The sequence below is a fragment of the Lyngbya aestuarii BL J genome (assembly GCF_000478195.2).
Lineage (GTDB): Bacteria > Cyanobacteriota > Cyanobacteriia > Cyanobacteriales > Microcoleaceae > Capilliphycus > Capilliphycus aestuarii.
The window spans coordinates 1-46386 of sequence record NZ_AUZM01000051.1; the positions used below are offsets into that span (position 1 = coordinate 1).

Here is a 46386-nt window from a genome sequence, read left to right on the forward strand (position 1 = left end):
TAAACCCTTTAAAATATGCTCAACAACTTGGGGAATCGATTGAATTTCTCCGCGATCATAACGATCAGAAAGTTCGATAAACATATCACTCATCACTCGCCAAAATTGACCTAACGCACTGTAATAACACAGTTGACGAATGTGTTCTGTGAGAAAATCAGGAAAGAGTTTATTGAGTCCTAAAATTAACAGATTATTCTTAAATCTCCCTTGAATAGCTTGGTTTGCACGCTGTTGAAATTCGGGAGAATCTAAGTAAGCATCTAGCCCACCGCCCCCATGCCACAGCATCGCTTTCATGCAATATTCTGCATATTCGTAGTTAATCCGATCATGTCCCCAATGTTGTAGCAATTTTGACAGCGTAAATTCTCCATTGAAATATTTAAAAAAGGGAAAGAATACCAAGAATTGATGGTTGGCAATGTAAATTAGATTACGAGAGTACGCATCTAAAACCACACCATAACTTTTAAGAATACCAACAACTTCGACTACATTTTCCGGGTAGTCAGACAGAAGGGCATCACCTGTTTGCAGTCGTTGGATGTATTCTTCGAGGGGATGTGAAATAGGTTGAGATGTGGTACTGGTCATAAGCTGGTTTTCCGTTGTTTGTTCGTTGTTAATTGTTTGTCGTTATGATGACAAGCTTTTAGAGGGCTGAACCTCAAAACTTTTGAATCCAGTCCTCTATTTTAATATTTTAAATTGATTGGTTTGGGAAGCCTTAGCAACCGTCGCCGAAAGACTCACTAAAGCCGTTGTTGTACTTTCACTTAAGTTAATCATCAAACTCGGTTGAATCCCCAAAATTGTGATAATAATTGCCAAAGCAATAGCAGGAATTCGATCGCGCCATTGAACTGGCGGTAAATTCACCACCCAATCAGATAAACGTCCAAAAAACCCCCGGTTAATCAGAATTAGGAAATACACGGAAGTTAAACCCGTTCCAATCATGCACAATAAAGTTTGTACTGGAAAAACGGCAATACTACCGCGAAACACAATAAATTCAGAAATAAATCCAACTAAACCCGGAATTCCTGAACTCGCCATTACTGCTAATATCATTAAACTGCCAATTAAAGGCAAACCCCGTTCAGGATTGAGAAGTCCACGCAACACATTCAAATCCCGACTTCCTGATTTTTTATAAACCACTCCCACTAATAAAAAAAGCAACCCCGAAATCAAACCATGACTCACCATTTGCATCACAGATCCGAGTAAACTCAACGACGTCGCCGCAGCAAATGCGAGGAGAATATAACCCATATGAGCAATCGAACTATAAGCCACCATTTTCTTCATATCAGTTTGAGAAATGGCGCAGAAAGCCCCATACAATACACTCACAACCGCCCAACTTGCCATCCAAGGAGCAACGATATTCCAAGCATCAGGAAATAATCCTACTCCAAACCGCAATAAACCATAAGTTCCGAGCTTGAGTAAAATTCCGGCTAATAAGACAGAAATCGGTGTAGAGGCTTCCACGTGGGCATCGGGTAGCCAAGTATGAAACGGAACTAAAGGAATTTTAATTCCAAACCCGATCACAATTCCAGTTAATAAAATTAATTGCGTTTTTAGCGGTAAAGCGGCAATTCCTAAAGATCCTGAACTCAGTATGGCTAAATCAAAATTAGGGGCAGAAGTCAGGAACACAATTCCCAAGAAAGAAGCTAAGATTAAAATCCCTGAAATCGCAGTATAAATTAAAAATTTAGTGGCAGCATAACCCCGTTTTTCCCCTCCCCAAATTGCAATTAATAGATAAAGCGGGATAAGTTCGAGTTCATAAAATAGCAAAAAGAGCAGGAGGTTTTGAGCCAAAAATGTTCCCGCAATTCCCGAAGCAATAAACAGAATTAAGATATAGTACAGTCGATGCCGACTAATATTAGCTTCTGTACTCCAAATGGCAATTGTAGTTAACAAGCCACTAAGAATGATTAGAGGCAATGACAAACCATCTAAGCCTAAATAATAGTTTAATCCCAAAGTTTCAATCCAGGGAATAAACTCACTCATTTGTAAGTCGGGAAGATCGGGGTTAAATAGACGGGCTAAAACCAATGACCAAATAAACAAACTTCCAGCAACTAAAGAGGCGACTTGACGAGCTTGTTTAGCAGTTAATTCTGGCCAAAATCCAATAATTGTAGCGCCGAGAAGGGGTATCCAAATAAAAACACTTAGCATGGAATCTTGATAATATTTTGTTGAGGATTCGGGTGTTAAAGAAAGCAAAAGATAGAAGGCAAAGATAGACGTTTATTCGTTAGTGCTTAAATCAAACAGTAAACCCAGTCTAAAATTGCCACAACATTAAAATAACCAGCAAACCGACTCCGATAGTGATAGTCAGGACATAAATTTGAGATTGACCCGAAATACTGTATTTTAAACCTTCACCACTGCCTAAAGTCGCCAACCCTAAAATGTTCACAATCCCATCAATAATATAGCGATCAATCCAAGCACTAATCGCCGAAATCCGACTCACTAACAACACCACTGTTAAACCGTAAAGTCGATCAATATAGAAGTCATAGGCGAGCAGTTCTTGTACCGATTTCCAGGGGAGTTGAACTGGTCTTTTCGTGACCCCATATAAGTAAAGTGCGGCTCCAATTGCCACCCCAATTACACCTGAGATTAATAACAAAGGAACAGCCGCTTGATGAATGAATGCGTTGAAACTTGAGGCTGAAGTGTCCAGTGAAGGGGATGACCAACTTAATAATAATTGCCATTGTTGCAACATCAGAGGAACCAACAAAGTGACAATCGTCATCGACACCATCGGTAAGGCCATCGGCCAGGGAACTTCCGGTGTACGACGAGTTTTGGGTTGGGGTTTTCCAGCAAAGACTAAACCAAACACTCGAGTTAAATTCAAAGCCGTTAAACCATTAACCAGCAACAAAATTAGAACTAACCACCAAGGTACTTCCCAAAATCCATCTAACCAACGCCGCATCGTCCAAAACATTCCCAAAGGCAGCACCGCAACCATGCCACTTGCCCCCACGAGGAAAGCCGTTGTTGTTGCAGGCATCCGTGACCATAACCCCCCCATTTCGGTCATATCCTGGGTGCTAGTGGTGAGAATAATCGCCCCGACACTCATAAACAGCAGGGCTTTGGCGAGGGCATGAGTCAGCAGCAGTAATAAGGCAACATCGACTTGGTGCAAGCCAACCGCGATGAATACTAAGCCTAAATAAGCGCTGGTTGTGTGGGAAAAAGCCCGTTTAATGTCAATTTGAGCGATCGCCACTAAACTCGCCCCGATCGCAGTTGCTGTTCCCAATGCGATCAAGGCACCATCTGTAATGGGAGAAAGAGCTAAAACTGGTTGCAGTTTAATTAAGACAAAAGCACCGCCTGAAACTACAATGGAGTTTCGCAAAATTGACGCCGGGTTAGGGCCTTCCATCGCTTTATCTAGCCATAAATGCAAGGGAAATTGAGCGCATTTCCCGATTGGCCCGGCAATTAACGCTAAACCCAGTAAAGTTGCGGTAAGCGGTTGTAACTGAGCGGTTTCTGCCCAAAATTCTAAGTCGGAAAAGGTTAAACTACCCGACAAAGCGGAAACCGCAACCACCCCCATCAACAGCAACACATCCCCAACTCGCTTGGTGAGAAAGGCATCGCGGGCGGCTGTCACCACCAAGGGTTGAGCGTACCAGAACCCCACCAGCAAGTAGGTTGAGAGGGTTAGCATTTCGAGCAACCCATAGGTGAGGAATAGGGAGTCACTCAGAGCGATACCACTGATGGCGGCTTCAAAGAAACCCAGTAAGGCATAAAACCGAGCGATCGCCCAGTCTTTTTCCATATACCCTAAAGCATAGAATTGAGCGATTAAACTCAATCCTGCCACTAATTCCATCGCGCCTACACTCAAGGGGGAGATTTCAACAACAAAGGAGATATCTAAGCCCGGGGCGGTTAACCAAGAATAAGTCAGATGTAAGGGAAGATGATTCCAAGTGATTCTAAACAGCAGTGAACCGTGAATGAAGGCTAAGACTGTCATCAATAAATTAATATAGGCAGCCGGTCTTGGCCCTGTACGTCGGACTAGCCCCATTGCCCAAGGTAGGGTCAATATCGCCCCGATTAATCCATAGAATGGTATACACCAACTCGTTTGTAGAAGGAACTGAGTCATTGATAATGTTTCCGGAAATGGCTCCTAGAATAAGCTTTTTTAATGCTGATTATTTAATTTAATGATTCTCGCATTACTTGGGGTATTCGTCTATACTCTCGTTTAAATTTACGTCGATTGGAGTAGTCTGTATTCAAGAACAGAGTCGGGAAAATCTTGACTTTAATTTCAGTCGTGAGTCGATCTTCTTGATCGGCTATCTCATCAAGAGTGCCATTCAAATATATAAACTAGGATTTGCTTCAGGAACGGACATTCGCATGGCCCCAGGAACGGCAATATAAGAGGCACTTGCACACAACACCGCAAATAATAAAGCGTTGCCTTTTGACATTCCGATTATAGCTGCGATTAAAATTACCAGAATGGCGTTAAAAACGGGCATTAAAATTTAAAATCTAATGAAAAATGATCCGCTTTTTTTCAAGTCTTGAATACGACGGGCTGCCACTAACCCCATATCCAGCAATAAAAAGGTTAAAACGCCATAAAATAGATCTCCTTTGACATACTCCCCCGGTTAAAAAGTGGGGGATTCTAAGTTCAAACAATAGTTGCCGGAAAATCCGGTCTAACACTACCTAATTTAAGAGTTGATCCCCAAACTTTTTTGATATTTAAAGAGGCGTTTTCGTCCCGTCCATTAATACTTAAACAAGACGGGCAACGCCACTCTCTGATTGCTAGATCTAACTTTTCTAGAATGTGACCGCAGGCAAAACAAGTCTTGCTAGATGGATACCACGGGTCAATAAAAATAATTAATTTACTTTTCTTAGTAGCAACCCATTCTAGAATTTCAATCAACTCACCAAACGCTAAGTCTGAGATTTTACGTCCCCAAAGTTTCTGCATTCCTTTGGGTTGATCAACAAATGTGCAACTCACTTCAGCAAGGGGATTGTTTGGAATGTCCGTTGAACTGGGTATTTGCTCACAATCGACTTTGCTAAGATTAGGTATTTTTACTGCTTTTCTCTAAAAGTTAAAAAGTGTTAAAAAATAATAAGTATATAAACAGCTTTTGGATTTTTATAGATCTACCATAAGGAACTCTTTTCTGACAATACACGGGTTTGATCTGAGTTCACAATGAATCATTTTTTTTGTAAAGTAATATAGAGTTTGTAACGAAATATCTTGATCATTTCAACAAAACTTCTGGAGAGTCGTTCTCGATTTTCACCAATGGTCTGTGCCGTCTCCGTCGTAAAAGGGCGGAGTAATCTGTGACTCAAACAGAAATCAACAGGATCAAAGCCAGAAGTCGGAGTTGATCTGATCAACAAGCCAGATAAACAGAACCGTACTGAGTTTAACTGGATCTAGGGTTTGATTTGCAGAACACTCAGAATTCTGGAGAGGTGGGAGGGAGTCAGGGTCATAGAAGCCTGAAAGTTTACTAAAACCAAACTTTTTTAAGACAATATTAATTTTTATTACGCATTAATAATTTTAATTAAGTCCATCAGCAAGAATAATAGAGAATTATATTGTCAAGGGCGACACAATTCTCCTATTCTATTAATCAGGGAGAAAGGTAAGAACCCTTCTAGAAGCGTACAGATGACGACTCTAGTCGTAATTCTACCGATTGGTCTAAAAAAATACGCAGCTTGTTCTGCTTTTGTGTTCATTAGGAGTTAAACGATGTCAATCGCTGTTGGGATGATTGAAACCATAGGTTTTCCGGCCGTTGTAGAAGCAGCCGACTCAATGGTGAAAGCCGCCCGAGTCACCTTAGTCGGATATGAAAAAATCGGAAGTGGTCGCGTCACCGTAATTGTTCGAGGCGATGTATCTGAAGTTCAAGCCTCCGTCGCGGCAGGAATTGAGGCTGTTAAGCGTGTCAATGGGGGTGAAGTCTCATCGACCCATATTATTGCTCGTCCCCACGAAAACTTGGAATACGTTCTGCCCATCCGTTATACCGATGCTGTAGAACAGTTCCGGGCTTACTAAAACAACTATGCAGTTCAGAATCATCTGGACTCGCTTCACTCATCCGTCGTCGTACAAGATTCACCAGCAAGGACGCTAGCAGCAAGTCATGTTGTTGTGAAATTCCTCTCCGGGAACAGGTTAGTGAGTCAGTCTTGTACGACATCAAAGTATGTTCATTGAATTGTTAGATCAGGAGTTAGACTATGGCCATTGCAGTTGGTATGATTGAAACCTTAGGGTTTCCGGCTGTGGTAGAAGCAGCCGATGCTATGGTAAAAGCAGCTCGGGTTACTCTCGTCGGATATGAGAAAATCGGGAGTGGACGAGTAACGGTAATTGTGCGAGGAGATGTTTCAGAAGTGCAAGCTTCCGTCGGAGCGGCTCAAGAATCTATAAAAAATCGAGTTAAAGGGGGTCAGGTTCTCTCCACTCATATTATTGCCCGTCCCCATGAAAACTTAGAATACGTTCTACCGATTCGTTACACTGAAGCCGTAGAACAGTTCCGTGAAAGTGTCAGTGGAATTCGCTCACTCAACCGTCCCTAGAGACCAGTCCGTTTTAGAAAAAACAGATAGGGATCAAGACCCACAAAAGATTATTCTGGTAAACAAAGAGTTTGATCGTCGATTCTGCTGTGTTTTCCATTTAGCCTATTAAGGTCTTGCACCCGTGCCAGTCCAAATCTGATTTAATGGCATTATTGCTGAACTCTAAACCCTTCACGGCTGACGAGCTGATCATTGAAACGCCAACAAAATAGCACATTCCCCACTAAAGCCCCATGAAAATTGCCAGAGTTATTGGCACTGTTGTGAGTACCCAAAAAGAGCCAAGTTTGAGAGGCTCAAAATTTCTACTCTTGCAATTCATTGATGAAGCCGGAGAAACCCTCCCGGAATATGAAGTAGCACTCGATTTCGTTGGGGCGGGCTTTAATGAGTGGGTTCTTGTCACACGGGGAAGTGCAGCTCGTCAAATTCCCGGAAGTGAAACTCGTCCGAGTGACGCGGCTGTAGTAGCAATTATAGATACCATTACAGCGGGAAATCGTTCGCTCTACAGCAAAAAAGATCAGGAACGTTAGTCTCACCCTCTGAGCTAAATTTTCTGATCGATTTCACAGTAAACAACAGAAAACTAATTAAAGATTGGTTAGGAGAAATTCAATTATGGTAGTCCGTAGTCTAGCGGCTCCTCCAACACCTTGGTCAAAAAACTTAGCCGAGCCGAAAATCGATTCTACAGCCTACGTTCACTCCTTTTCTAACATCATCGGAGATGTGCGAATTGGAGCCAATGTATTGGTTGCACCAGGAACCTCTATCCGTGCTGACGAAGGGTTTCCATTTGCGATTGGTGAAAATACTAATATCCAAGATGGCGTAGTCATTCACGGCTTAGAAGAAGGTCGCGTCAAAGGAGATGATGGTCAATCCTACTCCGTTTGGATTGGTAAAAATACCTCAATCACCCATCTGTCGTTGATTCATGGCCCAGCGTATGTGGGAAGTAATTGTTTCATCGGCTTTCGCTCAACGGTATTTAACGCCCGAGTTGGAGATGGTTGCATTATCATGATGCACGCTTTGATTCAGGATGTGGAAATTCCCCCCGGTAAATATGTGCCTTCCGGTGCAATTATTACCAACCAACAACAAGCTGACCGCTTACCGGATGTCAACGACGCTGACTTGAAATTTTCGACTCACGTCATCGGTGTGAATCAATCTCTGAAAGCGGGTTATCAATGCTCAGAAAATACAGCTTGTATTACTCCCCTTCGCAATGAAGCCAATACTATGGGTAATAATGGCGGTGGCCGTAATCGCTCCTATTCCTCCTCTAGTCATGGCGGTAGCCTCGATTCTTCGACGATGGAACAGGTCAAACAGCTATTAGCTCAGGGCTATAAAATTGGCAGTGAACACGCTGATAAGCGTCGCTTCCGGACTAGCTCTTGGCGGAGTTGCGCTCCCATTGACTCCAAAAACTTCAACGAAGTGATCGCAGCTCTCGAAGCCTGTCTCCAGGAACACCAAGGGGAATATGTTCGCCTGTTGGGAATTGATCCTCAAGCCAAGCGTCGGGTTTTAGAAGAAATTATTCAACGTCCTGATGGCCCGGTTCAAAAATCCTCTAACGGGAAAGTCTCTGTCTCTGCACCTTCTGCTTCGGCTCGAAGCTCTCATATTAGTCCAGTGGTCAATAGCAGTGTGACTCCTAGCTTGAGTGAACAAATCAGTCAACTCTTGTCTCAAGGCTGCAAGATTGGTCTAGAAAATGCTGATAAGCGTCGTTTCCGTACCAGTTCTTGGCACAGTGGCCCGGCAATTGAATCGACTCGCCTCCCCGAAGTAGTATCACAAGTCGAAGCCTTTGTCAACGAACATTCAGGAGAATATGTACGCTTAATTGGGATTGATCCCAAAGCCAAGCGTCGGGTTGTCGAAGAAATCATTCAACGTCCTGATGGCAAGCCTGCTCAGTCTACGACCCCCAAATCAACCGTTACACCGACTTCTCGGGTCGCTGCTTCTCGGGTCGCTGCCTATAATAGCCCAACGAATTCTGCTCGTTCCGCAAATAGCAGTAGCCTCAGTTCAGAGACAATTGCCTCGATTCGCAGCTTACTGGCTCAAGGTCACAAAATCGGAACTGAACACGCCGATAAACGCCGCTTCCGGACTAGCTCTTGGCGGAGTTGCGCTCCCATTGAGTCCAATCGTGATGCGGAGGTGATCGCAGCTTTAGAAGCCTGTATGCAAGAGCATAGCGGTGAGTATGTACGCTTAATTGGCATTGATCCCAAAGCCAAGCGTCGGGTGATGGAAGAAATTATCCAAAAACCCAACTAACTCAACTGGCTGCTGATATTTCTAGAGGTTCACACTTAATGTATAGGTCGCCACCGCAACCCCTGAACAATGCCTCTGCTTTCGTGAGTGGCGATGTCACAATTGACCCCAGTGTTGCGATCGCAATGGGAGTGATCCTCCAAGCTGATCCAGACAGTCAAATTGTGATTGCCACTGGGGTTTGTATCGGGATGGGAGCAATTATTCATGCTTCCCAGGGCAAGATTGAAGTTGAAGCCGGAGCAAATATTGGTGCAGGGGTTTTAGTGGTGGGTCATGGCACAATTGGGGCAAAAGCTTGTATCGGAGCAGAAGCAACGCTTCTTAATCCGGCGATCGCCGCCAAACAGGTTGTACCCGCAGGGACAATTATTGGGGATGAATCTCGTTCTGTGACCCTTTCTTCTTCTTCCGAGGAGGAGAAAAGTGATCCGGGTGAAGTTCACACGTCCTCAACTGAGAAAAGTGATCCGGGTGAAGTTCACACGTCTTCAACGGATCACCTGAACAATTCACAGTCCGGGAAATCTTCAGAAGTCTCGCCGGAACCCTCGTCAGTTTCAAACTCGACTGCGGCGACTTCTTTAGAGAAATCCCCCAACCCGACTGCAAGCATTGTGTATGGACAAGTTCATCTCAATCAGTTGTTAAACACACTACTTCCCCATCGTCGATCTCTCAATAACTCCAAGCCAACTGATCGCTCTTCCTAAAAATTAGTAATATAGAGAGAGGTCGGAAATTGACCATCGGGCTGTGGGTTTGGCAGAGTCGGAGAATAGCACGCACGCTAATCGGGTGAAGGGGAGAACAAACAAAACAATCAAAATTTTTAGCATTGTTGTGAAGTGTCTCTGTGCGCCTATACCCCTTTGCCCAACTCCCTTAAACTGAAATCTCTAGTCCAAACTCCAAAAATCGCGATTCATGGATGCACACCTGCAAAAATTTACTTCCCCTCAACAGATGAAGCGACCCGAATACCAGGATATGGCTTTGGGTCTGGTTGAAACTCTCAGCTTTCCCGCGATTGTGGGGACGGCTGACATGATGCTGAAGTCAGCAGGTGTTCATCTCGTTGGTTATGAAAAAATTGGTAGTGGTTACTGTACAGCAATTGTACGCGGTCGAATTGCTGATGTTCGGTTGGCTGTAGAGACGGGAACGGATACCGCTAAACAGTTTAACCAGTTTGTTTCGTCTTTGGTGATTGCCCGACCCCTTCCCAATTTAGAATATGTTTTACCGATTAGTGCGCGTTTATCTCAATTGGCCAGCAGTGGCGGTCACAGTCGTTTGAGTAACCAAGCGGTGGGTTTAGTGGAGACACGCGGTTTTCCGGCGATGGTCGGGGCTTGTGATGCGATGTTGAAAGCGGCAGAGGTTTATTTGGCTTCCTATGAAATGATTGGGGGGGCTTTATGTACGGCGATTATTCGCGGTTCAGTGGCGGATGTGGCAGTGGCGGTCGAGGCGGGAATGCTAGAAGCTGAACGGATTGGGGAATTAAATGCTGTGATGGTGATTCCTCGACCCTTAGATGATTTAGAACAAACTTTGCCGTTAGCGAGTTGTTGGATAGAAGAAACACGTCAGCCTTTAACATTACCTGTAAATGTTAAAGAGACAGAGAAAGAAACGGTTAAATTACCCAATTTTCAAGAACTTCCTCAATATGTCGAAGAAGAACAGAACTATTTATAAGTGTTGAATGAGATTGAATTGGAGGTATGATCTGACTCATCCTTTGTGGTACAAGCCTCCCGACTGGATCGAGATTTACGGTTAAGTTATGTGATTTGGCAAAAACAAAGCAGTCTGTTAATTGTGGTGGAATTATGATCACCGGGAACGGAAGATGAAGATTTAGATCAAACGAAAAGTGAACCGAGTAAGCCGCCAACAAAATGGGAGGTTTATGAACAAATTTTGCGCGTTCCTTATTATGTTGTTTTTAGCCGCTATACTAACGAAATGCAAGCGTTTCATTTAGTGGGCGCGCGCTATCAACGAGCGGAATTAACAGAGGGACGTTTGCCAATACCGAGTATGAATTAAGCTTAGGAATTTGGCAGGGGAGTTATGAAGTCCTAGACCGTTCTTGGTTGCGTTGGATGACCCTAGAAGGGGAATTAATTCCGAATGCAGAAGAACAAGTTGTTGTAGCCCAAGAACGTGCCGAAAAACTTGCTCAACGGCTGCGAGAGTTAGGAGTTGATCCGGATGAAATTGTGTAGAGTTAATGCCTTTTTACTCAATTTCAACAAAATCATAATTTTAACATCATGAGATGCACTCTGATTCGGTTATTAATTTTCAAGTTTTATCTACTTATAAAAACTCTTGCAAACTTGGATCTTCAGATAACTTCTTTAACAGTTGCTTGATTTCTTGAGTGCGTTCTTTTTTAGCAACTAACGTGACATTTCCTTCCCGCACGACTAACAAATCTTCAACACCCAAAGTGACAATAATTTCGTCTTCATTCTGACTAAAGAGAATAGAATCTTTCGTATCCATTCCCAGATGATGGGCTAATTCAACATTAGAATCTTTGCTTTCATGTAACCGTCCTAAAGCATTCCAATCACCGAGATCATCCCAAGCAAATTCGACCGGGAAAACACAAGTTTTTTGGGTCTTTTCCATCAACGCATAATCAATGCTAATTTTTGATAATTCTGAATAAGCCTCTGCGCCTTTTTCTTCCAATACTTTGACTAAATCAGGAACATAAGTTCGTAATTCCTGCAACATCACTCCCGCCCGAAAGACAAAAATTCCACCATTCCAGCTAAATTTACCCGTTGAAAGGAACTTTTCAGCGGTTGGCAGATCTGGTTTTTCTGTAAATCGGACAACTTTATAAGCCGGAAAATCATCAAAGACACCCCACTTTTCACCTTGTTCAATATATCCATAACCTGTCGCTGGATAAGCAGGTTTTACGCCCAAAGTTACAATCACATCTTGAGTTGCGGCTAACTGTTTTGCAGCTTTTAAAGTCTTCTCAAAAATCTCCGGTTCACCAATCCAATGATCAGCCGGAAAAAACCCAATCACAGCATCTTCTCCATGACGCCGGGCAATTTCTATTGTTGTCCAGGCGACCGCCGGGGCAGTATCTCGGCCTTCAGGTTCGGCTAAAATATTGGATTGAGGTAATTGGGGAAGTTGTTTGTGAACCCCATCAGCAAGCATTGTCGAAGTCACTACCCACAGCCCATCCCAATCTCCAGCAAGAGAAAGCAAGCGATTAGCAGTCGTTTGTAAGAGACTCTGACCACTGCCATCTAAGCTTAAAAACTGTTTGGGACGATCTTTGCGACTCAACGGCCAAAACCGTTCACCTTTACCACCAGCGAGAATAACAGGTATCATGCGTCGTGAGTTTTTAGACATCAATAATTCAATCTTAATTTGTCTGTTGTCTGTTGTCAGTTATTGGGGAATGAGTCAAGTCTCAATGACAGAGTTTTTGTTCCTTCAGGCTTTCCCAGTGGTTTCTGTATCGCTTTTAGGGGAATTTCCAGGCGGTTAATGTTTTTTTCTGTTAACCTCGCTACATTTTTGCTTTCAACCCGTTCTATCGCTGATCGAAGTTCAATCATTGAGTCAATGAATGAGCAAAATTGATCACATCTGTTGCAATACAAACACATGAAATTGCAAACAATCTACAGTGTAGTATACATTCAACAACTTAATAAAAACACCGGGTTATATAAAGTTCAAGACAATCTCTGTAAATATTTTGTAAGGTCTTCGGATCAAAGTAGCCATCGGCTAGCTCATCTGAAGTCTAAGTACAAAATCCTCAGTATTTTTGTAAAAATCCTATGTCGAGATTAGTCTAGCCCTCTAACCCCATTTCCATCTCAAGAAATTCTGTGATAGAAATAGATTATTCTCAGGCAATGTTTCCCTCATCTGAAGTGAAAACACTTGGACTACATCAGTTAAAGGGGTATAGATACAATATAGGAGACAATCGCGATCAAAAATGTCAGACTGGGTAAGAAAGCCTGTTTTCAGGTCTCTGGCTAGAGAACTTAGTGAGTTTAGGGTGCTTCCAAGCTTAGTTTTGACTCAGCCAAGCTACTTCCAAATTATCTATGCTTGATTTCCATAGGCTTCCTCAATCTTCGAGTGTCAAATTCCATTTGATCAACGTGTTGACTAAATGTGTACCCGGTTTAATCTGTCTATCATGGCTTAACGTTGCTCTGGCTCAACCCCAGTTACCAAATCAGGTTCCTTCTCACTCCTCAAGACCGACAAATTCAGCAAATACAGACGCTTATACCCTCGGCCCAGGAGACCTTTTGCGTGTCGATATTCTTGATGTTCCAGAATATAGTGGAGAATATCTCATCCTCAACGATGGTAGCGTGAATATGCCTATAATTGGACGCCTAAATGTTGATGGCTTAACTGTTTCTCAACTCACCAATTTAATCACAACAGAATACACTCCCTTTGTTCAGCAACCTTTTGCTACAGTTAGTCTTCTGTCTCCTCGTCCTCTATCTGTTGTGGTTGCAGGTGAAGTGGTTCGTCCAGGAACTTATGTTATACCCCTTTTAGTTCCTAACTCTCAAACCCGACAATTTCAGTTTTATAAAGTCACACAGCTTCTTCAGCAAGCAGGAGGAGTGACCCAGTTAGCTGATATTAGCGAAATACAGATTCGCCGAATTAACCCCATTCAACAGTTAATTACGGTGAATTTAAAAGATTTACTAGAACAAGGGAATATTAATCAAGATCTAATTCTACGAGACGGAGATACAATTTTTGTTCCCAAAGCCGCAACTTTTGACCCGATAGCAATTCGTCAACTTACTTCTGCTAGTTTTGCTTCTAAAGAAATTGAGCCATTTTCTGTCATTATTGTAGGTGAAGTGTTTAATCCCGGTACTCATCAGGTCGGCGGAGTCTCCGGAGTCAGTTCGCAGCTTCCAACAATTACTCAAGCTATCAGTAGTGCGGGTGGAATTACCCCGTTAGCCAATATTCGTGAAATCAAACTTCGCCGACTTACAAATGATGGAAAAGAAGAGGTAATGATGATTAATTTGTGGGAACTTTTAACTGAGGGAGATGTGACTCAAGATGTAGCACTACAAGCTGGAGACTCGATTACAATTCCTCAAGCTGGTGAAATTGATCCCACAGAAGTGACTTCTTTAGCCAGAGCAAGCTTTTCTCCCCAAACTATTCAAGTTAATGTGGTGGGTGAAGTGATCCGTCCTGGTGCTGTTGATGTTCCACCGGATACTACACTCAATCAAGCGATCTTAGCGGCTGGAGGATTTGATCAACGCCGAGCGAATAAAGAAACCGTTGAGCTGATTCGTTTAAATCCCAATGGAACTGTTTCTCGACGAAATATAGCGGTTAACTTAGAAGCCGGAATTAATGAAACAACAAATCCCATTTTAAAGCGAGATGATGTCATTATTATTAGTCGATCAGGTGGTGCTAGGTTTGGTGATTCCCTAGAAGATGCGTTGGAACCATTTGGCGGAATTATCGGGATTTCATCGGTGTTAAATGTAATCCAATTCTGGAGTAGATAACTTTTGAAAAATATTTTTTTATCAGGTTTAGGAGGATTTTATGGAAGATAGAGAATCAATTGATTTAGATATTGGCAAATATTTTAAAACGGTTCAACGATATTGGCTCGTTGTGATTGGTGTTTTTGCTCTGTGTGTTGGTTTATCGGTTTATGGGACTAAATATCTAGAGCCAACTTATGCAGCTAGTGGAAAGCTTTTATTTAAAGTTGATAGAACGTCCTCTCTAGCGGGTATCGGTGAGGGATTAGGAGAGTTAAAGGCTTTACTCGCCGATCAAACTCCTCTCAGCACTCAGATCGAAATTATCTATTCTAATCGTTTATTAAATCAGGTCATCAATCAGTTAAATTTAGTAGATTCAGAAGGAAAATTACGGGAAGCTGAAAGTATTAGAAAGAGTCTGGAGGTGAAGATTATCGGTGGCACAGATATTGTTTCTCTATCCTATGAAAGTAAAGACCCTAAAGAAGCAGCAGATATAATTAATACTTTAATGGAGGTTTATATGCAAACCAATGTTGATATGAACCAGGAAGATGCAATAGAAGCCCGAGAATTTATCTCTCAGCAGCTTCCAAAGGTACAAGAAGAAGTCTTTCGAGCCGAACAAGCTTTACGCAGTTTTAAAGAGAAAAATCAAGTTTTAGATTTAGATGCAGAATTTAGAACTGCCGTTACTGAACTAGCCGAATTAAATCGAAAAATTACAGTTTTAGAATCAGAACTCAGTGGAGTTAATGCTCTAGCAGAATCCCTACAAACTCAAGCCGGATTCGACTTAGAAGAAGCGATTGCAATTAACACGCTAAGTCAATCTCCAGTGCTAATTGGGATTCTCACAGAGCTTGAGAATGTCGAGTCTGAATTGGTGAATGAAAGAAAACGTTTTAAAGATCAAAATCCGAGAATTATTGCTTTGAACCAAAAACGAGATTCTCTCAATGCAGCTTTACAAGAGCAAGTTGAACAAACATTAGGAAGTCAAGCCGTTGTTCCAGAAGGTCTATTACAAGTTCCACAAGGTCAGAAAAATAATCAGCTTGAAAGATTTATTGCCAATGAGATTCAGCGCGTCGAATTAACTCGTCAGCTAGAGTCTCTATATACTTCTCGTAGAAACTATGAACAGCGATCGCAAAATCTTCCTCAACTAGAACAGGAACAACAAGAACTCCAACGAAAAGTTCAGATTGCACAAGTTACCTATGAAACATTACTGAAAAATCTTGAAGAAGTACAAGTTGCAGAAAATAAAAGCACAAATAATACCAGAATTATAGAAGAAGCGATGGTTCCTGAAGAAGGCAGTACAGCTAAAATTCAACTGCTTGCTTTAGGAATTATGCTCGGATTGGTTGCAGCAACAACATCGGTTTTACTGTTAGAAATGGGAGATAAATACATCCGTAGTGTTGAAGAAACTAAAAAAATATTCGGATATACGTTACTCGGTATTATTCCAATGTTTAAGAATAAGCGGTTATCTAGCTATTTTCAAGGAGAAAAAGCAACTCCCGATATTCCGGTTATCGAAGCATCGGACTCCTTTATTAGTGAGATTTACCGGATGCTACAAGCTAATCTCAAGTTTCTCAGTTCTGACAAACGAATTAAAACAATTGTGGTCACTAGCTCCGTTCCTAAAGAGGGGAAATCTACAGTTTCCGCGAATTTAGCTGCAACACTCGCTCAATTGGGATATCGGGTAATGCTCATTGATGCAGATATGCGTCAGCCTTCTCAACATCACCTTTGGGGATTAACAAATGCAGTTGGATTAAGTGATATTTTAGTGGGTCAAGCTGAATTGCAAAGCGGAATTTGCCAGGGAATTGAACGATTAGATATTATTCCATCCGGAGTCACTCCCCCGAATCCTTTAGCTCTCCTTGATTCTAAGCGGATGACTTCTCTAATTCGCAACTTTTCCGAGAATTATGATTTTGTGATTATAGACACACCACCATTGATTCTCGCGGCTGATGCTTTAACGTTAAGTCAAATAGCGAGTGGTATCCTACTCGTTGCCCGTCCCAGAGTTCTAGACCGAGCCAGTGCAAAATCAGCCAAAGAAATGCTTGAACGATCAGGTCAACGGGTGTTAGGTTTAGCCGTCAATGCCATTAGTAAAAATGAATCTTCCCAGTATTTCTACCATGCAAAACGTTACTTTCCAACAAAAAAAGTGAAAGCTCAGATTTATCCAAAGTCCTCGACAAAAATTTAATTTTATGCGAATATAAGAATATAAAATTCTAAGACTTGTAATAGTTTTTACAAGTATTTCTCTCATTCATACAAAAGTCAAATTGATTAAAATTAAAACAGCTAAGGTATACTACCATTAATCAATACTTAAAATGAAGTATTTAAAATTAAAAATCAATAGTTTGCTTCAGAAATCTTTGTTCAAAGATACTGCATGGATGATGATAGCTCAAATTATTGGGCTATTTTTACAAATGGCTTACTTTATGATAGTAGCTCGTGCTTTAGGTCTTGAGCAGTATGGGATTTTTTCTGGAGTTTTAGCATTAGCTTTTATTGCGACTCCATTTTCAGGTTTGGGAAGTGGTGATATCTTAGTTCAAAATGTGTCCAGAGATCCGACTGTTTTTAGGAAATATTGGGGGAACTCGATCTTAATAATTTTTGTTACTAGCTTAATTTTATCCACTATCGCTGTATTCGTTTCTCCTCTAATTTTTCACCAGACTATTGCCCCTATATTAGTATTTTTAGTTTGTTTTAGTGATCTTTTTTTCTTAAGAGTTTGGTTAACTGCATCAGGAGCTTTAGTCTCAAGAAACTTGACCAGTAAAGCTGCTCAGATCAAAGTTTTTCATAACTTTAGTAAACTTTTAGCTGCACTAATTCTAGTTAGCTTTTTTAAACAACCTACTATTTTTATCTGGGGATGTTTATACTTGCTTGGAACAGCAACTTCTGCAATGCTTTCCTTTTTGCTAGTTTGTCGAATGCTCGGTTTACCCACATTAGATATTAAATGCTTGCTCTCTAATCTTACTCCTGGATTCTTTTTCTCACTCAGTTCCTCAGCAACCACCGTGAATGCTCATGCGGATAAGTTAATGCTAGCTAGTTTATCAACTCTAGAAGCAACTGGAACCTATGCTGCTGCTTATCGGTTTATTGATGTTGGATATTTTCCCTTTTTTGCCATTTCAAGTGCTGCTTATGCTCGTTTCTTTAAAGAAGGAGCTACAGGAATTAAAGGTAGCTTAGGATTGGCAAAACGGCTACTTCCTGTCATTAGTGGTTATGGAGTTATTGCCACAATTGGTTATCTAGTATTTGCTCCTGTTGTTACCTTAATATTAGGAGAAGAATACAGGGAGTCTGCTGCGGTTCTGCGTTGGATGGCTCCCTTTCATTTATTGTTTGGCTTTCAGTACCTAGCAGCAGATACATTAACCGGAGCTGGATTGCACAAATGGCGAAGTTTTATTCAAGTCTTCGCTGCTTTACTTAATGTACTGCTTAATTTTTGGTTAATTCCACTTTATTCTTGGAAAGGAGCTGCTTGGGCAACCATTGCTTCAATCACTTTCCAAACGCTTGGTTTGTGGCTTTTAGTCATTTTCTTCTCTAAACAAGAAGTGATCAACCCTCCAAAGGAGGGTGCTTGAAAATTGAAAAAGCATTAATAATTAGCAATACCAATGACTTAAATCTTTGTCAATTATTTTTTCTAGTTTTATGATATCTGTAATACATTCGGACTTCAGAACTTCTCGTAACTCTTGGTTAAGCTCTGAGCGATTAGTTTCACGAGAATTAATTGTGTCTATAAGTTCAATTAAATCAGAACGAAGCTTCGGTGGGAGTATAGTATTAGCAGGTTTGGCAAATGTTTTCTTGATGAAATGATGAAGCCAAGGCATTCGTCGAATTTTATTTACATTAACTTTCTGAATTTTTGGTATGAATGGGTCAAGCTCAAGAAAGTTCAATATCTTTGAATAGACCGACATCGAATCAGCTTTCAACTCATCAAAAGTAAAAATGAGAATTTGATCTCGAGCAAAAATTGAAAGATAACGCTCGATCTGTTCGGCATAACGCATAATATCTCGATAAAAAAGTAGCTGAGGACAAGATTTTACTGTTCCGTATGTTGGAATTAATCTACCTTGCTTTCTTTCTGACTCTGCATTAATTGCTTCCTGAAAAGTTCTAAGGGGTTCATTCCCCACAAATACCATTTGTGAGTACCAGGCATACATAGCATCAACAGGATTTCTTAAAATGATTAGAATTAGAGGTTTAGAAACGTAATCAGCAATTGAAGCCGCCGCTTTCCGTGAATAAAGAGATAAAATAGACCCATCAGCTAACAGTTTTGTTTCAGGAGTTACAGAAAACATTGAAAGGTATTGTTGTTCTGTTTTCGGTTTATTAGATATATCTAAATCATGGCAGTGAAAATTTGACTCTTTGAGCTTATACATACTAATTTGTGGATGCTGATCAAGGAAATCAGCAAGGGCAGATGTACCCGCTTTTGGTGCTCCAACAAGATAAAGCTGTGGTTTGGTTAAAGCATTCATAAATCACAGATCCTAAAAACAAACTTACAAGATAAAAGTGTCTAATTTAAAAAACTAGACTAGGTGTAGACAAATTCTTAAGGTGGTGCTTAAGTTATTCCCTTCAATTTTAGCAGACTAAGTTGGTACTGAAGCAATTATTATCAATTTTTATAGGCTTTTGTGATGCCATTAATAACCTCCCTATGTAAATCATTAATTAATTAGCTCATCATATTCCATGATTTTCTGGCTCCAAACTTAGATATAATATTAACTGGTTTTATGTATTGAAAAGAAAACTCAAAATATGCTATTATAAAAAAGCAATTTTTTACAAAATTATCTAAAAGCATGAAACTCACTATTGTTGCTATGGAAATTCCCTATCCCGCAGTCCATGGGGGACGAATTGATATTTGGCGTCGGTTAAAGATGTTAGCTAAGATGGGAGTAGAGATACAACTAATCTGCTGGTGTCATGAGGTTCCAGATACGGAGAGTTTTGATATCATTAATCAGTATGTTAAAGAGTTTTATCCAATTACTTATAAGCAGACTTTAGGGGGTTATATTCGTAGAGTTATTGATTTATCTTTATATCCTTTAGAAGTGACCTCCAGAATAGTTCGAGGAAAAAAATGGAAAACACTTCTAAGCTCTGTTAATCATTTCCAGCCTGATGTAATTTTATGCGATCAGATTCATGGTGGTTGGGTGGCTTCTCGATTAAGCAAAGCTTTAAAAATACCGATGATTATTCGATCACACAATATAGAATACTTACATTATCGCTATTATTTTGAAAGTGCAAAAGGATATAGTAAATTACTAAGATTTTTGTCTTTAAATCAGTTAGAAAATTATGAAAAATCTCTCCTCAAACAAAGTTTAGCTTTTTATGATATATCCAATAAAGATTTAAAGTTTTGGCAAGAACAAGGATTTAAAAATGGCTATTTTTTACCTCCTTTAATAGAATTTAATCAACAGCCTAAGCAAAAAACAGGAGTAGTTAATCTTGATGTTGATCAAAATATTCAAGAATTAAAATCTTATGATGTAGTCTTTCTAGGAAATCTTCATTCCGAAAATAATGTCGCAGGTATAATATGGTTTATTGAAGAAGTTTTTCCAATTTTGAAAGAACGATTGCCCAGCATTCGAGTTTTGATCGCAGGTTCAAATCCTAATTCTCAAATCAAAACGATTTTAAAAAATAGTAAAGACTTAGATTTTAAAATTAATCCACCTTCCGCAGAGATAATTTATCAGTCTGGTCGAGTTCTAATTGACCCCATTGCTACAGGGAGTGGTGTTAGTATTAAATCAATTGATATGCTAGCAATTGGTAATCCTATTGTTTCTCGGCCAAAAGGATTGTCAGGTTTACCCGAAGAAGCAAGTCAGTATTTCCGAGTTGCATCTGATGCTCCTTCTTTTGCTCATGAGATTTTAACTTGTCTATCGGAGGAGCAACTCAAAGTCCCAGATCGTGCTTTGCTAGAATCTCTATTTGGGTATCCTGTAATTGAAAGTTTTCTTTCCCATCTTCACTCAATTCTTAAATAACATAAATTCAAAAAATGGGTGAAAATCAAGCTCTCAACTTCAGTTTTTTATATCAAGTTAATATGTTTACAATATGACTGGATTTTCTATGAAAAGTTTTAAACCAATCCAGTGTTATTGATTGTTACTACAACAAAAATTATGCAACCTTCTATTGTCTAGATAAAATTAGTAAAAACTTAATTTAAATTATCCTAGATTTGCGGAATTAACTGAAACAGATTTTCATATTGGCTTATAGAAATATTAGCTTTTGCTGATATCATCACAGCAACCTGATAAGGTTCAATCTCAAGAATAAACCTTTTTAGATCTTCACTGGATAAAAATTCTTCTCGCCAATAATGGTGACAAATTTGAGCTTGATCATAAAAATGTCCTGATTGATCTCCTAGAACTTGATCAACAAAAACACCATAAAGAACATATTCAGAAATATTCCAGCAGTTACAAAAAGTTTCTATCCAGTGACGATTAGAATGCTTTTCAAGCGTTTCATACAGTTTAAAAACATTATCACGCTTCCAAGTCACAATCTGACAAACATAATTATGAGCGGGAAAGTTAGTCATTGGAACTTGTAATAACTGACTAATCGTTTGAAACCATTGATAAAATTGACCCAAGTCTTGAGGAATTGAATTAAGTTCTTGAAAAAAGCGGATTTTTTCGCCCTGAACTAAACTCTTTTGAAGATCAAAAGGACGAACAAAAGCAACATCGGAATCAATAAAGATGAGAACATCTTCTTGAATGTATTGAGCAATTGCCATCTTGGTAAGCTGCTGAATTAGCCAACCTCTAAGCGGAACTGTTTTAAGACTCAGCCAGATATTTTTTTGAGTGAATATCGGTAATCTCTTAATCCACCAAGGTAGTATAGATTCTTTGGTAATAATTTCCCTTGTAGAACTTTCAAGTTGCTTGAACAACTTAAGATCTTTTTGATCAACAATAATGTAGTGTTGAACAACAGGAAAAATGAACTTATCAATACTGTGACAAAGCAATCGACATCTTTCAAAGTCAGGAGTGTAACTGGGAGTAATTATGCAAAATTTTGGTTGTACTATCATATCTAAAAATATTGGGATTTATGTTGACTAATATTGAAAGACCTTATCTGAAACCGATTATAAGCTCGCGTTATCATCTTAAACTAGGGGAGAGTCGTTTAGTTATAGACAAAAACATCATAAGTAATAGTTTTAGATAAATTTAAAACAGAAATAATGGATTCATAAGAAACTATAGATCGGAATACACAATTGTATTTTTTAACATTCATTTGAGAAAATTTTATTGAGAATTGCTTTCATAGCTTTTAGCTTTAATCATTTAACGCTTAATTATATGATAATTTATAAGGATTTAAAAGTCAATAGAATTTGACATCGATTGAATTTTCAAAAACCATATTACATAGTTTCATCAAGATTACTAGCTTTCGAGAGGTTATGACAATAACACTAAATTATAATCTGGCTGCATCAAGAAGCTTTTGAACCTTTGTTGTCTCTAAAGATTAGATGGCTTGATACTTATTCAATATAGCTAAAATAGTTAGCCATATTTACGGAAATAATAATTTTTTTGAGAGAAATATATTAACGATTAGTGCATGAGTTGGGTAATATTTTTGATGATAGTTGCGGTTTGGTTTTCTGCTCTATAGGCATCATTATTGAAATTGATAAAGTAGTATACAAAACCCAAAATATATTGTTTTGAGAAATAATTCCTCCTTCCGTTGTATTTGTAAGAATTAGATAGGTCAAAAATATTAAAGGCCAAATTCTCTCTAGGCCCGTACTAAATCGAGCTATAAAAATTGCTCTTAGTAAGTTAATTCCAAAGCCAATACAGTAAACAATCACACCTAACAAACCGATATCTAACCACAAATCAAGTATCCCATTATGGGAATAAGGAACCGGCCATCTTGCCGCTCGAATGATATAAGCAGATCCACCGTCTAATCCCTGCCAAAATGCGGTATAACCATATCCAAGCCAGGGACGTTTATCAATCATTTCTCTCGCCCAAGCCCAGATATCAGTACGACCTGTCAAAGATGGATCTTTGCCAATTAATCCCAGTAATTGTTCCGCATTTTCAGTATAAATATATACAGCAGTATAAGCTAAGGTAATAGTTGCTAGAAATGCGGGAATTAAAAGCAGATAGCGAAATCGAAGAATACGATAAGCTGTCAGGCTCATCATTAAAACCGTAAAATTAATCAGTGAGCTTGATGATTTAGCCATCACCAAAAGAATACAAATAATGCCCAAAACCATTCGACAAATCCACCGATCTTTCTTTTCAAAAAGACCCGGGGATAACGTCAAGATAACCCCCCCAATTGTCATCCCCCTTCCCAATAGATTCTTATGGTTGTATATTCCTCGCCAAGCCCCCGCATGAACAGCCTGTTCGACACCATATCTGGGTAAACCAATAGCAAAAAGAACACTCAATACGGCTATAATTCCATAGGCCCAAGCCAATAGCTTCAGTTGCTCTTTCAGGGTATAACGACTCGCCAAATAAACGCCGAAAAGTGTGCTTCCAATTAACCCAATACAGCTTTTGAGGGTTCTGGCGGGAAAATCAGACCAAAAATAGGAAGCCAATGCAATCAAAATCATCACCCATATAAATGCCCCTCTTCTAGCAAAAATAAGAAACTTTTTCCATCGTAGTAATAATAGGCTTGCAGAAATTACATAAGTCAGCAGAAAAAGAAGAACATTTAAGGTAAAATCAAACGAGTTGATATCGGTTCCATCTCCCTCGCTCGCTCCTCCCGATAAAATTAGGGGAAGCCAGTTAGCAGAATAGTGAATGATTGCCAAAACAGCAAAGCTCGGTTCAAAATATTTGAGGAATTTTTCCATAAAAGTTTTGTTTATTTTGAATAGGGCAAACTTTCTCAATTAGAAATAAAGTTTGAAAGCAGCTTCAGATATGAACTTTGATAATAAATAGCAGGTTCGGTAATTTCCCAAGAGTTCACTGGATAGACATCGTTTGTATCAATATAAGCTTTCATGGGAGGTTGAATTTTAACTTTTTCGATTGAACCAGTGTAGTCTTTGTTTGCGCCTCCTGTCAGATATCCTGGAGCCGGGCCAAATTTTGAAGTCAGTGCATTATCATAAACTCCTTTTCCAAACCATTCGTGATACATTTCATTCGCTGAATATTCGGCTCCATTCTCGTACATATTGCTGAGATAAACCATACCTAATGGATTAACTCCATGCAAATAATGTAAATGATCCAGCGCCCTGATTTTGTAACGATCTTGATGCTCAGAATCTATCTTTAAAAAAACCACATCGTAGTTCGTGTTGCCATAGTTTGCTTTAATTCGATTACTTCCCCAATGATACTGGGCATCAGGCATATAAGAACGGTAAGGATCAAGATTTTCATTGAAGCCATAGGAATTAGAATTAGAAGCAACTATCTCTTTAAATCGGCTCAAAATTTGCTCTCGAATCCCTTGATTAGCTTGAGAAAGTTGAGCATAAAACAACAGTGCATCACCCTCGTGAGGTCGATACCGAGACCAAGTATCATCTAAAAAGGGTTGCGTTGAACTCAAATGTTCTTGAATATAATCGGTGTATTTCTGTTCTTTATTAAGGGCAAATAAATAAACGGCAGCAACAACCGAGCTTGCTGTTTGTTCTTCCAAACTTCTATCGGCATCTCCCGACTTAATTTCCTGGGAGTCACAATCGGTTTTCTTCGGGTTACTTTCGTACCATTTCCAAGCCTCTATTGATCTGTTATTTAAGTCATTAGCCTCAGCTTTTAAAGCAGGAAACTGCTGCAAAACGAATGCAGCATGAGCAAACATACTGGCGGTTGCAATCGTTGCAGAAGAACATTTCGGCCCGTAATATCGAGGACGCCGATCTAGACTTGGTTTTTCAGCAGCATTATGATCGATATTGCCAATTTTAATAAAAACTCCGCCATCATTATCTTGCATTCTTTTCAACCAATCGAGTTCAAATTTGATCTCATCGATTAAGTCAGGAATGCCATTTTTTGACTCGGGAATATTGAAATCATCAGTCCAAATGGATGGGTTCTGCGTGTATGCAGTTAAAAGCTGATGAATCGGTTGATTGGCAAATGTAACGTACTTATTCATATCACCCGCATCGAACCAACCCCCCCGCATATCTTTTTCTAAATTGGGGTTTTCCTTATCATATAAATACCGAGCCGAACTATCTTGTTGATCTCCTAAAAAAGCTGCTCCATCCTGCCATTTTGGATCGGCATAGGGTGGTTCTTTAGCAAATCCACTGCGCTGATAGAAAAACATCCGAGTTGCAGTCACCAAAACTTTACGATAAACATCATCCCGAATTTCAAAGGGAAAAGAACGCTCATTATTATGAGAATCATAAATATAGTAATCACCCTGATTTTTAACTTCAGAAAAGTCAAACCACCAGGCTTTATCTCCCGATTGAGAATCTATTTTTCCATCAGCCCAAAGTTGAATTTCTCCAGAATATACGGTTCGATCTGTTTTCGCATCTCGAACTTCATAGGTTTGTCCGGGTAAGAAAGAAACTTGCTCGTTAAAACCCAACTGCGGATCAACAATAACTGCAACTTTATGATCTTCAGGTCTATAGCCAAATTGATCGATTCTAATTAAGTTAGCTGATGTGGCTTTGAGTTGAACACCAAAAAGAAGATTTGTTGTTAGAATAAATAAGCTACCAATGACAGTATAGCTGAATAATTTTAGCAGTTTAACCTTAATCATAAGTATTTTCCTCAACCAGTTATTGAAATTCTTATTAAGATATTCCTACAAATATTGATTGCAGAATATACATGATCATGTAGATTTTTCGGTCGTGGGATCATGCGATTAAGCTCGGATATAATTTTGTACAAGAAATTCAGAGACTAACTATTAGAAAACTCAAGTAATCCCTATTACTTTATATCTAACTAGCAGCTCACTAAATAACGATTCACTTTTGTGAAATGGTACTTGCTCTGCTGTAGAGTTACTACTTTTAGGATATAATCTTACCCAAACTAGCATCTAAGCCGATACCTGGACACCCCGACCCTGGTTAACAAAAGTACATTTCAAATGTATCATAAGATCTTGATGGGTGTCACCTTTTTCAGTCTCATTTCCGAAAGTGGGAGCGAGGGAAAGGAGTAAGACTGAATCAGGACTTACGCACTCTCAGCGCAAGAAACCCGGTTTCTAATTAAAGTCACTTATTGTGAGCGAATCGGGAATAAATTATCATCTCAGATAAAAGATCTAAATCTTGGCTACACATTCTCTCCGGTTTTGAGGGTAGCGTTGTTTGGATCAAAAGAGGGTTATGTAAAAATCCTCTAAGTGTTTTATAAAGTTTTAATAAACTCCTATAACTAGAAGTTCCATTAACTTAGATCTCAATAGAAAAGGGCGCAATTCTATGCACCCTTAATTGATTAATTTATTAACAGAAACAGTTTGCTAAGAAGCAGTAACCGCAACCTTTTCTGTAGACCCTTCTGCACTCGCTTCAGGAGTATTTTCCTCCGAAGGCGGTACCACTTGCCAGAACTTTGGCAAATACTCAGACCAATTCGCTAAAATTGTCTGTGCTTTTTGGCTACCTGTGCGTTCCGCGTGTTGCTCGATCAATTCCTTTAACTGCTTTTCGCCGGCCGGAGTACAAACGCGCTGAATCTTGACAATTTCCCCATTTAACCGTTCTGGGAACTGGTTATTTTCATCGAGGAAATAGCCAATACCTCCGGTTTGACCTGCCGCCACGTTACGACCAACAGCACCTAAAACAACGACAACACCACCTGTCATATATTCACAACAGTGATCGCCAGCGCCTTCTATTACCGCCCGTCCCATCGAGTTCCGCACCGCAAACCGTTCGCCCGCTTGACCCAAAGCATACAGGGTTCCTCCGGTTGCCCCGTACAAACAGGTATTACCAATAATCACGTTTTCCGACGGATCATAACTCGCTTCTGGGGAGGGCTTGATAATCAACTCTCCGCCGTGCATTCCTTTCCCGACGTAATCATTCGCTTCCCCAGTCAAGGTTAGCGTCATTCCCGGTAAATTGAACGCCCCAAAACTCTGACCTGCTGAACCTGTGAAGTTGAGGCTAATTTGCCCTGAAAATCCGGTATTACCGTACATCGCGGCAATTTTTCCAGCAATTCGCGCCCCAACTGTTCGGTCTGTATTCACCAGTCGAACCGTTTTATTAACCGTCCCCTGGTTACGAATCGCAGCCGCAATATCCGCATCTTCAAGTAACACATCATCCAAGACAGGCCCGTTACTGTGAACTCCCTCATGGTTCAACCAATCCCGATCACTTCGGGTATCGGGTAAATTGATCAAACAATCGAGATTAATCGCGCTTGTCTTAGTCAGTTGCACCCCTTCGCGCATCTTCAGTAGATCAGAACGCCCCATAATATCGGTTAGCGAACGATAGCCCAAACGCGCCAACAACTGCCGTACTTCCTCCGCAATCAAGTAGAAGAAATTCACCACATGATCCGGCGTACCGGGGAAACGTTTGCGTAAATCTTCCCGTTGAGTCGTCACACCCACCGGACAACTGTTCGTATGACAAATCCGCGCCATAATACAGCCTTCTGCAATCATCGCAATGGTACCAAAGCCGAATTCTTCAGCCCCCATCAACGCCCCCATGACCACATCCCAGCCGGACTTCAAGCCGCCATCCACCCGTAGCCGCACGCGATCGCGAAGTTTATTTTCCATCAACACCCGATGAACTTCAGTCAATCCCAATTCCCAAGGTGTACCGGCGTGTTTAATCGAAGACAAGGGACTGGCCCCAGTACCGCCATCGTGACCAGAAATCTGAATATAATCAGCATTTGCCTTTGCTACCCCGGCGGCAATCGTACCGATGCCAATTTCTGCCACTAACTTCACCGAAACCAACGCTTGGGGGTTAATCTGATGAAGGTCAAAAATCAGTTGGGCTAAATCCTCAATCGAATAAATATCATGGTGAGGAGGCGGTGAAATCAGCGTTACACCTGCCTTAGATCGCCGTAGCATAGCAATGTATGCACTCACCTTTTTACCCGGTAACTGTCCGCCTTCTCCGGGTTTTGCACCTTGGGCAATTTTAATCTCAATCGAGTGGGCATTCATCAAGTATTCAGGCGTCACCCCAAACCGCCCCGAGGCGACTTGTTTAATCGCGGAACTGGCGCTATCTCCATTGCGTAAGCCTTTTAAATAGGGACGGGTGGCCGAATTACCCTGGTCATCAACATCCTCAAAGGCTTTAAACCGGGCTGGATCTTCTCCTCCTTCACCCGAGTTGGATTTTCCACCGAGTCGGTTCATGGCGATCGCTAACGTTTCGTGGGCTTCCGGCGACAACGCCCCCAATGACATCCCACCTGTACAAAAGCGTTTAACAATTTCGACGACAGATTCAACCTCATCAAGAGGAATGGATTCGTGATCGCTTTGAAAATCAAGCAAATCTCGTAAAGCCGAAATCGGGCGACCTTCTAGATATTTCTGATAGGTTTGATAATGGTCATATCCCGGTACATCCGAACCATTTTGATTACCATTAACACTCCTGACAGCCTGATGTAAAACCTTCGCCAATTCAGGGTTATTGCTATGATATTCACCCCGTTTGAAGAAGTTTACAAAACCGTAATTTTCCAGTTTTTTCTGTTCAATTTCTGGGAAAGCTTTGACCTGAAATTGGTAAATTTCTTGACTGAGTTCTTTAACCGTTAACCCCCCAATCCGAGAAGTCGTACCTTTAAAGCCCAATTCCAATAAATCACCACTAATGCCAATCGCTTCAAAAATTTGAGCGCCCTGATAGGAAGACAGCAGCGAAATTCCCATTTTGGAGAGAATCTTTAACAAACCGCCTTCAACTGCTTTGCGATAATTTTTCTGAGCATCGCTTAAACTCAGAGACAATTTCCCTTGTTCAATTGCCTTTTGAGTCTTGGGACTAGACCACCACCCGCGTACACTGGCAAAAGCCAAATAGGGACAAACCGCAGAAGCCCCGTAACCAATTAAACAGGCAAAATGATGGGTACTCCAACATTGAGCAGTCTCAACCACTAAAGAAGCACTACAGCGTAACCCCGTTGTAATCAAATGATGGTGAACTGCACCGACAGCAAGTAGAGGCGGAATATAAGTCAATTCTGCACTCAGATTGCGATCGCGATGCGTCTCCCCAGAAGAATCGCTTAAAATGACAATTTTTTTGCCTTGGCGAACTTCATCTTCAGCCCGATCGCAGAGTTGCTTAATGGCTTGTTCGAGTCCATCTGGCCCGGTAGAAACGGGATATAAAGTTGAAAGTTTAATCGTTTCAAACCCACTTTGACAGAGTGCTTCGAGTTCAGCTTCATTGAGAACCGGAGACTCTATTTTCAGCATCCGGGCATTTTCGGGCTGTGGATCGAGTAAATTTCCCCGTCCGCCGAGTTGCATATTCAACGACATCACGATCCATTCTCGCAACGGATCAATCGGGGGGTTGGTGACTTGAGCAAACCGTTGTTTGAAGTAATCGTAGAGCAAATGAGGTTTATCTGAAAGCACCGCCAAGGGAATATCATCCCCCATACAAAAAGTCGGTTCTTTCCCCAAACTTGCCATATCCGCGATCACCATGTCCAGATCTTCTGAACCATAGCCAAAAGCCGTTTGTAGGCGTAACTGGGTTTGTGTCTCGAGGTTAGAAGTCTCATCCTCGAAGGGTTGAGGTTCTAGGTTAACGCGATAGTTCTCCAGCCACTCGTGATAAGGTTGACGACGGGCAATCCGTTCTTTGATTTCCCAGTTTTTAAGAACTTCGTGACTTTCGAGGTCAACCGCTAACATTTGCCCTGGCCCTAAACGGCCTTTTTCAACGATCTCAGATTCGGGAATATCAACAACACCTGCTTCAGAGGCGACAATCACGAGATTATCTTTGGTAATGCAATAACGCGCCGGACGCAAACCATTACGATCAAGAGTGGCGCCAATTTGTTTACCATCGCTAAACACCAGCAATGCCGGCCCATCCCACGGTTCTTGTAAACCGCTGTAATATTCGTAAAAATCGACAATTTCTGGACGCGATTGCAGATCGGGTTGATTTTTGTAGGCTTCCGGCACCATGATCATCAAGGTTTCTAGGGGAGTTCGTCCCGTTCGCACCAATAACTCCATGACGTTATCGAGGTTAGCCGAGTCGCTATTGGTAGCATCTACAAACGGTTTTAACGTTTCTAGACGTTCTCCCCAAGTGTCGGAGGCTAGCTTACCTTCGGCTGCCCGCATCCAGTTAATATTACCCAGAAGGGTATTAATTTCGCCGTTATGACCCAATAAGCGCATCGGTTGAGCCAGAGGCCATCGGGGCATCGTATTCGTGCTGAACCGTCGATGATAAACCGCAAAGGCACTCTTATAAGCCGGATTTTTTAAGTCGAGATAAAACTCTCCCAACACTGCTGAACGCACCATGCCTTTATAGACAATTGTGCGACAGGAGAAGGAACAAATATAGACATTTTGTCCCCAAACAAACCCTTTGGCTTCTAAAGCATCACCAACCGAACGTCGCGCTAGATAGAGTTGTCGTTCAAGAGCATCTCCGGTTTGATCGGTTTTTGAGGAAACCACCACCTGTTCGATCAAAGGCTGATTTTCTCGGGCTTGTGGCCCTAAAACATCGGGATTAACGGGAACTTTGCGCCATCCCAGATGCGTCAAATTTTCTGCGGCTAATACCTCCTCGATCACTTGCCGAGTTGTAGCGGCTTGTTGTTCATCAGGGGGTAAAAACACCATAGCTACCCCATAAGCTTGATGCAATTGTTCCAGGGATAACTCCTGAAGGCTAGAAAGTTCGGGAGACTGTTGTAACAATTCCCAGGGAATAGCACTCATTAACCCTGCACCGTCTCCAGAGTCATAGTCAGCACTACATCCGCCTCGATGTTCTAAACAGGTGAGTGCAGGTAAAGCTTTTTCGATAATGTCATGGCTGGCTACACCCGATGGATTGGCAATAAAACCGACTCCACAGGCATCTCGTTCTTCAACAAGCCATCGTTGACCCCCGTAGGGAGTCCCTAAACGGGTTGAATTCTGTGTACCCTGACCAACGGTCACAGCAGGCTCCGTCGTTTTACGGCGGAGTAATCTGTGACTTGAAAAACCTTTGATTGCAGAGGTTTCCGGCATTTCCCCCCCGGTCATCGGTTGATTTTGATTCTCGCTTGTGTTGATATGATCCATTTCGCAAATGTCGATTAAACTAACTTTGGAATCGCTTGCTGCGCCAAAAATGGCTACAGATGAAAGTTTTACAGATGGGTTGAGGAACTATTTCAGTCAAACCCGACACCTCAACGCCTTGATAGACTTATTGCTCCGTAACCAGTTGATCCGTTTTTTCCGACGACGATACCTGCGCTAAACTTGCGATCGCAGTCTCGACACCGGAAGATTGATAGAAATTGTAAGTAATTTAGGATAAAGAAAAACTGGCAAAATTTCCAACAGCGCAGTCACTAAAAAGATATCTATTTAAGTGTCAATTGCAGTTGGTATAGACTCAGAGTTGAGCTGGAAATTGCGGGTTTAATTTCTTTCACCTTAGAATATTCCTCTTTGAAAGGCGATATTGCCACGGGAGTAGCTCATCGGTACAGAAAAAAAAGACGTAATCCAAGATTATCTAAACCGATCAACCTTGATGAATTATGTAACCTAGAACACGCGCTCGACAAGCCGCATCAATGCTTTAAGCCATCATGATTGTGTAGTCACTAGGATACCAAAAAGCATAATGTAGAGTGAGCATCGACTCTAACCTCTGAGTTGGTGTCTGTTATGACTTTAGAGGTCTGTGGTGTTTGAAGGTCAGACTTCTCAAAAATTTAACCTTTAAGCCAAACTGAACTTTATTCCTATGTTCCCATCCTTCGGCCGTTTGACTCAGTACATTGCTATCTGTACTGCTCTATCTGTGCTATTTAGCGTTGAGAATTCTTCTTCACGAGCTTCTCAATCGCCGCTCAAAATTATTCGACAGGGTTCCTTGATTGAACTGAACAACCAAGAAGCTGATTTGGCTTGGGTTCAATGGCAAAGCACAGAAGCTGAACCGCTACGAGTTGGAATTCGGGATCTGGGATTAATGAGGCTTTTAGGCTTAGACCTACTGGACACAGATGATAGCACTCAACAACCTGTCGAGTGGTTTTCTTCAACAAACTCCTCCCCTCTGACTTTATTCGCTTTTCATCACTCACCGAATCGATATCTAGATGTTACCGCGATCGCTCAAAAGGGACAATGGGATTTGTCTATTGTCGGAACACGCCTGAAAATTGTCACGCCTCCAGCGACGATTAAAGCCATTCAACAACGCCCTCTTTCCCCTCCCGCTGATTTACCGATTTCTCCAGAACTGCTTCGGGCTTACCGAATATTACAAATTGAATTGGATCAGCGAGTCCTGTGGGAACATCCTCAGATCGCGCCTCAACCTGCAACCATTACTCCAAAACCTCTCCCAGATGACCCTAATTCGCCCTCTATCCCGGCGTTAATCCCCTGGACGATCCGTTTAGCGGCTCAACTTGATCCGGCTGCGATCGCCCCCTTTTCTTCTCTCTGGGATAACCCTCTGGGTGGACTCGAACAGGAGAGCGATCGCCACCAAACCACGCTCAAGTTTAATGTTCCTGTCGGTTGGCGTCCGGTTGTCTCAACTTTAAGTCATCCTAATCGTCTGAACATCGAAATTCGACCTGATTTTTTAGGGGAACGGAATATCCTCTGGATGCCGGGATTACGTTGGCGACAGCAATATATCGAAATCCCTAATTCTCAACCCACTGCTTCATCGCTGCCTAATCAACATTTTCCGGTCTTCTGGCTGGAAATCGATCTCACTCAGCCTCAACTTTCCCTAGACCCTATTCTCAGCCGCAATACTTCCCGTGTGGGATTGGCACCTTTATTGAAAACTGCTGCGCGATCGCAAGCCCTAGCCGCGATTAACGGAGGGTTCTTTAATCGTAATACTCTGTTTCCCCTGGGAGCTATTCGTCGCCAGGGACGTTGGCTATCGAGTCCCATTCTAAATCGAGGTGCGATCGGTTGGACAGATCAAGGTGAGATTGATCTCGACCGCTTGACTCGTTTTGAAACCTTAATCACGGCGACTGGAGATCGTTTTCCGATTCAACATCTCAACAGTGGATATGTCGAAGCCGGAATTTCTCGTTATACCTCCGACTGGGCTTCAACTTATGTTCCAGTTCTTGATCGTGAATGGGCAATGATTACCCGTAATCATCGCATTATTGAGCATCTATTTCGAGAAAGACCTGTCAAGCTTCCGGTACCCATTTCGGGTGATGATTCTCTCTTGGTTGTCCGGAATAATACGGAAAAAGTGACTCAACTCCCAGTCGGAACAGAAGTGAAAATTGAGAGTCAAACTGAACCGCCAATATGGGAAACTTACCCGCAAATTTTAGCCGCAGGGCCGTTATTGTTAAAATCCGGTGAAATTGTATTAGATGCGCCTTCAGAACGCTTTAGTGAGGCGTTTAGCACCCAACAGGCGATTCGTAGTGCAGTCGGTCGAACCCCAGACAACAAACTTCTTTTGGTTGCTGTTCACAATCGCCCTCTGGGATCAGGGCCGAATTTAACTGAACTGGCTCAAATTCTCCAAAAACTTGGGGCTGTTGAGGCTTTAAATCTGGATGGGGGGAGTTCTACCAGTTTATATCTTGGGGGTGAGTTGATTGATCGTCCTCCCCAAACGGCAGCCCCGATTCACAACGGGTTAGGAGTGTTTGGGCCGCCTGAAATCTGAGCCGAAATTGCTTTGAAGTTTTTGTAAACTGAACTGTACTTAAGTAAAGATTGCGTAAAGATTCTCCAAATTCCGTAGAATCAGGGATGACAATTGCCTAGATCAATTTGTTATGTTGGTTCATAGCGTTTAAGAGGCAGCAGGTTTAGAGAACTTATTTTCTAGCCGAATTGCTTCTGGGGATCAACTTGTTAGCTTCAGCCAGTTGATGTTCAGCTAACCCCGAAAAGAAGCAACCCGTTGATGGCAAGCTCAAGCTCGATGTCGGTGTTGAGAATTCTCAATCTCCCCAAAAGTTTAGAGCATAATGCCTGATCGGTGCATTTACTAAAATCCTTCTATCAACAAACTATTCTTCGAGGACAGATTATTATGGTAGCTATTCAAGAAAAGCCTCAAACTGCCACTCAACTTAAGACTTCTTCTCAAGGTGTTGCGTCTACAGAGTTACGTCCTTGGGGATCTTTTACGACTTTAGAAGAAGGCCCGGGTTATAAGATTAAACGGATTGAAGTTAATCCTGGACATCGCCTCAGTCTACAAATGCACCACCATCGTAGTGAACACTGGATTGTCGTTTCTGGAACTGCTAAGGTGACTTGTGGAGATCACGAAGAAGTGCTATTTGCCAATCAATCGACTTATGTTCCTCAGTGTACTTCTCACCGCTTAGAAAATCCTGGCGTGATTCCGTTGATCTTGATCGAAGTTCAAAACGGAGAATATTTGGGAGAGGATGATATCGTTCGTTTTCAAGATGATTATTCTCGCGCTCGAGCTCAAACGAAATAAAAAAAATAGGATAATATCATTTTGGATTACTAGGGATTAGAAATTGGGGATATGGGGTCAGACACCTTTCCTTTTCTGATCTCTAGTAGTAGTCTGGAATTGTGAGCTACTGATTTACTGTTCTAGTCGTTATGATACAAGTCACTCCAGCGGCAACTCGTGAAGTGTTTCGTCTAAAGTCAAAGCAAAAGAGTGCCAATGCTTTATTTCGCGTGCGGGTGCAGCCCGGTGGATGTTGTGGTTTGTATTATCAAATGACGTTTGATCAAGTCTTACAACCCGATGATGTGGTTTACAAGTGTGGTGAGATTCAGGTTGTGATTGATACCCAAAGTTTGAGTCAACTTGAAGGTTTGACTTTGGACTACTCAGAGGATTTGATGGGGGGAGGATTTCGCTTCAATAATCCTCATGCTGCTCAAACCTGTGGTTGTAGTCATTCATTTCAGGCGAGAGTTTGAGAGATCTTAACAATATTTTTTTAAACCACACTTGACAAATTATAGTTTTATTACCTATAGTAACAATTTGGGTATCAAAATAATTAAAGAATTCAGTCTAGTATCCTGTTGCCAAGAGGGTCAAGGGATTCTCTGCTCAATTGAGCAGGAGCGTGAATCTTTAAAGAGCGTCAAGTCCAAAAAAGGTGAAATTCCAAGAGATTGTCCTGTCCACGCCAGACGACTGACATCAAAAAGCCTCCAGTCATTGGAAAAGCCCAGCCTAAGCAGCTTATGTTGTGAAGGGATAAAGTGTCAGTTCATCTAGAGTTATTCAGGAAACTTTCACTCAAATTCACCCGATAGACAGAATTTTGAAGGTATCCCCAATTGATCCGCATCGCCGGAAAATTGGTGTCCTCGTAGAGTTAGAGATCTCAAATCAAGCTCTCAGTGATGAGAGTTGAAGTCGGTAGACTCAGTAGATAACGGGGAATGACTAACTGCGGTTAGTGTTCTACGCAACGGTGAATCAAGCCTAAAGCCGTAACTCGTGAGGTTCAGCTTGCCCATCCTTCTCCAAGAGTAGAGAGGGAAAACTTTCAACGGAAGTTGATTCAGACAAAGACTCTAAAACCAGAAAATGCCGATTTGAGGAAATATGTGATAACTCATGCCCACTATACAGCAACTTATTCGATCTGCACGAGAAAAAGCACTGAAAAAGACAAAATCGCCAGCGCTTAAGAGTTGTCCGCAGCGCCGAGGCGTTTGTACAAGAGTCTATACAACCACACCCAAAAAACCCAATTCAGCACTGCGTAAAGTCGCCCGGGTACGATTAACTTCCGGCTTTGAAGTCACGGCTTACATCCCCGGAATTGGTCATAACTTACAGGAACACTCAGTTGTGATGATTCGTGGAGGTCGGGTTAAAGACTTACCGGGAGTCCGATATCACATTATCCGAGGGACTCTAGATACAGCCGGAGTCAAAGACCGTCGCCAAGGACGATCTAAGTATGGGGCTAAACGTCCTAAGTAAAAGTATGAAGTTAAGTCATCAAATGACCGATCTTGGATGAAATGATTAATAATCAAAAGCAATTAGGGTAAAAATTAGGTATGTCTCGTCGTAGAGTAGTTCAAAAACGTCCTGTTCCCCCAGACTCGGTGTATAATAGCCGCCTAGTGAGTATGATGGTTCGTCGCATTATGAGGCATGGGAAAAAATCTCTAGCCTACCGAGTTATTTATGATGCGATGAAAATTATCGAAGAACGAACCGGGTCTGAACCGTTAGAACTGTTTGAAAAAGCAGTACGAAACGTGACTCCGTTAGTGGAAGTTAAAGCTAGACGGGTAGGGGGTGCAACTTACCAAGTACCGATGGAAGTTCGCTCAGAACGGGGAACCACCCTGGCGTTGCGTTGGTTAATCAATTATTCCAGACAACGAGCGGGTCGGACAATGGCAATGAAACTGGCTAACGAGCTAATGGATGCTGCCAACGAAACCGGAAGTGCTGTTCGTAAACGCGAAGAAACCCACCGTATGGCAGATGCAAACAAAGCCTTTGCCCATTATCGGTACTAAAATGAATGAGGTGGGGATAGCAGTGATTTCCGCAAACAGATAGAATCTTAATGAAGGCTTAAAAAGGAGGTAGCTGTGGCACGTACTATCCCGCTTGAGAGAGTACGTAATATTGGTATTGCAGCCCACATCGATGCGGGCAAGACAACCACAACTGAACGGATTTTATTTTATTCAGGTGTGGTTCATAAAATGGGTGAAGTCCACGATGGTAATGCGGTAACAGACTGGATGGCTCAAGAGCGGGAGCGTGGTATTACGATCACGGCTGCCGCTATCACTACCAGTTGGAGAGATCATCGCATCAACATCATTGACACTCCAGGTCACGTTGATTTCACGATTGAAGTCGAACGTTCAATGCGAGTGTTAGATGGAGTAATTGCCGTCTTTTGCTCTGTCGGTGGTGTTCAGCCCCAATCCGAAACCGTTTGGCGACAAGCAGAACGCTACAAAGTTCCTCGGATTGCATTCGTGAACAAAATGGATCGCACAGGCTCTAACTTTTTCAAGGTTTACGAACAAGTTCGTGATCGCTTGAGAGCCAACGCCGTTCCGATTCAAGTTCCGATTGGTAGTGAAAGTGACTTCCGGGGACTTGTAGACTTGGTGTCAATGAAAACATACATCTACACCAATGACTTAGGTACAGATATCCAGGAAAGTGATGAAATTCCCGATGAGGTCAAAGATCTCGTCGAGGAGTATCGCGAAAAAATGCTGGAATCTTTGGCTGAATGTGATGAAGCCATGATGGAAAAGTACCTAGGTGCCCTAGAAGGTGGCGAACTCCCGACAGAGGAAGAAATTCGCGCTGCAATTCGTAAGGCAACCATTGCCGGAACCATTGTCCCAGTCTTGTGCGGTTCTGCCTTTAAAAACAGAGGCGTACAACGGTTGTTGGATTGTGTAGTCGATTACCTACCTGCTCCGACCGAAGTACCAGCGATTAAAGGGACACTTCCGAGTGGAGAAGAAGAAGAACGTCCGGCCGATGACGAAGCCCCCTTCTCTGCACTCGCTTTCAAGATCATGGCTGATCCCTATGGTCGTTTGACCTTTGTGCGGGTCTACTCTGGAGTTCTTCAGAAAGGAAGCTATGTTTACAACTCAACTAAAGACAAGAAAGAACGTATTTCTCGTCTGATTGTGTTGAAAGCAGATGATCGCATTGAAGTTGATGAACTGCGAGCAGGAGACTTGGGAGCCGCTTTAGGTCTCAAAGATACCCTGACTGGAGATACGCTATGTGATGATAGCTCTCCAATTATTTTGGAATCTTTGTATATTCCAGAACCTGTAATTTCGGTGGCGGTCGAACCCAAAACCAAACAGGATATGGAGAAACTCTCCAAGGCTCTGCAATCTCTGTCAGAGGAAGATCCCACTTTCCGAGTGTCTATCGATCCGGAGACCAACCAAACCGTAATTGCGGGGATGGGAGAACTCCACTTAGAGATTCTAGTAGACCGGATGTTACGGGAGTTTAAGGTCGAAGCGAACGTGGGCGCACCCCAGGTCGCCTATCGGGAAACCATTCGCAAAGCCGTTAAAACTGAAGGTAAGTTTATCCGTCAGAGTGGAGGTAAAGGTCAATACGGCCATGTCGTAATTGAACTCGAACCGGGCGAACAGGGAAGCGGCTTTGAATTTATCTCCAAAATTGTCGGGGGTTCTGTTCCGAAAGAATATGTTAACCCGGCAGCAGAAGGGATGAAAGAAGCCTGTGAATCGGGTGTAATTGCCGGATATCCATTGATTGATGTCAAAGCGACTTTAGTCGATGGTTCCTATCACGATGTAGACTCCTCTGAAATGGCTTTTAAGATTGCGGGTTCGATGGCAATCAAACAAGGAGTTCAGAAAGCCTCACCTGTGCTGCTTGAGCCAATGATGAAGGTCGAAGTAGAAGTCCCAGATGATTTTATCGGTACTGTCATCGGCGATCTCAACTCCCGTCGGGGCCAGATCGAGGCTCAGGAAACGGATCAGTCACAAGGTCTGGCGAAGGTAACGGCAAAAGTTCCTTTAGCGGAAATGTTTGGTTATGCGACTGATATTCGGTCAAATACCCAAGGACGAGGAATATTCTCAATGGAATTTAGCCATTATGAGGAAGTTCCTCGCAGTGTGGCTGAAACTATTATTGCCAAGAGTAAAGGGGAATAATAGTTGAAAGGGGGCAAGAAGTGCAGGTGAGAAGATCAAATACAGATTAACTCCTTGTCGCCTTCTGCTCCCTCAGACTCAATCTAGAGTGATCAGGTTTTAGCCTCAATTATTCAACATCTAACATCTCGAATCAAAGATCAAGTAGGATATGGCACGCGCAAAATTTGAACGGAACAAACCCCACGTTAACATTGGTACAATTGGTCACGTTGACCATGGTAAAACCACTCTGACTGCTGCTATCACCATGACACTGGCAGCCGCAGGCGGAGCTAAAGCCCGTAAATATGAAGATATTGATGCGGCTCCTGAAGAAAAAGCTCGGGGAATTACCATCAATACCGCTCACGTTGAGTACGAAACAGAAAATCGTCACTATGCTCACGTAGATTGCCCCGGACACGCAGACTACGTGAAAAACATGATCACGGGAGCAGCTCAAATGGATGGAGCGATCTTGGTGGTTTCGGCAGCCGATGGCCCCATGCCTCAAACTCGGGAACATATTCTACTCGCTCGGCAGGTGGGTGTTCCGAGTCTTGTGGTTTTCCTCAATAAGCAAGACCAAGTTGATGACGAAGAGTTACTCGAACTGGTTGAATTGGAAGTGCGGGAATTGCTGAGTTCCTATGATTTTCCGGGCGATGATATCCCCATTGTTTCTGGTTCGGCTCTCAAAGCTGTAGAAGCCTTAACTTCCAACCCTGCTATTAAGAAGGGAGATGATGAGTGGGTTGATAAAGTCCTCAAACTCATGGATAACGTCGATGAATACATCCCCACCCCCGAACGTGCGGTTGATAAGCCTTTCTTGATGGCGGTAGAAGATGTCTTCTCCATCACCGGTCGGGGTACTGTGGCAACGGGCCGGATTGAACGGGGTAAAGTCAAGGTGGGTGAAACCGTTGAGCTGGTCGGTATCAGAGATACTCGTAGCACAACTGTAACGGGTGTAGAAATGTTCCAGAAAATCCTAGACGAAGGAATGGCTGGAGACAACGTTGGATTGTTGCTGCGGGGTCTGCAAAAAGCCGATATCGCTCGGGGTATGGTACTAGCCAAACCGGGTAGTATTACCCCTCACACTCAATTTGAGTCTGAGGTGTATGTTCTCAAAAAAGAAGAAGGTGGTCGTCATACACCCTTCTTTTCTGGCTATCGTCCTCAGTTCTATGTACGAACCACGGATGTAACGGGTACAATCGACAGCTACACTGCTGATGATGGTTCCAATGTAGAAATGGTTATGCCGGGAGACCGGATTAAAATGAACGTGACTCTAATTACTCCAATTGCAATTGAGCAGGGAATGCGCTTTGCAATTCGTGAAGGAGGACGGACTATCGGTGCGGGAGTTGTGTCGAAAATTGTGAAGTAGGCACGGCCTATAAACACTGATCAAAGAAAACAGCTCGTCTTTAACCAATTGCGTTAATTCGTACAGTGGTAACTCAGGCGGGCTGTTTACTCCCGTGAAGTTCTACCTGATATTGTGAAAATATTAAAATGGAATGATTTTCTTCAATTTGGAAGTTGATCGGTTGTTAACTTAAACCGTTTTAAACCGATGAATTAGACCAGAAGAAAACGATTCTGATCACTATTTCTGACTTCAAAAGCAGACAATAAAACTGTCATGCTTGTTAACAAGTCAGAGCTTTGTGTGGTCAGAATACTCAAATGTTCTAGGGATGAGTATTTTACCCGTTTTGGGTAACATCTTGAAAACAGAAGTCGCTAAAAACTTAAACCGAACCTGGAAAACTCAAAACCCAATGGCTACTATTCAACAGCAAAAAATTCGTATCCGTCTCAAAGCATTTGATCGTCGTCTGCTGGATACATCTTGTGAAAAAATTGTCGATACAGCTAACCGTACAGGGGCAACCGCAATCGGCCCTATTCCTTTACCCACAAAACGACGCATTTATTGTGTTCTTCGTTCTCCTCACGTTGATAAAGATTCGCGAGAACATTTTGAAACTCGTACTCATCGCCGCATCATTGATATCTATCAGCCTTCCTCTAAAACCATTGATGCGTTGATGAAATTGGATTTACCTGCGGGTGTGGATATTGAAGTCAAGCTTTAGGCTGAATCCATCAATTTTGTAGTATGCTGCTCGAAAATATAGCCATCACGGAGGAACAGGGCAAAGAAATCCGTTAAAGTAAAATAAAAGAAGCGCACACCATAAACGGACAATGGCATCATCTTCCTCAATAGCAGTTCGAGAACTTCCCCTGTTTCCACTTCCAGAAGTGGTTCTATTTCCCGCCATACCTCTGCCGTTGCATATTTTTGAGTTTCGTTATCGGATTATGATCAACACCATCCTCGAAAGCGATAGTCGCTTTGGGGTTGTGATGTTTGATCCAACTCAAGGTAAAGTCGCTTCTGTCGGGTGTTGTGCTGAAATCATTCAGCATCAGCGTTTACCCGATGATCGCATCAAAATGATCACCCTGGGACAGCAACGATTTCGTGTCTTAGAAGCTGTTCGAGAAAAACCCTATCTAGTTGGGTTGGTTGAATGGATAGAAGATGTCCCCCCCCAACACGATCTTAAACCTTTAGCAACGGAAGTTGAAGGCTTGCTGCGAGACGTCGTTCGCCTCTCTAGTAAGCTGATGGATCAAAGCATCAAGCTCCCAGAAGATATTCCCAGTTTACCAACAGAACTGTCTTACTGGGTGGCGAGTAACCTCTATGGTGTACCCGCAGAGCAACAAGCTCTTTTAGAAATGCAAGATACCGCAGTTCGTTTAGAACGGGAAGCAGAAATCTTGAGTTCAACTCGTAGTCACTTAGCGGCTAAAACCGTTCTCAAAGATACCTTTGAAAATCCTGTCGATCCCAACTAAGTGAACTCCTGAAAACTTGTTAATTTTGTGAGACTTCACAATTGCCGAGCTTGTACCAACTTTGGACTGCTAACCAACTACCGGATAGCAGTCCTGCTAAACTTAGAGTTAAACCGCTGTAGGGAATCAATAAACCAAATATGGGTAAAGCCACTCCCGCAATTGTGCAGATTATAGCCGCCAGAGACGCTTGACGATGTTTTCCGAGTCCCCAGACCAAAACGATTAAAATCGGACAAATCAGCGCAAAAGCCAGTTTAGCATCGATTAAACGACTGCTGTAGGTCAGAGTCAGTAAACAAGCAAAGAAAATACTCGCTGCGATCGCAATATCTCTCAAACTCAAGGGTAATGACAAATTCAACAACAGAATCCACCACAAAAAGATTGCCGGAGCTAACAACAGCAAACGCGGTAAAATTCCTGTATTCGTCACCGGATCAGTAGCGGTAAAAACACCTAACGGATTACGCACCGAAACATTTCCCTCAAAAATCCAAGTTAACTCTCGCTGTCGTTCTCCTTCCTGCGTCACTGTCGGGAGAGCGCCCGAAAAATCAGCATTGGGAAAATTGGCGTTTACGGTTAACCGAAAATTAGACAGAAGTTGTCCCATTGGTTCATACACCCAACGAGGCGCACCTTGGGCTTGATACGTTACCCGAAACCGAGTTGTTTCTCCAGGCGCTAAACGAAACGGAAACCCATAGTCCCCTGGATTAACCGATACCAATGGTTTTTCCTCTTTTTCGACTTGAAAATTTTGGAGGATCTTATATCCGAAAGGGGGACGAACTTCAAAGAAAAACTGCTGAATATCACTGAGTCGGTTGATGACCTGATATTCGGCTTCAAAGTCCACACTATACAACCATTGACGAGTCGCCGGATCAGTTGCTTGATCGATTCTGAGTTGAATTTGTGAACCGGCGATCGCCAAAAACCGATCCACTTTCCGGGTTGCTTCTTCCTCAATTTGTTGATTATCAACCCAGCGATAGCGAGTATAAGTTTCTTCAAGTTGATAACGCACTTGAGGTGCTGCTTGTTCAAGCCGTTCACCTGAAACCGTCGTCACCACTTGAGCCACTTTTTGTTGTTCCCAGTGATGATATCGATTTGCGAGGGTCGAACACAGAAAAAATCCCCCCACCAAAATCACTAAAATCAAACCCAGATGAGGTAACTTTTGAATCACCAAAACATAGCGTTCTAACTCTCCTTGAAGAATAGCGGCGACAGAGGGTTCAGCTTGACGAGAATTCGACCAAGTAATCATCGCCATCACCAAGCCAAACGCTAAAACTAATAGCGCCAATTTCCAAGAAAATTGAACGATGTTCGATCCAAAATTAATTAACTCATTCGGATGGGTTAAATCGGGTAAATTCGGAATGCCTTGAAACGAAGAATACATCTCTAAAATCCGACGAGAAAAATATGTACAACTCTACTTATATTCATCCGCTCAGTCTCTACTCCGGTCTAGATAAAAAGAACTACAAGCTCATACCCAGACCTTCCTGATTTTCGACTCTCATCAAAATCAATCCCACTTCACTTTAATTAACGATTCACTATCGAATAGCTGCCAAAAATTTTGAGCGTTTTTGTATAAGTTGCTAATTCAGCTAAAGCCAATTTTACGGATTGATCACAAGTATTAGCTTCCAGATCAATAAAAAATAAATAATCTCCGAGTAATCGCTTTGTGGGACGAGACTCAATCCGACTCATATTAATCCCTTGTTCTGCAAAGACCTGTAACGGTTTAACTAAAATACCTGGCTTATTTTCCAGCACACTAAAGGCTAAAGACGTATGATTCCCTCCGGGTGACGGTTGTAAACTCACCACCCAAAAGCGAGTACAATTATCCGGATAATCATTAATCGGATGAGCTAAAATCGGTAACTGATATAAACTTGCGGCTCGTTCTGATGCAATGGCTCCAGCGGTTGTCTCCTGATCTAAATGTTGTAGGGCTTCTGTGGTGGAATTTGTGGCAATTTGTCGGACTTGGGGAAGGTTTTGATTTAACCACTCCTGACATTGAGCGAGGGCTTGAGGATGGGAATAAACGACTTCAATCTCTTGTGGATTTTTTGCCAGAGAAATCAAAGCATGAGAGATGGGTAACACTAAAGCTTGCTGAATTTGGAGTGTATCGATTTGCCAGAGTGTATCTAAAGTCATGCTGACACTACCTTCAATGGAGTTTTCTACAGGTACCACTCCTAAATCGACTTCTCCCCTTGCCACCGCCCACAGGGTTTGAGCAATGCTGGGATAGGGATAAAGTGAAGATTTTAAGCCTTTAGTCTCAACTAAATATCTAACGTAGGCTGTAGCTGCGGCTTCTGCATAGGTTCCCGCAGGGCCTAAATGGGCGATAGAAAATTGCATTTTGATCAATTTGATAACAAAAAATAGTTAGGAAACGAATTCACTTGAGTTTTCGATTGTCAGCTTAATCTGTAATTGGAAAAACAGACATTAGCTCACGAAAAAGTCTTCACTCCATTTTTCTCCTTTCCTTGTCGAACGACAATTTGAATTGATCAAGTCTGACGATCAGAGATTCCTCCAAAAGGTAGAAATTATTTCTATTTTCTCCAGATGTTGGTCATCAGTTGAGAGAAGACGTTATAATTCTTTACTTTTGACTGATTATTTCTACCCATATGATGAGACAATTAACTGACCGTATTGAGGATTTATATGCTTTGATTGTTGAATGGTCTTTTTCTTTTGATCCGGATCACGTCACAAATTGTTAAAATTAATTAAAATAAGCTTACAAAGTTTTCAATTTTAAGGGTTCTATGGTAGCTAAATTTAACGCAACTCAGTCTGTTGAAATGGCAGTAACGCAACAGCAGATTCCTATTCAACATTATTTGCGTCAACCCAGACGTTTAATGAATGCTTTAGCCGATCCGAGTCGGTTAGAACAACTCAGCAAAGATACTTTTCGGCTCAAAATGCGCCCTTTGTCGTTTCTGATGCTGACGATTCAGCCGACAGTAGACCTAAAAGTTTGGGCTTTAGCAGACGGAACAATTGGCTTAAAATCAGTAGGCTGTGAGATTCGCGGAGTTGAATATATTAATCAACGCTTTTCTCTAAAATTAGTCGGACGTTTATCCCCAAGCCAGAAAGAAGGTACAACTCACCTGACAGGTCAAGCCAACTTAGAAGTTCAGGTGGAATTACCCCCAGCCTTAAAATTCACACCGCTATCGATTTTAGAAAAAACCGGGAATGGCTTACTCAAAAGTGTTCTGATGACGATTAAACAAAGATTGATGCACAACCTGCTGTGTGATTATCGTCAATGGGCTTCTGAACAAAATGAAACTTCAGTCAATCAGCCTGAGTCTGTTCTCTCGGGTGAAGGTCAAACCATCTGATTAGGATTAGGATCAAGTTAAATCGAGAGGAAGTGAGAGTTGACAGGGAGTAAATGAAAGTCGATGTTGACGACTCGGGCCATAACGTTGTAAGGCTTGTCGGTGTTTTTTTGTTCCATATCCCTTGTTATTACTGAGATCATACTCCCGATATTTGTCCGCTAAACGCACAATTAATTCATCTCGCCACACCTTCGCGACAATACTCGCAGCGGCGATTACGGTTGAAGTCTGATCCCCTTTAATCACCGTTTGTTGGGGAATCAATAAATCCCGAATCGGTTGATTCCCATCAATCAAACATAAGTCGGGAGGCGGTTTTAACTTCAAGATTGACCGCTTCATCGCTAATAAGCTCGCCTGGAGAATATTAAGCCGATCAATTTCTTGTACGGAGGCTACCGCCACTTGACAAGACAACGCCATCGCCCGAATCTCTTGCGCCAATCGCTTCCTCATTAGAGGCCGTAACTGTTTGCTATCTCGCACACCTGCCGCAGTTAAGGCTGTAATGGCTTCATCTGATAAAATTACAGCCCCCGCTACAACTGGGCCAAATAAAGCTCCCCGCCCAACTTCATCAATACCAGCAATCAATTGAGGCATAGAATCCTGTGATTTATGAGAACTTCAGTTGCCCAGTTTCCGAACCAAGACACCCTACTCGGTGGTTGCAGAAGAACGGCGACGGCGACGACGTTTTGGGGAAGACTCTTCTTCTTCTTCAGAATCATCCTCTAAATCCATCCCTTCGTCTGCATCCTCTGAAATCGCTAAAGAGGGAGTAGGGGAAAATTCTTCTTCAACAGGAGACTCTTCGATAGACTCCTCGATAGACTCTTGGCTTACCTCTGTCGGAGAATCTAACTTCAGGGTTAACTCCACTGGGGCAGGTGCAGGTATAGGTGGACTCGGTGGACTGACCTCAATTAATTCTTCTTCATTTTCCTCTAACAGATCTTTGGGTGAGGGGGGGTCTTCTCCGGGTAAACAGACCGTCACGATCACATTTCTAGAATTTTTTGGAGTTTTACTCGAAAGCATCAGCGGGGAAATACCCATCATCGCGTACATTTGCTGTTCATCGGTAGTCATTTCAACAGAAACCACTTCTGGCGGTTCGGTTGTGGGTTTGAGAGTATCTGATTTAGCTGTGCGACTGCGTTCGGCTAATCCACTTCTAGAAGATAATCCCTCTGATAATTGAATTTCAGAGCGATTTTCGGTGTATCCACTGGTTGGGGTTAAGCGCAAATTATTACGACTGGGTTCATCTTCGCGAACCAAAGAATCCAAATCTCCAATTCGCCGCCGCCGCCGCCGCCGAGCATTACTTCCGGTATGATCTTGATAACTCGGATGGTTAATTAACTCTAATTCTTGTAAATTGCTGACTGCATCTAGTTCGACTGTTTCCGGTTCTGAGCGAGTTTGGGGTGCATCCAAGATCACGGTTTTTGCAAGTTGCT

The 46386-nt window shown here is 42.1% G+C and carries 34 protein-coding genes and 2 pseudogenes; 21 read left to right on the plus strand and 15 right to left on the minus strand.

What is annotated here, in order from left to right; translation table 11 throughout:
* From M595_RS19165 to M595_RS19180, 5 genes and pseudogenes are all read right to left on the minus strand, one after another.
* Nucleotides 1-597: CO2 hydration protein (locus M595_RS19165; protein ID WP_023068075.1), on the minus strand; the 597-nt coding region annotated here is incomplete at its 3' end.
* A gap of 96 nt (nt 598-693) precedes the next feature.
* Nucleotides 694-2211, minus strand: a complete 1518-nt coding sequence (locus M595_RS19170) for an NADH-quinone oxidoreductase subunit M (RefSeq protein WP_023068059.1) — start codon at nt 2209-2211, stop codon at nt 694-696.
* A gap of 109 nt (nt 2212-2320) precedes the next feature.
* On the minus strand, nt 2321-4192 hold the full coding sequence (locus M595_RS19175; protein WP_040484365.1) for an NAD(P)H-quinone oxidoreductase subunit F: 1872 nt from the start codon (nt 4190-4192) through the stop codon (nt 2321-2323).
* A 217-nt stretch (nt 4193-4409) separates the two neighbouring features.
* Nucleotides 4410-4685, minus strand: a pseudogene (locus M595_RS29445) (sodium-dependent bicarbonate transport family permease); the annotation flags it as partial.
* Nucleotides 4686-4735: 50 nt separating this feature from the next.
* Complete coding sequence (locus M595_RS19180; RefSeq protein ID WP_238987107.1) at nt 4736-5080, minus strand: zinc ribbon domain-containing protein; 345 nt, start codon at nt 5078-5080, stop codon at nt 4736-4738.
* 762 nt (nt 5081-5842) lie between these two features.
* Here M595_RS19180 and M595_RS19185 point away from each other — a divergent pair.
* The 7 genes from M595_RS19185 (at nt 5843) to M595_RS32920 (ending at nt 11231) form a co-directional block, all read left to right on the plus strand.
* The gene (locus M595_RS19185; RefSeq protein ID WP_009785181.1) at nt 5843-6154 is read left to right on the plus strand and encodes a carbon dioxide-concentrating mechanism protein CcmK; all 312 of its coding nucleotides are present in this window, start codon (nt 5843-5845) and stop codon (nt 6152-6154) included.
* A 185-nt stretch (nt 6155-6339) separates the two neighbouring features.
* Nucleotides 6340-6684, plus strand: coding sequence for a carbon dioxide-concentrating mechanism protein CcmK (locus M595_RS19190; RefSeq protein ID WP_023068063.1), 345 nt, complete (start codon nt 6340-6342; stop codon nt 6682-6684).
* Between the two features lie 236 nt (nt 6685-6920).
* Nucleotides 6921-7223, plus strand: coding sequence for a beta-carboxysome shell vertex protein CcmL (ccmL, locus tag M595_RS19195; protein ID WP_040484366.1), 303 nt, complete (start codon nt 6921-6923; stop codon nt 7221-7223).
* 85 nt (nt 7224-7308) lie between these two features.
* Nucleotides 7309-8994, plus strand: a complete 1686-nt coding sequence (gene ccmM, locus M595_RS19200) for a beta-carboxysome scaffolding protein CcmM (RefSeq protein WP_023068057.1) — start codon at nt 7309-7311, stop codon at nt 8992-8994.
* 38 nt (nt 8995-9032) lie between these two features.
* Nucleotides 9033-9707, plus strand: a complete 675-nt coding sequence (gene ccmN / locus M595_RS19205; RefSeq protein WP_040484367.1) for a beta-carboxysome scaffolding protein CcmN — start codon at nt 9033-9035, stop codon at nt 9705-9707.
* A 214-nt stretch (nt 9708-9921) separates the two neighbouring features.
* Nucleotides 9922-10698, plus strand: coding sequence for a beta-carboxysome assembly protein CcmO (gene ccmO, locus M595_RS19210; RefSeq protein ID WP_023068069.1), 777 nt, complete (start codon nt 9922-9924; stop codon nt 10696-10698).
* A 410-nt stretch (nt 10699-11108) separates the two neighbouring features.
* Nucleotides 11109-11231, plus strand: coding sequence for a hypothetical protein (locus tag M595_RS32920; RefSeq protein WP_023068089.1), 123 nt, complete (start codon nt 11109-11111; stop codon nt 11229-11231).
* 94 nt (nt 11232-11325) lie between these two features.
* Here M595_RS32920 and M595_RS19220 read toward each other — a convergent pair whose 3' ends face one another.
* Entirely contained in the window at nt 11326-12375 is a 1050-nt protein-coding gene (locus tag M595_RS19220; RefSeq protein ID WP_023068094.1) for a mannose-1-phosphate guanylyltransferase, read from the minus strand.
* 794 nt (nt 12376-13169) lie between these two features.
* Between M595_RS19220 and M595_RS19225 the strand changes: the two genes are divergently transcribed.
* From M595_RS19225 to M595_RS19235, 3 genes are all read left to right on the plus strand, one after another.
* Nucleotides 13170-14576: a polysaccharide biosynthesis/export family protein gene (locus M595_RS19225; RefSeq protein WP_238987108.1), complete on the plus strand. Its 1407-nt coding sequence runs from the start codon at nt 13170-13172 to the stop codon at nt 14574-14576.
* Nucleotides 14577-14616: 40 nt separating this feature from the next.
* Nucleotides 14617-16806, plus strand: coding sequence for a GumC family protein (locus tag M595_RS19230; protein ID WP_023068068.1), 2190 nt, complete (start codon nt 14617-14619; stop codon nt 16804-16806).
* Between the two features lie 133 nt (nt 16807-16939).
* A complete protein-coding gene (locus M595_RS19235; RefSeq protein WP_023068061.1) occupies nt 16940-18229 on the plus strand; it encodes a flippase in 1290 nt (429 codons plus the stop codon).
* Nucleotides 18230-18250: 21 nt separating this feature from the next.
* Here the strand turns inward: M595_RS19235 and M595_RS19240 are convergent, their stop codons facing one another.
* Nucleotides 18251-19150, minus strand: coding sequence for a sulfotransferase domain-containing protein (locus M595_RS19240; protein ID WP_023068091.1), 900 nt, complete (start codon nt 19148-19150; stop codon nt 18251-18253).
* Between the two features lie 414 nt (nt 19151-19564).
* Between M595_RS19240 and M595_RS19245 the strand changes: the two genes are divergently transcribed.
* Entirely contained in the window at nt 19565-20701 is a 1137-nt protein-coding gene (locus M595_RS19245; protein WP_238987109.1) for a glycosyltransferase family 4 protein, read from the plus strand.
* Between the two features lie 194 nt (nt 20702-20895).
* Here M595_RS19245 and M595_RS19250 read toward each other — a convergent pair whose 3' ends face one another.
* The 4 genes from M595_RS19250 to gltB all read right to left on the minus strand — a co-directional run bounded on the left by M595_RS19250 (nt 20896) and on the right by gltB (nt 31040).
* Nucleotides 20896-21777, minus strand: coding sequence for a DUF6492 family protein (locus M595_RS19250; RefSeq protein ID WP_040484369.1), 882 nt, complete (start codon nt 21775-21777; stop codon nt 20896-20898).
* Between the two features lie 531 nt (nt 21778-22308).
* Nucleotides 22309-23601, minus strand: a complete 1293-nt coding sequence (locus tag M595_RS19255; protein WP_023068088.1) for an O-antigen ligase family protein — start codon at nt 23599-23601, stop codon at nt 22309-22311.
* 35 nt (nt 23602-23636) lie between these two features.
* Nucleotides 23637-25502 carry a glycoside hydrolase family 9 protein gene (locus M595_RS19260; RefSeq protein ID WP_023068093.1) on the minus strand — a complete coding sequence of 622 codons (1866 nt, stop codon included), beginning with the start codon at nt 25500-25502 and terminating at the stop codon, nt 23637-23639.
* Between the two features lie 720 nt (nt 25503-26222).
* Nucleotides 26223-31040: a glutamate synthase large subunit gene (gene gltB, locus M595_RS19265; protein ID WP_023068096.1), complete on the minus strand. Its 4818-nt coding sequence runs from the start codon at nt 31038-31040 to the stop codon at nt 26223-26225.
* A 676-nt stretch (nt 31041-31716) separates the two neighbouring features.
* On the opposite strand from gltB, the gene M595_RS19270 reads away from it, so the two are divergent.
* From M595_RS19270 to M595_RS19310, 9 genes are all read left to right on the plus strand, one after another.
* On the plus strand, nt 31717-33639 hold the full coding sequence (locus M595_RS19270) for a phosphodiester glycosidase family protein (protein WP_023068058.1): 1923 nt from the start codon (nt 31717-31719) through the stop codon (nt 33637-33639).
* Nucleotides 33640-34011: 372 nt separating this feature from the next.
* Nucleotides 34012-34431 (plus strand): phosphomannose isomerase type II C-terminal cupin domain, encoded by a 420-nt coding sequence (locus tag M595_RS19275; RefSeq protein ID WP_023068070.1) that lies wholly within the window; start codon nt 34012-34014, stop codon nt 34429-34431.
* A gap of 131 nt (nt 34432-34562) precedes the next feature.
* Nucleotides 34563-34892, plus strand: coding sequence for a HesB/IscA family protein (locus tag M595_RS19280; RefSeq protein ID WP_023068080.1), 330 nt, complete (start codon nt 34563-34565; stop codon nt 34890-34892).
* A gap of 652 nt (nt 34893-35544) precedes the next feature.
* The gene (gene rpsL / locus M595_RS19285; RefSeq protein WP_009783216.1) at nt 35545-35916 is read left to right on the plus strand and encodes a 30S ribosomal protein S12; all 372 of its coding nucleotides are present in this window, start codon (nt 35545-35547) and stop codon (nt 35914-35916) included.
* Nucleotides 35917-35996: 80 nt separating this feature from the next.
* Nucleotides 35997-36467, plus strand: a complete 471-nt coding sequence (gene rpsG, locus M595_RS19290; RefSeq protein ID WP_009783217.1) for a 30S ribosomal protein S7 — start codon at nt 35997-35999, stop codon at nt 36465-36467.
* Between the two features lie 75 nt (nt 36468-36542).
* Nucleotides 36543-38636 carry an elongation factor G gene (gene fusA, locus M595_RS19295; protein ID WP_023068065.1) on the plus strand — a complete coding sequence of 698 codons (2094 nt, stop codon included), beginning with the start codon at nt 36543-36545 and terminating at the stop codon, nt 38634-38636.
* Nucleotides 38637-38787: 151 nt separating this feature from the next.
* Nucleotides 38788-40017, plus strand: coding sequence for an elongation factor Tu (tuf, locus tag M595_RS19300; RefSeq protein ID WP_023068082.1), 1230 nt, complete (start codon nt 38788-38790; stop codon nt 40015-40017).
* A 397-nt stretch (nt 40018-40414) separates the two neighbouring features.
* Complete coding sequence (rpsJ, locus tag M595_RS19305) at nt 40415-40732, plus strand: 30S ribosomal protein S10 (RefSeq protein ID WP_023068084.1); 318 nt, start codon at nt 40415-40417, stop codon at nt 40730-40732.
* A gap of 112 nt (nt 40733-40844) precedes the next feature.
* Nucleotides 40845-41504: an LON peptidase substrate-binding domain-containing protein gene (locus M595_RS19310; RefSeq protein WP_023068085.1), complete on the plus strand. Its 660-nt coding sequence runs from the start codon at nt 40845-40847 to the stop codon at nt 41502-41504.
* A gap of 19 nt (nt 41505-41523) precedes the next feature.
* On the opposite strand, the gene M595_RS19315 is transcribed toward M595_RS19310, so the two are convergent.
* Complete coding sequence (locus tag M595_RS19315; protein ID WP_023068064.1) at nt 41524-42921, minus strand: hypothetical protein; 1398 nt, start codon at nt 42919-42921, stop codon at nt 41524-41526.
* 149 nt (nt 42922-43070) lie between these two features.
* On the minus strand, nt 43071-43910 hold the full coding sequence (gene pheA / locus M595_RS19320; protein WP_023068095.1) for a prephenate dehydratase: 840 nt from the start codon (nt 43908-43910) through the stop codon (nt 43071-43073).
* A 419-nt stretch (nt 43911-44329) separates the two neighbouring features.
* Here pheA and M595_RS19325 point away from each other — a divergent pair, with 419 nt between their 5' ends.
* Nucleotides 44330-44917, plus strand: coding sequence for a DUF1997 domain-containing protein (locus M595_RS19325; RefSeq protein ID WP_023068083.1), 588 nt, complete (start codon nt 44330-44332; stop codon nt 44915-44917).
* 12 nt (nt 44918-44929) lie between these two features.
* On the opposite strand, the gene M595_RS19330 is transcribed toward M595_RS19325, so the two are convergent.
* Together M595_RS19330 and M595_RS19335 are read right to left on the minus strand one after the other, a co-directional pair.
* Nucleotides 44930-45523, minus strand: coding sequence for a ribonuclease HII (locus M595_RS19330; RefSeq protein WP_040484370.1), 594 nt, complete (start codon nt 45521-45523; stop codon nt 44930-44932).
* Nucleotides 45524-45577: 54 nt separating this feature from the next.
* A pseudogene (locus M595_RS19335) lies at nt 45578-46386 on the minus strand (Rne/Rng family ribonuclease); the annotation flags it as partial.

What these genes read in the sequence shown, in the direction of transcription:
- M595_RS19170 (WP_023068059.1), bottom strand. Translation starts at nt 2,211, where the DNA reads ATGCTAAGTGTTTTTATTTGGATACCCCTTCTCGGCGCTACAATTATT.
- M595_RS19235 (WP_023068061.1), top strand. Translation starts at nt 16,940, where the DNA reads ATGAAGTATTTAAAATTAAAAATCAATAGTTTGCTTCAGAAATCTTTG.
- M595_RS19250 (WP_040484369.1), bottom strand. Translation starts at nt 21,777, where the DNA reads ATGATAGTACAACCAAAATTTTGCATAATTACTCCCAGTTACACTCCT.
- gltB (WP_023068096.1), bottom strand. Translation starts at nt 31,040, where the DNA reads ATGGATCATATCAACACAAGCGAGAATCAAAATCAACCGATGACCGGG.
- M595_RS19330 (WP_040484370.1), bottom strand. Translation starts at nt 45,523, where the DNA reads ATGCCTCAATTGATTGCTGGTATTGATGAAGTTGGGCGGGGAGCTTTA.
- rpsL (WP_009783216.1), top strand. Translation starts at nt 35,545, where the DNA reads ATGCCCACTATACAGCAACTTATTCGATCTGCACGAGAAAAAGCACTG.
- tuf (WP_023068082.1), top strand. Translation starts at nt 38,788, where the DNA reads ATGGCACGCGCAAAATTTGAACGGAACAAACCCCACGTTAACATTGGT.
- ccmO (WP_023068069.1), top strand. Translation starts at nt 9,922, where the DNA reads ATGGATGCACACCTGCAAAAATTTACTTCCCCTCAACAGATGAAGCGA.
- rpsJ (WP_023068084.1), top strand. Translation starts at nt 40,415, where the DNA reads ATGGCTACTATTCAACAGCAAAAAATTCGTATCCGTCTCAAAGCATTT.
- M595_RS19185 (WP_009785181.1), top strand. Translation starts at nt 5,843, where the DNA reads ATGTCAATCGCTGTTGGGATGATTGAAACCATAGGTTTTCCGGCCGTT.
- pheA (WP_023068095.1), bottom strand. Translation starts at nt 43,910, where the DNA reads ATGCAATTTTCTATCGCCCATTTAGGCCCTGCGGGAACCTATGCAGAA.
- rpsG (WP_009783217.1), top strand. Translation starts at nt 35,997, where the DNA reads ATGTCTCGTCGTAGAGTAGTTCAAAAACGTCCTGTTCCCCCAGACTCG.
- ccmM (WP_023068057.1), top strand. Translation starts at nt 7,309, where the DNA reads ATGGTAGTCCGTAGTCTAGCGGCTCCTCCAACACCTTGGTCAAAAAAC.
- M595_RS19230 (WP_023068068.1), top strand. Translation starts at nt 14,617, where the DNA reads ATGGAAGATAGAGAATCAATTGATTTAGATATTGGCAAATATTTTAAA.
- M595_RS19275 (WP_023068070.1), top strand. Translation starts at nt 34,012, where the DNA reads ATGGTAGCTATTCAAGAAAAGCCTCAAACTGCCACTCAACTTAAGACT.
- ccmN (WP_040484367.1), top strand. Translation starts at nt 9,033, where the DNA reads ATGTATAGGTCGCCACCGCAACCCCTGAACAATGCCTCTGCTTTCGTG.
- M595_RS19220 (WP_023068094.1), bottom strand. Translation starts at nt 12,375, where the DNA reads ATGATACCTGTTATTCTCGCTGGTGGTAAAGGTGAACGGTTTTGGCCG.
- M595_RS19240 (WP_023068091.1), bottom strand. Translation starts at nt 19,150, where the DNA reads ATGAATGCTTTAACCAAACCACAGCTTTATCTTGTTGGAGCACCAAAA.
- M595_RS19280 (WP_023068080.1), top strand. Translation starts at nt 34,563, where the DNA reads ATGATACAAGTCACTCCAGCGGCAACTCGTGAAGTGTTTCGTCTAAAG.
- M595_RS19260 (WP_023068093.1), bottom strand. Translation starts at nt 25,502, where the DNA reads ATGATTAAGGTTAAACTGCTAAAATTATTCAGCTATACTGTCATTGGT.
- M595_RS19325 (WP_023068083.1), top strand. Translation starts at nt 44,330, where the DNA reads ATGGTAGCTAAATTTAACGCAACTCAGTCTGTTGAAATGGCAGTAACG.
- M595_RS19175 (WP_040484365.1), bottom strand. Translation starts at nt 4,192, where the DNA reads ATGACTCAGTTCCTTCTACAAACGAGTTGGTGTATACCATTCTATGGA.
- M595_RS19310 (WP_023068085.1), top strand. Translation starts at nt 40,845, where the DNA reads ATGGCATCATCTTCCTCAATAGCAGTTCGAGAACTTCCCCTGTTTCCA.
- M595_RS19315 (WP_023068064.1), bottom strand. Translation starts at nt 42,921, where the DNA reads ATGTATTCTTCGTTTCAAGGCATTCCGAATTTACCCGATTTAACCCAT.
- ccmL (WP_040484366.1), top strand. Translation starts at nt 6,921, where the DNA reads ATGAAAATTGCCAGAGTTATTGGCACTGTTGTGAGTACCCAAAAAGAG.
- M595_RS19245 (WP_238987109.1), top strand. Translation starts at nt 19,565, where the DNA reads ATGTTAGCTAAGATGGGAGTAGAGATACAACTAATCTGCTGGTGTCAT.
- M595_RS32920 (WP_023068089.1), top strand. Translation starts at nt 11,109, where the DNA reads ATGACCCTAGAAGGGGAATTAATTCCGAATGCAGAAGAACAAGTTGTT.
- M595_RS19270 (WP_023068058.1), top strand. Translation starts at nt 31,717, where the DNA reads ATGTTCCCATCCTTCGGCCGTTTGACTCAGTACATTGCTATCTGTACT.
- M595_RS19255 (WP_023068088.1), bottom strand. Translation starts at nt 23,601, where the DNA reads ATGGAAAAATTCCTCAAATATTTTGAACCGAGCTTTGCTGTTTTGGCA.
- M595_RS19190 (WP_023068063.1), top strand. Translation starts at nt 6,340, where the DNA reads ATGGCCATTGCAGTTGGTATGATTGAAACCTTAGGGTTTCCGGCTGTG.